Origin of the sequence: Clostridium sp. CF012 (assembly GCF_018861755.1) — a bacterium.
Lineage (GTDB): Bacteria > Bacillota > Clostridia > Clostridiales > Clostridiaceae > Clostridium_AD.
Map to the genome: position 1 here is coordinate 1 of NZ_JAHLEF010000016.1, position 57,671 is coordinate 57,671.

The window sequence follows — 57,671 nt, forward strand, 5'->3', positions numbered from 1 at the left end:
GTCAAGCGAAATATTATTTCGCTATTTTACCTATTTCTCTGTTTAATTTTCAAAGACCAACTTGCTTGCCATCATGTGACGACAAGGAGTATTCTATCATATAAATAAGAGCACAATTTCATTCCATAGGTCCCCTAGCTTGATTATCTTCATATTCCTACATATAAGTGCAAATAATTCTATATTTCGCATTCCGATACGCAAGGCTAAGTATTACAAAAAAATAAGGATACCAATCTGGTACCCTTATTTTTCGATTCTTCCTATAACGGTGGATATAGCTACTGTTAAATCAGAGATAGATTTATTGAGAGCCTCAATTTTCTTCTCAAATCTTACTAGCAAATATATACTCACACCTATAGGGAAGCCAACTGTATTAACCAGTTTAACAAATGCATCATACATGAAGCATTACCTCCCTCACCGTTACAAATAATATATATGCTTATTCTAATTATTTTGCATATTTTTTTATTTCTTGGTAATTTGTATTATTTATATAAATATAAACATTATTCGTGAAATTATTGAGCATATTAATATAAGAAGCAAGAATCTTAATGCTTCTTATTAAAAATTTATATCAAAATAATGAGAGGAGAAAATACTATGGAAGAAAATTTTTTATATAGAAAATACATTAATTCGGATTTTCATAATTACTGCGAGTTATTTGAAAATGTTTATTCTCACAAAATAGACAAAGAATTTTTTGAATGGAAGCATAATTTAAAAGGATCAATCAATAAGGAACCCTTTATTTATTTAGTATTCAACGAAACTGGGAATCTTATAGGTGCAAATTCATTTTTTGAAAGTAAATTTAAACAAAATAACAAAATTTATAATGCAGTCCAATCTGGAGATACAATGGTTCATATGGATTATAGAGGAAAAGGACTTTTTAAGAAAATAATTCAATTTGCATTTGTAGACTTAAAAAATTATGGAGTTGATTTTATATTTGGATTTGCTAATAATAATTCACACCCAGGCTTTGTTAAATTAGGATTTGAAACCCTTTATAAGGTGAATAATTATTTAAAGATATTAAATTATGAACTAATTATACAGAAGAAGTTAAGCCGTATACCATTTGCTAATCTAATTGGTAAGTCCATAGATACTTTTAAAAAAAGTGTTCACCTTGCATCAAATTACAATATAACTATAACTGCAAGTATTACAAAAGAAATTACAGACTTTATTTCTTCTAATATAAGCAATGACCTAGCACAAATAAAAGATTCAGCATTATTAAATTGGAAGTATTTCGAAAAACCTAATTCAAATTATGAATTGTTAGTAATAAAGAAAGATTCAATTATAGAAGGCGTTTTCATTACTAGAATAGAAAGTCAAGGTATGAAAAGTGCCGCTGTTATGGAATACTTCATGAAAAATCAAGACGACTTTCATAAGATCCTAAAGGCTGTAATCCAATATTATAGAAATAAAAATATTGGCTACTTAGGGACTTGGGAAATAGGTTCGAATGTATATAAAAATGCATTATTAAAGAATCACTTAATTAAAAGAAATTTAGAAATATACTTTATAGTCAAATTACTTAATGAAAAAGTAACAGAGGTCTTGGATTTAAATCTTTGGCATATTGTTAATGGCGATTCAGATACGGTATAAAAATTAATTTTGGAGGTCTATATCCATGAAAATGAAAATCAAGAAAGTGATTAAATTTTTTTATTACAAGTTATATGAAATATTAAATTATTTTTATATAGTTTATATTAAGAATAAAAATAAACTAAAGAACGAGATTTCTATAAGTAGCAATTTGGATGGTGAAACTATATTAATACTTGCACCGCATATCGATGATGATATTATTGGATGTGGAGGAGCAATTTTAAGATATTTATCTGAGAATAAGGATGTTTATATAGTATACCTCACTAATAGTGGCAAACAGGGAAGTCAACCGGAAAAATCTAAGGTTGTTGAAGAAAGAAAGTTAGAGGCTATTAATGTGGCTTACGCATTAAACTTAAAAAAGGAAAAACTGTTTTTTTTGAATGGAGAAGATGGTGATTTAATTAATTCCAAAATTGATAATGAGCTTAAAAATATTATTAATTCTGTTAATCCTGATACGATTTTCATGCCCTGCTTCCTTGATTCACACAACGACCATTTCGCTGTCACCAAAACATTATGGAACATAAACAATAAAAATTGCAATTTATTTACCAATGTCAACTTATATCTATATGAATCACAAAGTCCTTTTACACCGCTATATTCAAATGTATTTTTAGATATTACAGATATTTACAAAACTAAGAAAATGCTTTTAAAGTTTTATATTTCTCAAACTTCAGATTTTAAATTTTCATATTATATAAGTAAAATTAATGGCTATACATTTAATAATAAAACATTATGCGAGGCATATATAAAAACTACCTTTTCAAATTATTTTAATTTGTATACTGAACATTGTGGTAGTTTTGAAAATTATTTAAAAATTAAAAATCAAATTATTCCATATGGTTATAGTGACACATTGATTAAAAGTTACAACAGTAGTTTTAAGTTTAAATCCATATTAAAAAAATTATAGAGAGCTAGGATATAAAATATACGTAAAAAAACATGGAACTTCAGATTACAGTTCCATGTTTTTACCTTTTTATATTCTCACTTTATTTTGACGCTATCTATACCCATTTCTTTTATCTATTGTCTCATCTCTCATTTCTGATTTCATACCATTAATAGCATCTTGTCTTCTATCATTCTTTTCTTCTAGTGTTCTTTTGATTTTTCCATCCTCTGTTTCTTCAATAGCTTCTTCAGTAAGATGAAAATTTTCAATAGTATTGCTAATGTTATGTTGTATTTTATCTGCGTTATCTCTTCTGTCATCTGCTTTATTTTTCATCATAATTTTATATCTCCTCTTTGATTTAATAGTTCATCCACTATTATTATATCTACAAAAATATTTATTATACCCCAAATAAAAATACACGAATTTTATTAAATTATTCTCTATTTAATCACAATATTTAAAATGTTTTGGATACTTATTGACACTTATAGATAGAGGTTTGGTTTCTAGGGTCCGACTGTTCTGTTTTAGTATAGAAATGCCGGATATACCTGGAGAACTTGTGAAAGTCTCAACAATCCTTGCAAGTATAAATGCAAATATTGTGAAGTTAGATCATACTGAATCTCACATGACTGATGTCACGTGGTTCTTATCTTATTAAACTTCCATAATACTCTCATTTATAGGGATAATATTTCATCTATATCTTACAACATATAATGACTCATTTAATTATAATAAGACTTTTACTACCAAAGACTACAATTAGCCTATTCGCGATAGTATAATGGCTCGGTTCAAAACCATTTTTTTATATTTATATCCCCATACTAGATATTAGTTTAATACCATTTTCTTTTAAGGATTTAAGTCTATTAATTTCACCATCATGTAACTGCTTAAAATTATCATAAGTTTCAAAACATAATTCTCTATTAATTTTTTCTAAATCATTGCTAACATTCATTATTAAAAATGCTGAATAACAGTCCCTTTGAATTCCAATAGACACATCCCATCTATCTTTTAATTCTTTTTTAGTGTATTTATCATTAAAATGATTGTACATACTAGCCTTAACTTTATGTGTATTTATTTTTAAGATTTCCAGTTCCTCATATTTAAGTTTTCTATTAATTATCTCTATTAATTTAGAAGGTGCTCTACTCGCTAAGGATTTACCGAATCTTTTCTTCTTATTAAATTTACCTGTATTAGCATTAATGGTGGTTTTCTTACTTCTTTTTTGTAGTCCCTTAAAATTCATGTTTTCAACTAATATTCTATCACCTAATGAAATTATATAATTTGCCAACTTCTCGTGGGATTGTTTTCTAACATCAGTTTGTTTCCTTTGAACATCTCTTAAATCCATTTGAGTTTTAATATATTTATTAGACTTAACCCATGTTAATTTCTCTTTCTTTCCATTACTTATAATACCAAATTTTATAGTTCCATCACTATTATAGTTATTTGGATTATTTGCACGTCTTTGTCTATCTAATTTTCTTGACAATTTAGTTTTTATATCCTGAATGTTATTAATTTCAGGACATAACTCTAATAATTTAACATCATAATTGCTAGATATTGCAATTGTTTGGGTTCCTATATCTATTCCAACATTGCCTATCCCAATACTTCCTTTTATATCACCAGTTTCTTTATTATATTTTACTGGCGGTATACCCTCCATTATTAATTGCGCATAGTACTTATATTTACCACGGATAAATTTTCTTACTATTCTGCAATATTTAATTCTATCTTGAATAGCCTTTTGAGCATAAATATCATTAGATTTTATAATTATTGGAATTGTAAGTCCATTCCATTTAATAATCCCGTCTCTATAAGTTATCCCACTTTTATTCCATTTACCTTCAACACTTCTTAGTTCATCATATTTAATAAAATTAACCCTTTGTGCATCTTTAAATATTAACTTTTCTAATGCTTTAGAGGCTCTACTTGCCGATGCTTGAGCGGTTTTATTATCTATATTTTTATTGAAAGGTTTATACATTGGTGTCATTTCATTTATAAGTGAATATTCATTAATCCCATATTCTCCTAATAAATCATTTATCTCTTTGTATTTTTCTTTTCTTAGTTTATCATTTATTTTAGATTTTTTACTTTCTTCATCTTTAAAGTATAATTTATTAATCTCTGCTAATTCTTTTCTTAGTTTTCTATATATCTTTAATTCGCTTAAAGCATTAAATTTCTTTAACCCTGCTGCTAAAATTGCATTGTAAAGTTTTCTACATATTTCAAATCTTTTATTTAATATTGATTCATCTCTATTATTAGTATCTAATTTAATAGTTAAAACATAAGTAGGAGTTGTTTTTCTTGGCATGAATATTTACCTCCATTTCTGCTTTTGCTATACTATTATTATTTCCTATATATACATTTATTATAACAAAACTCATGCGAACTTACATTCTATTTATAAATTCTAAAGATGCTTTTACTATCGTAAAAGAACCACTAACTCACGACTGAAATCACAAGTGTGCGTGGTTTAGCTATCAATTTAAAACTAAGGATCGTTTTATGCAGGTTCAACTTGAAATTACTACAGAAACAAATGGACATGAGCATGTGACCACAATTATAAATGAATTAAACAAGGGTGGATATAAGGTTCATAAAATATATTAATTCACTGTTTTAAATTTAATAATGGCTAATCATTATTTGATTAGCTATATAATCTCCCATTTTTTCTGTTGTAGCGTAGATCATACCTGGCTGCATTATATCTATTGTGCGATACCCACTATCTAAAGTTTTATAAACAGATTTCTCAATTGCATTTGCAATTTCCTCCATTTTAAAGCTGTAGCGAAACATCATAGCAGCACTCATTATTGTGCCTATTGGATTGGCTAAATCTTGCCCTGCAATATCTGGCGCAGAACCATGAATGGGCTCAAACAATCCAACAGATGAGATGCCTAGACTTGCAGATGGTAACATGCCGAGTGATCCAGTAAGCATGGAAGCTTCATCACTCAAAATATCACCAAACATATTCTCTGTAACAATGACATCAAATTGATGCGGATCCCGAATAAGCTGCATTGCCGCATTGTCTACATACATATTATTTAATTCTACGTCTTTATAATTTTTAGAAATAGATTGTACTACCTCTCTCCAAAGTCTAGAACTTTCAAGCACATTAGCTTTATCTACTAAGGTTAGCTTTTTATTTCTTACCCTTGCAATTTCAAACGCCATTTTTGTAATTCTTTCTATTTCATAGGTGGAATACTCAATTACATCCCACGCCTTTTGTCCATTTGCTAAATCTACTCGTTTCTTCTCTCCAAAATAGGCTCCTCCGATTAATTCTCTAACAATCATAATATCCAAATTATCACCTAATACCTCTTCCTTTAAATTGGAAGCGGACTTTAACTGCGGAAAAAGAATGGCTGGCCTTAAATTTGCAAATACACCCAATTCTTTTCTTAGCCCTAGTAGCCCAGCTTCAGGTCTTAATTCCCCAGGTAGCGCATCCCATTTCGGACCTCCTACAGCACCAAGTAACACGGCATCACTGGCATTACAAAGATCAATGGTTTCCATAGGTAGCGGGATTCCCGTTTTATCAATAGCAGCCCCACCCAGTAGCGCTTCTCTTATCGCAAAGCTAATATTATATTTAGAAGAAATTGCAGTAAGTACTTTCACTGCCTGTTTTATCACCTCAGGACCAATTCCATCTCCAGGTATTGTAACTATTTTTAACATTCACTCACCCCTTTTACAATGTAGTTTATTAACCCTCCTGCTTTTATAATCTCCATCATGAAATCTGGAAAGGGCTGAGCAGTATAACTCTTATCTTTTGTAATATTTCTTATTATTCCCCTATTAAAATCTACTTCAATTTGATTTCCTTCTTCTATATCTTTTGTTGCTTCTTCACATTCCATAATAGGTAGCCCTATATTTATAGCATTCCTATAGAAAATTCTCGCGAAATTCTCAGCTATAATGCAGGAAATTCCTGATGCTTTTATTGCTATAGGTGCATGCTCTCTAGAAGAGCCACATCCAAAATTCTTTCCAGCCACAATAATGTCTCCCTTTCGAACCTTTTGGCTAAAATTTGCATCTAAATCCTCCATACAATGGAGGGCTAACTCTTTTGGATCACTGCTACTTAAGTATCTTGCGGGTATGATAACATCTGTATCCACATTATTTCCGTACACTATTGCATTTCCCTTTACCATATTGCTACCTCCTCAGGCGAAGAAATTTTTCCAGTAATTGCAGAAGCCGCTGCCACAGCTGGGCTTGAAAGATATACTTCACTACCCGGATGCCCCATTCTCCCTACAAAATTTCGATTGGTAGTTGCTATGGCCCTTTCCCCCTTTGCAAGAATCCCCATATGACCTCCAAGGCAAGGACCACAGGTTGGCGTACTTACCACACACCCCGCCTTTATAAATATTTCTAAAAGCCCTTCTTGCATTGCTTCAAGGTATATTCTTTGGGTTGCAGGTATAATAATAGCTCTTATTCTTTGATGTACCTTTTGTCCCTTTAATACCTTAGCGGCCATTCTCAAATCTTCAATTCTTCCGTTGGTACAAGAACCAATTACTACTTGATCTATTAAGACTTCTCCCACCTCATCAATGGTTCTTGTGTTTTCTGGAAGATGCGGAAATGCTACAGTTGGGCGAATGCTACACAAATCAATTTCTATGGTCTTTATATACTTTGCATCCTCATCTGCCTTGTATATGATAAACTCCTTTTGTGAATGACTCTTCACATATTCTATTGTTTTTTCATCCACGGGAAAAATGCCATTCTTTGCGCCAGCTTCTATTACCATATTGGCCATAGTAAAACGATCATCTATAGAAAGTTCAGATATGCCTTCACCAACAAACTCCATAGACTTATAGAGCGCACCATCTACCCCAATTTTTCCTATTATGTGTAAAATAACATCTTTACCACAAACCCAAGGTGATAAACTACCTTTTAATTCAAATTTTATTGCTTCTGGAACCTTAAGCCAGGCTTCTCCGGCGGCCATTCCCGCTGCCATATCTGTACTTCCAATTCCTGTAGAAAAAGCGCCTAGAGCACCATAGGTACAGGTATGCGAATCTGCTCCTATAACCAAATCTCCACAAACTACCAATCCCTTTTCAGGAATTAGTGCATGTTCAATTCCCATTTGACCTATTTCAAAATAATTTTCTATTTCCATTTCTCTTGCAAATTCCCGAGTGCATTTACACTGCTCTGCAGATTTTATATCTTTATTTGGCGTAAAGTGATCTGGCACAATGGCAATTTTCTTCTTATCAAAAACTGCCATTGCACCTATTTTTTTAAATTCATTGATAGCTACAGGTGTGGTAATATCATTTCCAAGAACTAAATCTAATTTCACTTTAATAAGCTGCCCGGTTGCTACTGTGCTAAGGCCTGCATGTACTGCCAATATCTTCTGTGTCATTGTCATACCCATTTTACATTTCTCCCTTCTACCAATTCCCTATTTACTAATAAATAATTTATACCCTTATGACTGTGACCTCATATTACTTCAGTAGTTGCACTATAATAGGATTTATTAATTGCATTCACAAAAGCCTTTGCGCTTGCTTCTACAATATCTGTGCTTATTCCATTTCCTACAAAAATATTACTGTCTTTTTCAATTTTTACTATTACTTCTCCTAATGCATCCCGTCCACCTCCGATAGCCTTTAAATAGTAATCATTAAGAATTACATTTACTCCTATGGCTTTTTCAATGGAATTGAAGGTAGCATCTACCGGCCCATATCCAGTGGAAACTTGTTCTACCATTTTATTTTCAAAAGAGACCTTTACTGTTGAAGTTGAGGCAATCCCATTGCCACTTATAATATTAAAATACTCAAGCTTAAAGTATTCTGGTACCTTGACAGCTTCTTGTCTTACCATTGCTTCAATATCATTATCAGAAACTGACTTCTTTTTATCCGCTAAAGCTTTAAATTCCAAAAATGCTTCATTGATTTTTTCTAAACTTAAATTTATATAACCTAAGTGTTTAAGTCTATCTTCAAAGGCGTGCCTACCAGAATGTTTTCCTAGCACCAATAAACTTTTCTTTAGTCCTACAGATTCAGGAGTCATAATTTCATAAGTTTCTCTACAATTTAATACCCCATGCTGATGAATCCCTGATTCATGGGCAAATGCATTTGCGCCTACAATAGCTTTGTTTGGTTGTACTTGAATTCCTGTCATATGACTCACTAAGCTACTAGTGCGAGTGATTTCTTCTGAAATAATATTTGTTTCACATTGAAAATAATCCCCCCGAGTTTTCAAAGCCATAACCAATTCTTCCAGTGAAGCATTTCCCGCTCTCTCTCCGAGTCCATTCATCGCACACTCTATTTGGACGGCGCCACTTTGTATTGCAGAAAGTGAGTTTGCCACGGCAAGTCCCAAGTCATTATGACAATGTACACTGATGATTGCTTTATGGATATTGGGCACATTTTTTTTAATCCCTTCAATTAAAGACCCGTATTCTAAGGGTGTTGTATATCCCACCGTATCTGGTATATTAACCACATCTGCTCCTGCATCTATTACAGCTTCTAATATTTTATATAAAAATGCTTTTTCTGTTCTTGTTCCATCCTCAGGTGAAAATTCAACACTTGGACATAATGATTTTGCATAGGTAACCATCTCTACTGCTTTATTTAATACTTCCTCTGGGCTCATCTTTAACTTAAATTCCATATGAAGATTGGAGGTAGCAATAAAGGTATGAATCCTAGGCCTTTCAGAATACTTAAGAGCCTCCCAAGCTCTATCTATATCTTTTTTAGTAGTCCTTGCCAGTGCTGTAATTACAGGTCCTTTTATTTCTTTTGCAATAGCCTTAACTCCTTCAAAATCGCCATCGGAAGCAATTGGAAATCCTGCCTCAATTGCATCTACTCCCAGTTTCCGTAGCGCTCTTGCAATCTCTAATTTTTCCTTTCCGTTCAAACTTACTCCTGGAGTTTGTTCGCCATCACGTAATGTAGTATCAAAGATAAATATCTTCTTTATTTCTGCTTCTTTTTCCCTCATTTTAACCCTTCCTTCTATTTATTTTTGTTCCAATACGTCATTTTTCTAAGCTTAGGATTTTGGGTATAAAAAAATAGACCTCTTGCCCTTTGGGGCGAAAAGTCTATCGCGGTACCACCCATTTTTATATCTTAATTTTATAACGATGTATAATCACTATACACCGGCACAGCTTACGACATATTATGTTTTCAGCTTACAACTCAAGGGTGAGATTCAACATCTGAAATTATGGGTTCACACCGCTACCCACTCTCTGAAAATTTTCATGACATTTACTATTCCTATCACAGTTTTTAAATTATTTAGTTTTATTGTTTTTTGAAGCTTCATCTCTGAAAATATTTCAAATAAATTTGAGCATAAAAAAATAGACCTTTCGTTTTGGGGCGAAAAGTCTATCGCGGTACCACCCATTTTTATATCTCCATTTTTTAACGATATATAATTTATATACACCGGCACGGCTTACCTTATATGTTCTATATATAATTCAATATATAATTAATATATAATTTCAGCTTACAACTCAAGGGTGAGTTTCAACATTAGCAATCTATGGGGCTTACACCATCTCCCACTCTCTGAAAAATATGCATGATGTTTACTTTCCCTATCTCAGTTTTCTCAATATTCAAATTTATTTTATGTATTGTTGCTTAGTATACTTCATGGAATTTTCTTTGTCAATATTTATTTAAGAATATTTTTGAATATTGATCTTATCTTAGCATTTACTGTTGCATCTTCTCACTTTTAATTTCCTGCAACGCCTTTAATACTTCATAATATTCCTTATCTAGTTTCTTGGGATCATCCTTTTTAGAAGGCATGGAAATTTTACTGATAAGTTCTGACAACCTATTTTCATATACAAAAGCTTGATTTTCTAATGCTTTCTCCTTTTCGTCTGTTTTAATATCCCTCTTTTCCATATATTCTTCATAACTGCCCCGAGCGGTGATCAATTTGTGATTTTCTATGGATAATATACTATTTGCAACAGTACTTATAAATCTTCTGTCGTGGGAGACAAACAGAAGCGTTCTCTCATATTCCACTAGTGCCGCTTCTACAACCTCTAAGGAGTATATATCCAGATAATTTGTTGGTTCATCCAAAATAAGTAGATTAATATCACTCAAAAATACCTTTGCAAAGGAAGCCTTTACTCTTTCTCCTCCACTTAATACCTGAATTTTCTTATAAACCTCTTCTTTTTTAAATAGAAGCCTGCTCAAAAGGATTCGGGCAAAAGTTTCATCATAAATACTATTTTCCATTACATTTTCTAGAATACTTAGCTTTTCATTAAGAATATTCATGTCCTGGCTAAAGTAGCCTATTTTCGCACTCTTAGCTGTTTTAATTGATATGTCTCCTTCTAAAATCATCTTAATAAGCGTACTCTTTCCACTACCATTAGGCCCTATAAGCGCAGTTCTTGAGCTGTTATAAATATCAAACTCTGTATTACTAAATATAATTTTTTCTCCAAAAGACTTATTTATTTTCTTTCCTGAAATAACTATTTTACTATAAAGCTCACCATTTTCTAATGCATCTAACTTAATGCTTTGTATTTTTCGAGGCTTTTCTTTTACCTCAAGATGATCTATTCTAGCTTTCATGTTCGTTGCTGATCTATCTAGGTTGGCTTTTGCCTTCTGGTTTCCCATTTTACTATGAAGTCTTGCTTCTGAATTTCCCATTCTTGCTGGAGCCTTTCTCATAGTCTTTACCTTTTGTTTTGTGTCATTTATGGCCTCCTCAAGCTTCTTTTTCTCTTTACCATATTTCTGAAATTCAAATAATCCTCTTTCTATTTCTAAATCCTTTTGAAGCTTAAAGGCTGTGTAATTACCCTTATATTCCTTAAGCTTGACCCCATCTATCTCTAGTATCTTATTGCATAGCTTATCTAGAAACTCCCTGTCATGAGATATGATTACAATGGCGCCCTTATATTGCTTAAACTTGTTATCAAGAAGGTCTATACCCTCCATATCCAAATTACTGGTAGGCTCATCTGCAAATATTATATCACTTGCACCATCAAAACATTTAGCCATCTTAAATCTTGTTTTTTCACCACCGCTTAAATGATTGCTCCAGTTATGCACAGTTCCAAATTTATTAGCTGCTCTTTTGTCTATATCATCATATTCTTTGGAGCCAAGTTGATCTAGCACACTATAACTTCCGTATCTTTTAACCCAGCCTTCGTCTGGCTGGGCTTCTCCGCAAAGTATATTTATAAGTGTAGTCTTACCTTCGCCATTAAGTCCCACAAGGCCAATCCGGTCCTCTGAGTATATTTTTAAATTTTCTATATCAAGAATAATTCTATCTCCATAATACTTTTTTATATTTCCACCTTCAATTAATAGCATAAAAAAAACCCCTCCTATTATTTGGAGAGGATAATACTTTGTTTTAGTTTAATAATTATCATAAAAACACCCTATAGCATTAAAAATAATGCCCACAGAGATAATATTTAAGGTAATATTCACATCAACAAGATAATATCCACTCACAGTTTTAATAAAATGCACAACAAAAAAATCCTCAATAGGGGAATTTTTTATCGTCTTATTAAAAAAAATTCTTTAAGTGAATTATTTTCTCATATCTCTAAATACCTTACCTTTCATAGATTATATCTAATTATAGAATTAAGAATATTTATTGTCAATGCCTAAAAGTTCAATCACTCAACTCTCAGGCATGGAGGAGGTGAGTGATTTTTGAGGCTTGTAGAAGAATATCTTAATATTGTTTTATAACTTGTGAATTGGGGACCATAAGGCAATTGAAACCTCAACCCCCTTGGAAACAGCGGCAATCGCGAATACAGCAACTGGACTGATTGAATTCGAAACTAAACTACCTACCATCATGCCAAGCGGCATAGCCAGGCGGGTAAACACACGAGAGAAACCAAGCACTCTTCCTAACATATTCGAAGGGACAGTTTCCTGCCGTATCGATGTCGAAAGCGTGTTCCAGGCCACATTGCAGATTGTAACGATACCAAAGGCGATTCCTGGACCTAGCCAAAACCGGGTAACTAATGCATACAGAAAACCACATGTCCCTACAATTAAGAGTATAGGTATAAGTACTCCCCGTCGAAAATAGCGTTCCAAAGGAACTATGATAATACTTCCCACTAAACCACCAAGTCCAAGAAGCGCGTAGTTATAGCTAATTTGGGCCGCATTTAGATGTAGTGTAGAGAGGAGGTAGAACATCAAAACTCCATAGGCTGCACTGTACCCAAAGTTGCCAATCATGGCCTGTAGTGAGAGACTAAAATTCAACTTGTCATGAATTAAAAAATGCAGTCCCTCCCCCATTCCATGAAAAATCTCGCTTAATCGCGCTTTTGCAACCGGTTTTCCCAAGGTCTTTATTCTCCATATGGCCCATAATGTCCCTGCGAAAGATACGACATCAAACCATAACGTACGGTAGCCTCCGAGAGTGGTTATCATAATACCGGCAAGAATAGGACCAATTAAATCACCGGCTTGATTGACTAATTGATACGATGCATTTGCCTTAGTAAGGTTTTTATTGCCTATTATATTGGGGATAGCAGCTACAACCGATACGTCAAAAAGTAGTGAAAACCCTGCCAAAAGAAATGATACAACATAGAGTTGCCAAAGTTGCAAGATGCCCAGCATTTGCATGAATGGAACGAAAGCGACTAGAATCGCTCGTGTTACATCAGCGAACATCATAAGTCGCCTACGATCCCAGTGATCAACAAACATACCAATTATTGGACCAAATAACACAACCGGCAATACACTGACTGCATACATTGAACCCATAACAATAACTGAATGTGTTAGTTCATATGAAATCCATGGTATGGCAAAGGTGTAAAGTGCGTCACCTAGTCTCGAAACTAGCTGTCCAATTAGGAAAATAAGAAATTCAAAGGGCAACTGTTTCGAGATAGAATTGCCCAATCGTTGTGGAAGCAGTCTTAGAACTGAACTATGCTCATTCTTCGATTCTTTAAAATATTTATTATACATTTAATCACCTCTAATAAAGATACACTTAAGTACAATGCTTGTCTGATTTATTGTGTCCACCAGCCAAGACAAACAGCAACACTTTGTTAGCTGAAGTCCATATGCCCACTTTACAAATGTTTCTAAAGCTTTTTCTTGAGAATATAATAATGCTAACCAGCATTATGTATAATTATCAATTTATAAGTGTCATATTTTGTACTCCAATTGAATGTCAAAAGGCTCATGGTTAGCAATTTCATCATTAATTTCTTTTGCATCCACACATCCAGCAGCTATATAAAATTGTTGGGTTTCTTCTGCTGGATGCCCTGACATATAAAGTTTTTTTGCACCCCATTCTTTAGCTTTTTTAACACATAAGGTAAACAATCGTTTCCCAAGTCCTAATCGCCTATACTCACTAGAAATGTGTAGTTGCATTAATTGTACATATTGATTTTGACTTCCAAAAAAATTATGTAGTAACGATGCAAATGCTATGAGGTTGTCATTATAAAACATGCCAAAAACAATTCCGCCACTATTTATACAATTGATAAAATCTTCATTAACAATTTCTCGTTTTAATTCATTATCCCAATTCTCAATAAATGGGTTTTTTATCAATAATTTTTTATCGTCAATTTTTCTCCAAACATTTAAAATTTTCTGGTAACGATTAAAATATTCTAATAAATCTGGCACTAAATCAACTTCTTTCAATTCCCTAATTTCTATATCCATTGATTATTTCCTCCTTTTGTATCATATATAATTTTTCTTTATTATATCTTAATATTAAACTGTTGTGTATATTGACGAATACTCTTGGTATATGTTACCTATAATAATATTATAAAACACTTTAAATTTTAATCAAATTCATATATAATTATTATATAAACTATAAGAGGGTGAAATACTTTGGACAAAGAATTAATAAAATCATTAAGCGATTTATTAGATGAAAAATTGACTCCAATAAAAACCGATTTAAAGAGCATAAAATCTCAGCAAGAGGAAAGTATATCAATACTAAGAGCATTAGAACATAAATCGGATATTAATAAAGCTGAGCATGATAAATTATTTAATGATATTGCTAACCTTTCTGGTAGTGTAGAGAATATGAGAAAAGATCTTTCTGCTGTAGAAGTTGTTACTGCTAGAAACATGGAAAATATAGCTCAACTAAAACTTGTAAAATAAAAAAATTTAGCCTGTTAACTTTTTTATAAAAGTTGCAGGCCTTTTATTTTTTATAAATAATCTTTTGCTATTTTTCCAATTGTATATGCCCCTAATAAGATTTCAACTGTAAGGGTTTGAAATTTTCTCCGCCTTTTCCTAGCCTCAAAACCGTACAAGCGACTTTCATCGCATCCGGCATGCCAACGAATAAACTTACTTGCCTCTATTGGCGTTCAACACGTATCTACCTCACTGTAGATTTGCGCATAAAATAAATTTTAAATTAGCTTTATACCTTTCGATTTTCTTAATTTTACTATGTGTTAGAAATGCTTTTGTTATAACCTTAGCGCTACCGCGCTTGGTGAAGGAATGTGCCTTAGCGATTGGTCATCGATTAACCTATATATATTACAAACCATAAAATTACATGTTACTATATAAAAAAAGCCACCAGCCAAATCGAATGGCAACATTTTGTTAAGTGATGTTTCAGGTCTTTTACTATCTACATGCGCAAGTTTACCCCTGATCGATTCTCTTCTAGTTTAATTTCTAAAATAAGAATAAAAAAGTACTAATATAATTTTTTACTCATTAGCTTGATTTAAACTTAGAATTATCATAATTATATGGAATACTTGTTCCTACAGCTACATCTTCAATTTTTTCGATGATTAGCCAGTCATCCATATTACTTTGACGATCAAATTCTAAAGGAGTAATTTCCTTAACATCTTTAAACTCAACTATGCATAAGCATTTTTTATGCCATCTTTCTTTTTGCTTACTAGATAGATTAAGCAGGCCTTGATTATCCTCAAGTGTTTTTACAATTTCATCCTCTGTCAATTTAACATAGTTTTGAACACTTACTACCGTAGCCATAGCAGAGATCTTTCCTGTTCCTTTTTTCATAAGGTACAACGTTTCACCTTCAAAAACTCTGCTATGTGGGATTTTCCTTCCTGCCGCACCTCTTACAATCATAGTTTTGGTACCAGCAAGGATTTTCTCAAAAACCTTCTCTTTGTCATCACAATATACCAAATGTACCATTCTTTAATTACTCCCTTCATTTTATATAAATAATTTTTATTTCGTCTAAAAATACAATTGTAACTTATCCCTTATATCACTAAAATCAAATCACTTAATGCGTAAATATAAATTTCCTTAGATCTGAAATTTATTTTGTATTATAATAAGATGGCGCATTTAAAAACTTTCATCTGTCAATTTTCAGCTTTGAAGCAACCAATGTAAACTCACCTGGAATGTTTTTATAGGAATCAAATCTCGGTCCTTCAACAAGTGTATCAATAATAAACCCAGCTGAAGCAAAAGAACTAATAATTTCACCCATAGTCCAATATCTTAAAAGGCACTTAGGGAACTCACTCTGTTCATTCTCTGGGAAAAACTTTTCATGTGCTACCTCACCAATTTGTAATGTGTTTTCAAAGTAATCACCTGTAAGTTCCAATGCGTCGTCACTTACAACAAAAATATCACGAACTTTAAATATTTTTCTAATAGGATGAAAATCATTTAAAACCAATTTACCCCCTATTTTTAGTAAATCATATATCTTTTTTGAAAACTCATTTAAATCTGAAAAGTAATGTAGTATTCCGCCTTCCAGGTAAACAATGTCGAAATTATTATACATTTCATCAATATTTAATTCTAAAAAGTCTGATACGATATATGTTAAATTTACACCTGCATCTTTAGCAACTTCCATTGCATATTTTCTATTATCTTCAGAAATATCTACAATAGTGACATCAGCACCAAGTATTGATAATGGAACTGCCTTTTTACCACAAGAACCAAGCAAATTAGCAATTCTCTTTCCTTTCACATCACCAAGATATTCAAGATGTCTTCGCAAGTGTTTTTCAGGTTGTTTTATCATATCTTTAGCAACATCACTGGGTAAGCCCAATTCATTCATCCAAAATTCATAGGCTTTATATGACCATGCTTTTTTATTTGTTTCACTTTGGTTGCTCATTAACTTTGTACCCCCTCTTTTCCTAAAATTCATAGAAAATTACGATTACGTCTCAATAAAATCAAAAACTTTTATGCAATCACTTTTTCACTTATTATAGTCACCTAATTGAGAGCTTTCTTTAAATAATTCAAGCATTTATTTACTTCAGTAAAATTAACTGTACCATCTTCCAAAAGTGATTTACTTTCTAGAGATAGTGAGCCTTTAAAATTCAATCTTTTCAATTCATTAAATAAACATTTAAAATCTATCTCCCCTTCTCCTGGCAAAAGATAGTTCTTTAATGAGTTTAATGAATACGCTTCCCCCTTATAATCGTGAATATGTAAATGTGTGATACATTCTTTTTCCCATAACCAATCTGTATCAAAAGTCTTCCATAATAAATCATGGTAAGATATCATTCTAATATCCAATACAACTTTTGTTTGAGGATATATATCTACAAGTTTTTTCAAATTGCTAATTGGGTCAGATTTTCTACATGGTATCGTCTCTACAGCTAAGCATATTCCATATTTATCAGCTATATTTAAACATTCCTCAAATGCAATAATATTATTTTGAAATTTATCGTCTGATAGAGGGAGCCCCCATAAATGTAAAACCATTAATTTTGCGTTAAGTTCTTTTGCAACCTCACAATTCAGTTTTAATATATCCATTCCATTTCTATAATTAATAGTATTTAATTCTGTAATAAGCGTACCTATATCCTTATCAGCGTGTACTACTGGAAATTTTAATCCACTTTTATATAACTTATCCGTTATAGTTTCAATTTCACTATACCAGTTAGGGTACATAACTAATTCAAGGCCATCAGCAGATAATTTCTGACCCTCTTCTAATATTATTTTGTAATCAGATTGATAAGGATACTCAGTTATAACTCCTGTTGAACAAAAAACTCTGTTCCTTTCCTTCATAAACACCATCCCCTTAACGTTTAATTATCCCTATGATTTACCTATATAATTTAGAAGTACAACTAATTTTTTATGAATGTGGCATATCTGCTAACTAGTGTCACCCCGACATTGGTAGTCATGTCACTACCTTCTTTCCACATTATAAGAACATGAGTTCTTATAATGGTCATTACCATAACATAAGCATATTATACCATCTTTTTCATTTTATGTGTATTGATTAATATTAGATAGTTAAGTATTGGTTTAATCTTCCCTTAGTCCTACCAGCCAGCCTAATATCAGAAAAATAATAAATTAGTGCTGGATGGAATTGTAGGTATAGATACCTGACAAAGCTTACTCTTATGATAAAAACCCCTACATCTTTATTGATGTAGGGGTTTAATTGCATTTACTATTATTCATGTTGTTTCTAATTCACTTATTCACAGTTATATCTTACATTTCTATTACGCTCTTTTGTTTTCAATACCCACCGGTTTATATGTTCTAAAAACTCAGTGTTTTCTCTTCATTTTATATTCCATGCTTGATTCTTTACTTATGCAATACATCTTTATAATCATTATTCTTATTCAATTCTGCATTTAATTTAAATAACTATACCATCTAATATTATCATCTAATTTTTTACATATAATATGAATAGTTAAAATAAACAATAAACATAAAATTGCTACATAGTATCCGTTAATTAATAAATCACAATATTTTATTATCAATAATTCTAATGGAACAAGACATAATATAGATACTAAAAATATTAAAAGAATTAATTTAATTTTGTTTTTTAAGCCTTTAAATTTCAAACATAATTTCTTATAAAAAAAATGAAGTATATATTTATACAGAAACCAGGTTAATAAAAATGTTACTATAATATTTAAATTAATGATGCCATCAAATATTTGAAATAGCAAGATAATTAGAGCCAAAAGACATAAATAAAAATTTAAATTTTTTAAAATATCTAATAATTTTACCCTCTTATTATTATAGTTTTCTACTATATTCTCACAAAAATTTTTAATATCATCTCCAACTATATCCGTAATAGGAGTTTCATTTTTTTGAGCTGATAAAAGCATATCCATCATATCTTCCTCAACTTCAATAGAAAATTTATTTGTAGGAGAAATATTACAACTCTGTAGATAAGTTAATATATCGAAATGAGCTATTAAATAGTCTCCAACTAATTTATTATTATCAATAGAATCTTTCAAATTTATCACTCCTTTAGAATTTTATTTACATTTACATAGAGTTTATCCCAATATGCTTTAAAATCATTAAGTTCCTTTTTTCCTGCTTCTGTTATATAAAAGTATTTTCTGGTCATTCCATTTTGTTCTTTTCTTCTTTCCGATATTATTAATTCTTTTTTTTCAAGTCGCAATAAAAGTGGATACACTGTGCCCTCCACCATATCATTAAATCCATTATTCTTTAACTTAATTAATAATTCATAACCATAAGTTTCTTCTTTTAGAATTATGCTTAAAATACAACTTTCTAAAATACCTTTTAAAATTTGTGTGTTATTTTCCAATTTATCACCACCTATAAATACTATGTAATGCAAAGTATATTTTAATTATATATAAAGTTACTATGTATTGCAAGGTATTTTATTAAATGAATAAAAAAGCCTAAAAACATTTACGTTTTTAGGTAGTGGCCTGCAATCTTTCAATATTAAAATGCAGAGGCCTTGAATATTATTCAAGGCCTCTGCATTTTATTGCTATATACTCCTACATATCTAAATTTATATAAATAATTCTGGTTCTCTTCGATAATTGCAACCAATTTCTAATTCATATTTATGTCTTAAATAATCTTCATCATCATAATACTTTGCATTCATTGGACATTTTTTAACGCACGCTCCACATTTAATACACATTCCATTTAACTTAGATACATCTTCAAAATCTATAGAACCCATAGGACATATATTTGCACAAATTTTACAGTCATTGCAATTGCTATTTGTTTTTGGAGTAACCTTTCTAATGTCAACCGCAATACCCTGTTCATTTTTAGGAATATAATGTTTTCTATAAGGTTTGTTTCCTTTTATAAATATAGCTTTAATTTTATCTTGAATTGTTATTTTTGTGTGTATTTGATTAGCAAAGTCATTTACTATGTCCATATCTTCTGCATCTGGTCGGTTTTTAGCTAAGGTTTTAGAAAATGCGTGTTCTCCAATAAATGCACCCCCAGCAATAACACTAAAACCGTTTAGTTCAAGTATTTCTTTTAATTCTATTAAAGCATCATCATAATTTCTGTTTCCATAAACAACTACAGGAATTGCTAATGCGCCATTACCTTTAATCGAGTTTAAATATTTTAATAATACATTAGGGACTCTTCCTGCATAGACCGGAACACCTAAAATGACAACATCTTCTTCTTTAAAAGATGCTGTTTCTTGCCTAACTCCTGGTAATGTAAAATCAACATTATTAAAAATTATTTCTTTACCGATATTTTCTAAGATTTTTTCTGCTATACCACATACTACTTTTTTAGTTGTACCTGTAGCACTGAAATACATAGCATTAATTTTTTTATCCATAATAATTCCTCCTATGATACATAGTGCTTTCAGCAACCTTTTGATTAACCAATGCACGCTTTACCTTTTCTGTCATTATAGAATCATTAAGTCCTTAGAATGACGGCTTCCTCTAATAGAAATACGATTCTAAACCTCATATTTTTTATTTCTATAATACAATATAAGATCCGCCAATGCCATCAATAAATTTGTAATATATAATATCATTATTATATCTCTGCTATATAATATTTTGTGTATAATTCCGAATGTATACCCCACTATTACTATTATCAAAAACATTGCACTTTTTCCCTTTGTAGAACGTGATTTTATAGACTTATAAATGTTTGCTGGCCACGCAAGTCCAAAGCAAATTAACATGCCGGCTTCAAAAATACTCAAATAACCCCGCCTTCCTTTGTGTCAATTTTAGTAGTCAACAATTTTATCCACCTATCACTATAAGCTCTTTGAATAAACTCTTTTTTACATAAATATTCTCTTAGGGTATCTCTCAAATATTCACCGTTATATTTTACATTTCTATTGTTTTTTAATGAAGTATACCCTGGCCCCCTACCGTCCATAAAGCAAAACTCACTATCTAAGGAGTTCTGCAGAGCTTCTTTAAGATCTTTACCCTGCACCTCAAAATATGTTGGATTTAAGGGGGAGTGACATACTTCTATAAGCTTTTTACGTGATACTCCACCTTTTCTAATTCCACCATTTATTACTCCACTATTTATTAACCCGATATCAGTTTTAAAAACATCTGCCAGTGCATCAGCTAGTAAATTAGTAATTGGATTTTCCTCAACTACATCATGCCACAAATCAGCATCGATATTATATAAATTTTTACTTAGATTTACTATTGCTTTTTCTTTGTTTTCTTTTAATATATCAATAATTTTTTCATTAGAATAGCAATTCTCTATACCAATATTCTTATCCTCGAGTATTTCTACTTTTCTGTTATTGATTTCAACTTTTAAAAGTCCCAAGTGCTCTCCAAAACCTCCTGAAGTATGAATTATAGTATTACTCACAATTTCAGGCTTGTCCATTAGTAAATGAGTGTGACCACCTATTATTATATTGACCTCTTCTATTTCTGCTATTTTTCTATCATTGTCCATTCCTGAATGAGATAACACTATACACAAATCATACTTATCCTTATGTAGTGTTATTTCACTTTTTATTGATTGTATATAATCCTTATGTTGAAAACCTAATAGCTCATTAAATGGGCCTAAATCCGGGGATGTTCCTATAATCAAAATTCTTAAATTATTTTTATTCAATATGATACTCTTTTTCACACCTGCAATCTCAGTATTACCAAGTGTATCAAAATTGCAGCTTAAAAATGGAACCTTTGATTTTGTTGCCATATTAACTAAGGTATCATAGCCATTAAAGGTTTCGTTGTTTCCTATAGCTATGGCATCATAACCTGCATACTCTAATAGCTCTATAGCTGCAAGCCCATCTGTTCCCTGAAGTTCTAGCCTCTTAAAATCCGCAAAATCACCTGCGTCTAATATTATTGTATTCTCATCCTTTAATTCATTTATTTTACTTACTATCTTAGAAAAATTCTCATAATAGCTGTGAATATCATTTGTATGAAGTATATTTAGCATCATTTTACATCCCCCACTCGTATGCAATATTTGTTTTATTATGATAATTATACCACATAAGATTTTGTTAAAGTGAATCACTCTCCTAGTCTCTCAACTGTAATCTAAAAGGGTGCCAAATAGGCACCCTTTTACAAACAATATTTTTCAGTTAATGCTGCAATATTTGAGATAATAACAGTTTTTTTATTACTTATTCATCCCCGTATAAATTAATACTGCATCTCTTAAAAAAGCTGCGCTGCCAGGTTGCTGTTTATCATAGTAAGCTGTAAATCTTTCATCATCAACATACATTTGGGCAAGCCCCGCATGTGCTTCCTTGCTATATTCACTCCAATAATAGGCAAGCCATTTTTTATGCAAGTCAGCTGCCTCTTGTGCTATATCACTTTCAGGGTCTCCAGTTTTAAAAGCTTCAGCTAGGGTGGTTGTCACCTGACTAGCTAGCTTTGTCACCTCATCGTACTGCTGCTCCGTCATGTTCATTACCTTTGCATTTGACTTTTCAATAGCATCTTTACCATACTTTTCTCTTATTTCACTACCATACTTTTTCTCATTATCATCAATCATGTTTTTCTTAAAGCCTTGAAATTTTTCTTTATTACTCATTTTAATATCCCCTCCACTTATTGCTATTGTTTTATCCACATTTGCTATTAACATATCCAATTGGTTTCTTTTTTCCAGGAGCTTTTCACGATGTTCCCTAAGTGCATTAGCGGCATTAAAGGAAGGTGCAGTTACTATATCTCTTATACTATCTAAACTCACACCGAGTTCTCTGTAAAACAGTATTTGCTGTAACCTATCGACCTCTTTTTCACCATAAATTCGATATCCTGACGAATTAATTCTTGCCGGCCTCAGAATTCCAATTTCATCATAATACCTAAGTGTTCTGGTGCTTACACCTGCGAGCTTTCCTAACTTTTGCACTGTATATTCCATACGCTCATCTCCTTACAAGATTATTGTACACATTTACGTAGCGTTAATGTCAATAGTATTTTAATAATATTTTATTTGCCTTAATTTGAATTTAATTTATAATTTTTTATTGTTTGCAACAATATTAATTATTATTTGAAAATAGTTCTTTACAAATATCTATTCCTATGTTACTGTGAATTTACAAACAAAGTAACAAAATTTAAATCAGTACAATAAGTTGAAGTAATTCCACTTAGTATTAACTTTCATTAGATAAACTAAAATACTTGCTAATAGAAAGGGGATAGTCCAATGGTTCAAATTAAGTTTTCAGAGTTTTTAGAGGATAGTATGATTTTATAAGTAAGAGGTCTTTAACATATGTAAAAGACAAAGAAAAATACTTTAATTAAAAATGATGACTATACTCTACTTAGTTAAAAATTAAATATATTATATTTTAAAAGGGAGTTCACATCGTGAACTCCCTTTAGTATTTTTAATATAATCTATAAATACATTAGACAATCTCTATTTATACATTTCTTTAACTGCTTTTCTTGTTTCAATTAATTTTGCCTCTACTTCTTTTATATTATTTCTAACCATTCCTATAAATAACATGTCTATTATTGCTAGCTGTGATATTCTGGAGTTCATTGCACCTTCCCTCAAAGATTTTTCTACTGCTGGTACACGTAACACCACATCTGAGAGATCAGCTACCTTATTATTTACACTAGCCTTTGTTATTGCTATTACTGGAACTTTCCTTTTTTTTGCATTCTCTACACATTTAATAACTTCCCTTGTTTCACCTGAATAGGATATTGCTATTGCTACATCACCTGGCTGCATTAATATAGATGTTGTTATTTGCAAATGGGTATCTGTATGTGATATGCACCTCTTATTTATTCTGCTTAACTTGTAATAAAAATCTTGACCTACTAAAGCTGATACTCCTACACTAAAGATATATATATTTTTTGCATTTATAAGTAGTTCTATTGCCTTATCTAGTTCCTCTTCCACAAGCAAGTTAACTGTCTGCTGCATGATAGAATCTATTGAATTTTTTATTGAATAAATTATATTTTTTGTTCCTAAATCTTTATCTAAATATTGAAACTCAGTATCTTGATCCATCTTATCTAAACTTATAGATAATTTTAGCTTCATTTCATTTAAGCTATTGAACCCTATTTTTTTAGCAAACCTAACGACTGTTGGAGCCGATGTTTTTGTAGTACTTGCTATATCTTTAGCTGACATTGTTATGATACTTTCCTTAGTTTCTAATAGATAATCTGCTATTAATTTCTCACTATCTGTAAAGCTATCGTAATTTTGCTTTATATACTGTAATACATTCATAATCTCATCGCCCCATTAAATATGATTTTAGCTCTGTTTATCTATTATATTAAAGTAAAATTTCTTACCACCATTTATATATTTTAATAGATAAAGATGTTTTTGTAAAACAGAAGCTACGACGTTTGTCCTATAATCCCATTTTTGACTCACCTTTAATATTTGTAATTCTCCCATATATCTCATATAATTTTCGTTATCTATAGTGATATCTCCATAATTCACATCTACTGCATTTAAGGCCTTTATTTTATCTCCATTAAGAAGTAATCTACTTTCACTAGCTCTTATGGCATCTCTAGCCTCATCTGTTCTACTGGTGTAAGTTTCAGTAAGTAATCTTAAAGTTACATTATCATATTCTTTTAATTCTATACAAAGCTCTACTGCATCTGGATTTAGTCCTGATAAATCCTCTAGCTCTTTTGTGCCAGGAAGTGAATCTCCTATAAATATAGATTTATTTCCTAGGGCAAACAAATGGTTTGCAGCTTCCCGTACTTCTATACCTCTATGATCTTCTAGTGTTGGTAATCCATCATGCAAGGGACCTCTTTTCCTATTATTTGATCCTACAAAAGCACAAGCTCTAATTCCTCTCTTACTTAAAATAGTATTCTTCTCTTTCATACATTCCTCTGAGATACCTGTAACTACTCTAGGGTAAAAATTATGTAGTGCATCAACATTTTTATAGTTAGGAGAATATATATCTAAATTATCAAAAAACTCTTCAGTTATTGTGGATGCATTTAATTGAATTTTAATTCCATAAGGATTTTTGGTCATTTTAGATATTTCTTCCTGCGTATATCCAAAATCTATTCTTATAGTCATAACCCCCATATCCCCTAGTCCCTTCAAATCCATATCATTCAAGTCTAAAAACTTAAAGGTATTAGGAGAAATATCACTTATTATATCCATATTATATTTTTTAGCTAGCTTGAAAAATTCACGTACCTCAGCCTTTAAGATGCTATAATTTGCCTCTGGTATATGTAGTGAGGTAAATATTCTAGTAAAGCCCAGTTCATGAGCATCCTCTAATAGCTTTATATTCTCTTCCTTTGTATTGTCCAGCCCAAAATAGATTGAAATACCATAACTCATAAAAAACCCTCCTTTTAAATCATTAATTAAATTTAATTTACAAAAAGACCCTTACGGGTCTTTTTATAAACTCTCTCTTTGTTAATCCACTGGATCTTCAAAGCCTAATATGCTAGTAAAGAAATATCCACCTATATATGATACTAGTACTCCTATTAAGAATACTCCCATTTTACCATTTGCAATTAATAATGCCAGTGGTAATCCTGAAACACCGATTGCAACGGCTCCTACCTTAAATAATGCCATCACCGCGCCACCTAATGCTGCTCCAAGACAAGCTCCAAGAAATGGCTTTCCAAGTGGTAATGTTACTCCATATATTAAGGGTTCTCCTATTCCTAAAAATCCTGGTACCAATCCATTTTTAGCTACTTTCTTTAATCTTTCATTTTTTGTTTTTCGGAGTACTGCAATTGTAGCTCCTACTTGAGCCATTCCAGCTGTTGCCAGTATTGGAAGTAATACTGTAAATCCAACATTAGCTATTAAATCTGCATGTATTGGTGTTAACGCTTGGTGCATTCCAGTCATAACCAGTGGTAAGAATAAACCACCCGATATTGCTCCTGATATAACTGAAATCATTATATTATCTGATGCTACTGTTTGTCCTACAACCAGTCCTATACTATCTGAAATAAATCCACCTATTGGTTGAAGTATAAATAATGCTACTAAAACTGAAATTGTAAGTGTAACAAGTGGTGTAACGAATAAATCTAATACATCCGGTACAAATTTCCTACAAGCCCTTTCAATATAACAAGCTAAAAGTACTACGAGTATTACTGAAATAATTCCCCCACGTCCTGGAGTTAATGCTTTTCCAAAAAGAGTTATCTTTGCAAGTGCTGCTGATGAAAGAATTCCACCTAATACTCCACCCATCATTGGCATTTGTGAACCAAATTCCTTAGCTGCATTTACACCAACTAAAATTGATAGAATAGAGAATACACCATTACCTATAAGTCCTATTATTTGAGCTGCGTTTGTGGCTTTATATGAAGCTCCAAAATATACTCCTGCTATATTATTTACTGCTAGAACTAATCCGCAAGCTACGAATAATGGTATTAATGGAATAAATATATTTCCTAATCTTTTAAGCATATTTTTAAACTTAGTATTATTTTTTTGTTTTAATTTAGTTTTAGTTTCTGCTACTGCATCTTCCCCTATAACTATATTTTTTCCAAGGATTTTACTTACTTCTTCAGTTACCTTATTTACCTTTCCTGGTCCATAAATAACTTGTAGCTGTCCCTCGTCTTCAACTACCCCAAGAACTCCTTCAGATTTTTTTATTTCTTCTATTTTTGCCTTTGAATTATCTTTAAGTTCTAGTCTGCAGCGGGTCATACAATTTGAAACAGATTTTATATTACTTTTTCCTCCAACCAGCTCTACTAAATTTTTAGCAATGTCTTTATTTAACATAATATTTTCCTCCTTTTTTAAATGCTTTTTAGTGCTTTTGCTATATATCCACTATTTTGATCTAATATAATTTTCGCTTCCTCTTTATTAAGCTTTGATAATATCATGAATATCGCTAGCTTAACATCAAAATCTGTTTCATTTAATACCTGCGTTGCTTCTTCAATATCTATTCCCGTTGCTTCGCAAACTATTAGCTTAGCCCTTTGCGTTAATTTTTCATTTGTTGATTTTACATCTACCATAAGATTGCCATATACTTTACCTAGCTTTATCATAGCTCCTGTTGATAACATATTTAATACAAGTTTTTGAGCTGTTCCTGATTTGAGTCTTGTTGACCCTGTTACAACTTCTGCTCCAACTACTGGTGCTATTGATATTTTTGCGGTCTTTGAAACTTGTGAATTAGCATTACACGTAACTGAAATTGTTAATGCTCCTATTTCATTTGCATACTCCAGGCCCCCTATAACATATGGGGTTCTACCAGATGCTGCAAGACCTACTATTATATCATCCTCTGTGATATTTTTACCCTTCAAATCTTTTACTGCCAGTTCCTTTGAATCCTCAGCACCTTCCTTAGCTCTAAATATAGCCTCTGTACCTCCTGCTATAATCCCTTGTACTATTTCTTCTGAAACTCCAAAAGTTGGTGGACATTCCGATGCATCTAAAATTCCAAGTCTTCCGGAAGTTCCTGCACCTATATAAATTAATCTCCCACCTTTATACATTCTTAAAGTTATAGAATCTATGGCTTCTGCTATTTTAGGAAGTTCCACTTCTACAGCTTCAGCTACCTTTTTATCTTCATTATTTATTACTTTTACCATTTCCAAAGTTGAAATCTTGTCTATGTCCATGGTATTTTCATTTCTACTTTCCGTTGTGAGTTTTTTTAAATTTAATTTGTCCATAAATTCCCTCCTATATTACTCATCATTTGTATTTTGAAAACGTTTTATACTATAACCTTATATTAACATGTTTGAAATTATGTTTCAAGCATTTTTTTAAAAAATATTATTTCATTTCAGTTTATTTTATTATTGACAATCTCATACTCTTGTAATATGATTATATCATAAGTATTATTAATTGATAATTGATATCGATTCAAAATGACTATAATTAAATAAGAATATAATATATATCCCCATAAAGAAAAACATAATAAGAATTGTATATGTATATAATATATATGCTTGTAAAAATGTACACTTAATAATGAATTAAACTAATATCAAAAAAATTTAGGAGGCTATCAAATGACAAAAATCGCTATAATAATTGGAAGTACTAGACCTGGAAGAAATGGGGCTGCCGTAGCTAATTGGGTATATGAAATCTCGAAGAAACGAACTGATGCAGAATTTGAGTTAGTTGATATTGCAGATTATAATTTACCATTATTAGATGAACCATATCCAGCTATGATGCATCAATATACTAAAGACCATACTAACGCATGGTCAGCCAAAATTTCAGAATTTGACGGTTTCATATTTGTAACACCAGAATACAATCACTCCACATCTGGAGCTTTAAAAAATGCTATTGATTACTTATCTCTTGAATGGAACAATAAAGCTGCAGGATTTGTAAGTTATGGTAGTGCAGGTGGGGTTCGAGCTGTTGAACATTTAAGACTTATTGCAGGAGAGCTACAAATGGCAGATGTACGCTCACAGGTTACACTTTCACTTTTCACTGATTTTGTAAATATGAGCGAATTTAAACCTGCAGATCTACATGAAGCTACTGTAGTTTCTTTATTTGATCAAGTTATTGCTTGGAGTAATGCATTAAAAACTTTACGTAAATAGATGTGTAACAAAAACCAGCATTTTAATAATGCTGGTTTTTTAATTATTTATAATTCTATTCAGTTGGTATTTAATAAAAAAGCTCTCTATTTACGCTTATAAACGTAAAAATTCTTCTTCTATGTTATTTAATATTTTGTTATTGCTATACATTAAACAATAGCAAAATAAACTCATTAAAAACAGTATGCTTAAAGCAGGTTGATTATAAAATATGAATCCTACAGTTATAAACAGACATAAATTCATAATAGGAGTTTTAAAATGTCGCAGCGTGTAGCCACAGGATATCCTAAAAATTACGCTTGTTTTCAAATAAAACCGTGAGATAATACATAAGGCATACATTCCAACTTGTAATATATAAAATGCTAAACCATAAAAGAAATATACGAATATATGTTGACGAGCTAATAAAATATATTGTATATCCACATATATTGCAAGAAGTGCAACAACCTCAATTGTCCAAAGGAATATAGATTGTTTAAAGCTATTCTTATAAGCCTTAAAAAAATCATGGGTTATATTTACATCTTTTTCTCTTAGTAGTTTACCCATTGCACCTAAAAGCGCCGTTAAGGCAGGCCCCATAGGAATGCTACATAAGGCAACAAGCCAAGGCGTAGGGCTACTTATAATTCCAGTTAACAGACAAAACATTAATATAGTCATAGGTAGGTTTAATAAAATAAAATAAAAGTTACCTAAAATAAACCACCACAGATAGTTTGAAATTGTAAATATTAGACCTTCACCAAGTTTTTTATTCATTTACTCCTCCATAAAAAAATTATTAAATTAGCGCTTGTTGAATATGATTTATAAATTACTCATAAATTGAAAAATAGCATCATTTGTCTTTGGTAAATCTTCATGCCCAAAGTCGTTATATACTCTTAAAGATTTTTTGCTGGTTATTCTGTTATATACTGCAAATTGAGTTGATGGAGGACATATATTATCCAATAAGGTAGCTGTAAACATAACCTGGCACTTTATGTACTTTGCTAAATTCTTTACATCTATGTATCCTAATTTAGTAAATATCTCCTCTTCCTTTTCATGGAGGGGGTCAAAAAACCTAAAGTAGTAATTTAATTCTTCATAAGCGTCCTTTGCAAGATCCATTTGCCAAACTCTTTTATAGTCACTTAAAAATGGATATACAGGTGCAATCATTTTAACCTTTGGCTCTAATGCTCCGCAGGCAATAGTTAACCCTCCACCTTGAGAATAACCCGTTACTCCTACTCTTTTTTCATCAACGTCTTCCATATTCATTACTATTCTTGCAAGCTCTACTGTATCTAAGAATATATGCCTAAACAAAAGATTATCTGCATTCCCCTCGAGTCCTCTAATTATATGTCCACCGTATGTTGGGCCGACCACACCGCCTACATCTTCTGAAAGTCCGCCTTGCCCCCTGCAATTCATAGCAACCACAGTATATCCCATGGCTACATAAGCTAGCTTATCAACCCAATCTCCACAATTTCCCCTGTAGCCATGAAACATAATTAGAGCAGGGTGCTTTTCTAATACATTTTTAGGTTTTAAACATTGCGCATGTATACGAGCACCTCTAACTCCAGTAAAATACATATCAAAACAATCTGCATAGGGTGTTTTAAAATCACTTCGAATATACTGGGTACAAGGTTCTACTGTTTCTAACTCTTGTATAGCTCTTGACCAATATTCATCAAAATCCTGTGGACAAGGATTAGTTCCTGTATACTTTTTAAGTTCTTCAATTGGCATATCTAACATTGGCATTTTTTTATCCCCATTTCAATTAGAATTTAAATCTTTCAATTTTATGAATTTCTATACAGTAAACGATATAAAAATAGGTATAGAGCACATTTTACTGTAAAATCTATACCTAGAATTTCCATACTCTATAATCTTTCTTACAAAATAATTAACAATATTTTTTTATGGCTTTATCTATCATTTCAGCACATTTCTCAACCTTTGGCATATCTTCATCTATAACAGCTGCAAGCGGTAAACGAACGCCTCCTATATCCATACCTTTCATTTTTAAAATAGTTTTCATAACGGCATATAAGTTACCATGGCATCCACACATAGCATAGATAATCTCGCAGATATCATATTGGATTTCCTTTGCTGTTTCCATGTCACCACTTCTGATACATTCATCAGCTTTTATGAATAATTCTGGCATAACAGCATAAGTCCCACCAATACCGCCATCAGCGCCCATAGCTCTACCGCCAACAAATTGTTCATCTGGACCATTAAAGACTATAAAGTCTTTTCCACCAGCAGCTTTAAACATTTGAATATCCTGTACTGGCATTGAAGAGTTCTTAACTCCAATAACATGTTTATTTTCACGCATTTTATTAAATAAATCCATAGATAGTGCATATCCTGTTGTTTGTGGAATGTTGTATATAATAAAATCTAAATTAGTAGCATTGGCAATACTATTCCAATAATTTTCAATAGCATGTTCTGGTAATCTGAAGTAAATTGGTGGAATAGACGCGATAGCATCTACTCCGCATTCCTCTGCATGTTTAGCAAGTTCAATACTATCTCTTGTTGAAGTTGCTGCGATATGAGCGATGACAGTAATTCTACCTTTTGCAACCTTCATTACATTTTCAAGTACTAACTTTCTTTCATCAACATTTTGATAAATGCATTCTCCTGAACTTCCACATACATAAACACCCTTGACACCTTTTCCTATTAAATACTCTGTAAATGCACGAGTCTTTTCTGGACTAATATCTCCCTTTTCATCGTAGCAAGCATAAAATGCTGGAATAATTCCTTTATATTTATCTAATTTATTCATAATTTTTCTCCTATCGTATAATTTTTATTTTATAATAGCACAAACCACTATTATAATCCTAATTTCATACCACCCTTTTAGTTTATTATTAGCCTTTTACAGCTCCCATGGTTATACCTTGGGTAAAGTTCTTTTGGAAGGCAATAAATATTATTATCATTGGAAGTGATGCCAATGCTGCTCCAGCCATTATTACACCGTAATTTGTTGTAAATTCTTGTTGCAGTAATGCTACTCCTAAAGGTAAAGTCATCATGTTTGCACTTCTAATTGTAATAAGCTGCATGAAGTAATCATTCCAAGCACTTATAAATGTAAATATAGCTAGTGCCCCAACTCCTGGTTTTACCAGTGGCAGTACAATACTCCAGAAGGTTCTGAGTTCTGAACACCCATCAATTCTTGCTGCCTCTATCAATTCATTAGGAACCCCTTGTGAGAACTGTTTCATTAAGAATACTCCAAACGGCCAACCTGCTGCTGGAAGTATAAGTCCTTGATAAGTATTTATCCAATGAAGCTTTGACAATATTGTGAATAATGGAATCATAACTACCTGCTTTGGTAATGCCATAGCCACGATTAATGACCAGAATATAAAGTTTCTTCCTGGAAATCTCTTTTTTGCTAGGGCATAACCAGCCATTGTAGCCGTTAAACATACTATAAACATTGTAGCAAAAGCAATTATAAAGCTGTTTGCTGTCCACCTAAGCAGTGGTGATTTTGCGAGTTCTGTAAAGTTTTCAAGGGTTGGAGTTTTAGGAAACCACTCTGGTGGTATCTGTACGGTTACACTTTGTGGCTTGAAAGCTCCAGTTGCAATCCAGTAAAAGGGGAATATAAATATTATAGCAAGTATTATGATTATTATCATAGATATTATTTGTTTTAATGATTGTCTTTTTAACCATTTCATTAATGTCAACCTCCAATATTAGTAATCAACTTCATCTCCAAAGAATTTGAATTGAACTATTGATATAGTCATTATTATTACAGCAAGCACAACTCCCATTGAAGATGCTAATCCATATTTATTCAAAGTGAAGGCTCTTTCATAAACCAAATACATTACTGTTGAGGTTGAATAAGCTGGTCCACCGGAAGTTAAAAGTTGGATTATAGAGAAACATTGGAAGGAATTTATTGTTGTAATAATTACAATGTATAAAGTTGTTGGCATTAATAAAGGCCATGTAATATGTCTAAATATTTCCCAGGATGTAGCTCCATCAATTTCAGCTGCCTCAAGATATGAAGTTGGTACATTACCAAGAGATGCAACATAAAGTATTATTGGTTGTCCAACTGATAGTGTTACAAGTACTACAATCATACAACCTAAAGCATATTTGGGATCCCCGAGCCATCCAACTGGATCCATTCCGAACTTGGAAGTAATATAGTTTAGTATACCGAAGTTTGGATGAAATATCCAACCCCAAACAACTGTTATGCTTACAACTGAACATACTGTTGGCAGATAAAATATACCTCTAAATAAAGATCTTATTCCAGCTGACTTTTTATAAATATTTATAGACACGAATAATGACAAGAGTATAACAAGAGGAACATTTGCTATAACTAATATTAAAGTATTTACAACAGATTTTATAAATATATCATCCTGTATTAACGTTTTGTAATTCTCCAGTCCAATAAATTTAAAATTCCTAAGCGAGTATTCAAAAAAACTTATATATATGCCCTTAATCATTGGATAAATAACAAAAGTTATAAAGAAAATCAACATAGGTGTAAGAAATAAATAAGCTGAAATCCATTCTCTTATATGTGCTTTGCTTACCTTTTTCTTAGGCATTATGCTATTATCTATATTCTGCATGTGGACACCTCCATTTTATTTATAAACCACCGATGAATTGAAAAGTCATGTCATTTAGCCAAGCTAAGGAATCATGTTCAAATTCATATTAAATCCATAGGTCGTAGTTAGTCCACGACCTATGGATTCAAACTATTTCTTAATTAAAGTGGCATTTGCTTTTGTAACAAATTCATCTAATCCTTTTTGTGCTGTTTGTTTTGCAAGTAATACGTTTTGAAGCATTGGGAAGTAGAAAGTTCTCATTTCAGCAAACCCTGGAACTTGATTATAATATGTTCCTAAGTATTTGATCATACTTTCACAATATATTGATTCTGGATCTGTATAAAGTCCTGTTACAGAAGTTTTAACTGAGAAACCACCTGTCTGAAGTAAAGTTTCTTTAGCTGTAGCTGAGTCGTTAGCAATGAATTCTACAAGTTTTTTCGCTGCTGCAATTTTATCTGCATCCTTGTTGTCAAATACACCCATACCGCCTATATAAGCTTCTAAAGCTGGCTTAACTGAAGTATTTGGTGTTGGATAAGGAATAAATACCTCTTCGAATGCTGTCTTCTTCTTAGATGCACTTGTACCCATTAATACTTTATTATAAAGTGGTGCCATGGCTATTTTTTCACCTAAGTACATATCAATTACGTCATTTGAAGCAAGTGCTTCCCCACCCTTTAATGTTAACCCTAATTTAACAGAGTCTGCAATCCATTGAAGAGCTTTTCCGTTGCTAGGATCATTCAGAGTATATTTTGATAAATCAGAAGCTACTGTTCCAACTCCACCCATATTAGAAATATATGCTCTAGTTCCTTGATCTCCAGCACTTGACTTAGCATAAAATGCTGTAGGTGCTGCGAGTGTTGGAATTTTTTCCTTTATAGCTTTTAAAAGTGCATAATATTCATCATTAGTCCATAATCTGTCTGGTTTGCCTAATGGAAGCATGCTTGTTAAACCAGCTTTATCAAGCATAGTTTTGTTAACTACCATCATATTAGGCGAAATATTAACTGGATACATGTAGAACTTGCCATCTAATGAACAAGGATCTAATATTTTTTTAGCGATGTCCTTTTTCATGGTATCTGTAAACAGGTCATCTAATGGTACCATTACTCCATTTCTAGCATAATCTATAATTCTACCAGGATAATCATATACAAGGTCTGGTGCTGAATTTGATGCAATTGCTGTATTAAGCTTTTGAGGACCACTTGCAAAGTCAATCATTTCAATATTAACTTTAATGTTTGGATATTTTTTATTAAAGTTTTCAATAATTTTCTTTTCATAATCTCCTGATGAAGCTGTCTTGAAATTTGGGTAGTCCCACCAAGTTATTTCTACTGGCTTCCCAGTTTCTGATGTCTTCCCAGCTTCTGGTGTAGGTGTAGGTGATTTGCTAGCACATCCTGCGAGTAGACTAACTGACATTGAAAGGGCAAGAATTGATGTGAGTAATTTATTTTTTTTCATTTTTTGTCCCCCTTAATAATTTTATTATATTACTATTATTCATATTAAATAATATAATTTTCACTTTATATTTTAGCTTTATTTACTAAGTCTACAAACTTCTTAGTAATTAATTGTGGCCTTGTTATTGCCCCACCAGCCACTACAGCAAAGGCTCCCATTTCTAAGCATTTAACAGCAAGCTCTGGAGTTTCAACATTTCCTTCTGCTATTATTGGTATATTTAAAACTACTTTTAACTTCTCAATCAATTCAATATCCGGTTTAGGTCTATTTAAAGTATACTCAGTATAGCCACTTAGTGTAGTGGAAACTATATCAAAGCCAATTCTTTCAGCTTCCACAGCTTCCTCAAAGTCAGATATATCAGCCATTATAAGTCCATTATATATTTTTCTTATATCATTATAAAATTCTTCAAGAGTTTTTCCATCTGGTCTAGGCCTTCTAGTTGCATCTACTGCAATTATTTCAGCGTTAACAGGGAGCAAGCTCTTTACCTCCTCTATAGTAGGTGTAATATATACATTATTATTCCCATATACCTTTTTATAAATCGCTATTAAAGTCAGCTTAACATTTTCCTTGATTTCTATACAATCTTGTGGAGTATTAGCTCTAATTCCAACCGCTCCACCCATTTCAGCTGCTTTGGCCATACGCATCATTATGGTAGAACTATGAAGAGGTTCATCTTCAAGAGCTTGACAGGATACTATCATTCCTCCTTTTATGTTTTTAAGTGTGTCCGTTGAACTTTTCATTTTATCTACCTCCGGTACTAAACAAAGTAATTGTGTAACCCTTTACTATAAGTTTCAATTCTTTGTTTCTGAAATTATTATATCACTCATTTTTTATATTGTCTATACAAAATTAATATTTGTATAGACAATATTATAATCTGTATATACAATGTATTTGAATAAAAAAAGTAATCCCGCATTAGTGCAGAATTACTTTATGAATTAATGATTTGTATTAAAAAATATCATATCAAAGCTATATCTATCAGGATTATATATAGTTTTTGTATATTCAATAGGACATTCATCTTCATTATATATAATTTTTAAAGAAACAAGTCCAAAGCCTTTTGTCTTCCCCAGTAACATTTCTGCTTCTTTTTTACTCATATTAGTAGCTTTAATATTTTGCTTCATATAATTAAAGGTTACATTATATTCTTCTTTCATTAATTTATAAAGAGAACATTGTACCAAATTATATTTCATGAGGTCATTATAATATTTTTCTGGAAGATAACAAAATTCAAGAGCCATAGGTTCATTATTTGCGAGTCTTAATCTATTTATAAAATATACCTCTTCATTGTCCGAAAGTTGAAGTTTTAACTTAATTTCACTACTCGGTGCAATTTTTTCAAAATATAATACTTTACTGCTTGGTATAAGTCCTCTTTTCTCCATATCCTCGCTAAAGCTTTCAATCTCTAACTTTTTTTCAATAACCTCTTTAGAAATAAAGGCGCCTTTACCAGGTATTTTATAAAGGACTCCCTGATGAACAAGGTTAGAAATCGCCTGCCTAATAGTCATCCTGCTAACCCCAAAAAGCTCTGTAAGTTCTCGTTCAGTAGGTAGCGATTCCCCAGGAAGATAAACTCTCTCTTTAATTTTTTTCCTGATAAACTCTTCTAATTGAACATAAATAGGTATTGATGAATTTTTATCTAACATTGAAACAACCTCCCATAAATCTTAGAGACTACTATACCCTTACCTTTACAACTATCTTTTTAACTTTTCTTTTTTCTTTAACAAATATGCCCGGCATATGTGCGTCTTCAGGGAACAAAACGAAAAACTCTCCCTCATTAAGTAATATTAATCTAGGTTTTCCGGTAAGTAGCATGAAGTCATTTTCTTCACTATAAGGAGAAGAAACTTCTAATTTATCAATTGTGACGTAGCCCATATTTTCTGAGCCTTCTAGTAGGTATTGTATATCTATGTATTTTTTATGTGCCTCATATTTTGCATTTTCTAAATCCTTAGTTTCATATTCTTGCACCATTGCAAATATACTTTCCCCGTCAATTTCATACTTTCCAAGTGGTAAAGAACCTAAGTCTTCTCTGTTTAAAAATTGAAAGGCTTTTTCAAAATTTCTATTTAATGCTTCATATTTTTTACAATTCACAATGTTATCTAATATCATTTAAATAGCTCCTCATATATATATTTTAACTTTATTGATGAAATAATTTTTTAGATATTCCACATATAGCCGCAAAATCACCTAATTCGGCTCCTCTAATAGTCAATTTTTCACTAAAAACAGGCATAAGTCTTGATAATATATCCTTTTTAATTGGATTTATAAATTCATCGCCTAAGGCAGTTATTCCTCCACCTATAATTACCGCTTCTGGATTAAAAATGTGGACAAGAGATACTATTCCAGTAGCTATAGCTTTATTATACTCATTTACTATTTTTGTCGCAAGCTTATCTCCTAAAGCTTGCGCTTTAAAAATAATTTCACCATTTATATTATGTAAATCGTTCTCAGCCATATCCACTACCATAGATTTTTCACCTTTTGCTAGCGCCTCTTTAAAATGTCTTATAAGTGAAGAAACCGAAGCATACCTTTCAAAACATCCTTTATTCCCACAACTACATTGCTCTCCATTAAAATTAATGCTCATATGTCCAAATTCTGCCGAAACGCCTCTAAATCCATGATCAATGTTTCCATTTTTATATATTGCTCCACCAACACCTGTCCCAAGGGTTATGCAGAGAAAATCATCAACGTCTCTTGCAGCTCCAATCCATTTCTCACCTAGCGCTGCTGCATTTACATCATTTTCTACTTCTACTTCAAGACCTGAAAAGGCCACAAGTTCTTTTTTCAATTCAAATCCTGATAACTCTGGAAAAGTGTTTGCAGCGTATAAAACTTTTCCATCTACACTATCTATCTGTCCAGTACATGCGCATCCTATGCCTTTCAAATTATCTCTACCTGCAATATCAATATATTTTTCAATAAGCCTTTGTATAGAAATAAATGTTTTATTAAATCCCTCCTTAGCATTAGTAGGAATTTTTGAGAATTCATAAACCTTACCTGAACTATCTACTAAACCAGCTTTAATATTAGTTCCACCTATATCGATTCCTATAGCAAAATTATTCATTTTTCCCTCCCATACACCTAGTATTGTTTTTTAAAATTCTTTTGCACCATGCATTTCATTTCCCATACAATATCTTATATTGTCCAGTGCAATATATATTTTTCCTTACTCATGGTCATAGTTGTTGGAAAAAATCCAGTAAACCATTTCTTGTTATAACACTGCATATCCCTCTTAAGCTTTCTTCAGTGCCTTCCATCTTTATTATATATCGCAATGAGTTAATTGTCTATACCAATTATATTTTGTATATACAATTACACTAAGGAGTAACCAGTACCAAGCTACTCCCCCTTTAGATATTTTTCCATTTTAAAGCCTCCCACATATGATTTAATAGTATTTTATTTACTTGCGCAATACGTCTTTATAATCCTTATTTTTATTCATTTCAGCTTTAGCAAAAGTACAGATAGGAATTATTTTTTTATTTTTTTCTCTTGCAAAATCCACAGCCATTTTAAGCAATTGTCTGGCTACATTTTGACCTCTTAACTGCTCAGATACAAAGGTATGCTCAATTGTTATATCATCTCCATTATTTACTAATTCTATCTTAGCCAATGCTTCTTCTTCATTATCACCTACATAAAAACTCTTTTCGCCTTTTTTTATATCTATCATAATAAACCCTCCTCAAATTTTTCTTGTTCTTTTCTCTAATTTAATAGTAGCATCTATAAAGGTAATCATCAATTGTAAGTACAAACAAAATAATCGCAATAATAAGCTTAAACTCCTTCCTTTTCCAGCACAGTTATATTATAATATCACATAACTGATGTAAAAATTATATAGATTTTCTATATTATATAAGGGGTGTTGTTAATGGAATTAATTGAAGCAATAAAATCTAGGAGAAGTATAAGAAAATTTAAAACTGATCCCATTCCTGATCAATATATAACAGAACTCATTGAAGCCGGACGACTTGCACCTTCTGGGAGCAACTTGCAGGCTACCCGTTATGTAATAATAAAAAGTCTTGAGGCTAGGTCAAAACTTGCGCAGTGTACTCCATTACCTTTTGTAACAAGGGCACCCTTAATTATAGTGTGTTGTATAGACAAACAAGTTTTAAATACGGCAAATGCTCGAACAAAGGAATTAATTGAAGCAAATGCTTTTATAGATACGCCACTTGCTAACATGAGTAAAGATTCAGACGCTTTAGAAAAAAGAAAAAAATCAATGGATGAAGAAAGCCTAAAATCATATTTGTTCTTAAATGCAACAATAGCACTAGAGCACATAGCTTTGAGAGCTGTAGACTTAGGTCTTGGAAGCTGTTGGATAATGATGTTTAACAGTAAAAAAGCAAAAGAAATTCTTGAACTTGATGAAAGATATGATGTGGTAGCATTATTACCTATAGGGTACCCTGACCAAAGCCCAGCACAAAGACCAAGATTACAATTAGAAGAATTAATAATTAAAACAATTTAAAGTTAAAATGCAAAGGGACAGCCATTTAGCTGTCCCTTTATAAATTATTTTTTGGATGTCTCTTCTAGTGCATTACATTATTTAGAATATAATTCTACTACTAAAACTTCATTAACCTCAATTGGAATTTCATTTCTTTCAGGCATTCTTATAAGAATACCTGCAAACTTATCATAATCTTTTTCTATATAAGGTAAGGTAAATGTTTTAAGATTTAAAAAACTCTCCGTAAATATTTCATTTTTTCTGTATTTCTCTTTTAATACTATATTGTCGAAAACCTTAACTTCAAATGAAGGAATATCTACCTTTTTACTATTTACCGTAATATAACCATGATTAACCATTTGCCTTGCCTGACGTATAGAGCTTGCAAATCCAATTCTATATACTATATTATCTAATCTACACTCTAAACATTGAACTAAAGTGTCCCCTGTTATTTCCTTACTTTTCATTGCTCTATTTATATATCTTGAAAATTGTTTTTCAAGCACACCATAATAAGATTTCAGCTTTTGTTTTTCTATAAGCTGAATACCATAATTTGATAATTTCTTACCGGCTCTACTGTTTTCCTTTGTAGCTCTATTCATAGCTTTTGGATGCCCGTAAATATTTACGCCAAGTCTTCTGCTTAATTTAAATCGGGGTGTTCTTATCTTTGCCATAATTTCCTCCATAAAATATATTATTTTGCCGCGATAATGTATTTATGCCTAAAATCATTATATCATATTTTTTATCAATTGAAAGTGATTTTCATTATCTTTTAAAATTCATACTTCAACCTTTGATTAATATACTTTAGGTAGGAAAATTTAAAGATTAAAAAAAACGAATTAAACTATATATAATAATCAAAAACCATTAAATAGAGATCATCTATTTATATGCTTATACTTTTACATGTTAACTATAGATATCAAAATTATAATTGGAAATGGCATTATAATAGATATTATACAATATATATATCCCAATTTCTTTGATTTTTTTATAAAAATATATTCTAACCCATATAAAAAGCAAGATATAGCAGCTACCATTGTACCTAATATAGCAAATAGGTTAAGAGTAGTATGATTTCTATTATTACTAATATAACTAAGATAAAATGTATATACAAATAAAATCTGTGAAATTATAAGTAATGGTAGCTTTAATTTTACTATTTTCTTCATATAACCTCCTGAATTTTTTTATTTTTTTGTATTCTTAATATTTCTTTTTAAAAACTTGAGAACTAATACTATACACTGTCTCCCATTCAATTATACAGTATATTAATATAATTATGCAAATATTTAACATAATTATATATAAATTGCTTCCCTAATTTTAAAATCCTTTAACTTTGTGTTCCGCAAATTCCATTAATACAAAGCCTCCAAAGAAAAAGAATAGATTAGGTTATGTACCCACGAAGAAAAAACTGCCAAAATAAATTTAAGCAGTTCACCTGTTTGCTTTTCACCTAGTTATTTTATTAATATTCTTTTACTTTTTTAAATTCTTACCCTAATTAATGAAATTTATCTGACAAATAAGGTACCTCACTTGCCTTTACCTTCTCTATATAATCCTTTTGAGTAACTATATTTTCTTCAAAGTTTTCTACCGCATTTTTAGTAAGGTTACCTATATTTACGATAGTACCAAATTCTTGCTCTTCACCTTTTTTATTCATAATAAAATCTCCCTACAATTTATTCAGCATCTTAATAGCTTAACAAATCAAAGATGCCTATTAGTAGTATCTCCCATAAATTTATATTTTATAATGATAATTTGCATACTATTTATATGTCATTTGTCTTCCATTCATCTTCTAATATAGCTTCCCTTAGATTGTTTTAGCTATAAAAGATATTACTTGAGCCGCTGGAACTAATAAAATCTGAGCTAAAATCGTACCTACTATTAGTCCTCCAACAATAAAAATTATACATCTATCAAACTGTAATTGAGTACATTCTCCTTTGATTACATCATCTGTTAGAATTGATATATATGGGTCGATGAATATAACCATAAGTATTGTTGAAATCCCAGTTATTACAGCTGACAATGTACTGCATGTTGTTCTTAATTCTGGATTTAAACATCCTGCATACAGTGATGCCAAGACACCAACAGTTGATATTGAAAATGCTAAAGTATTAAGTAAAATAATTTTCTTTGGCATAGTCTTGAAATTTTTTAATTGTGACAAGTTTTCTTTTTTGGGTCTTGTAACACTATTTTTAAATTGCAATATTCCTGATTTCGAGAAACCATGCAATAATAATTTAGGTATAGAACGATTAATACTAAATGATTCCACAGCCTTCCCAAAAACTTTTATAAAGGTTGGCATTAATGCTGCGCCAATAATCGTCGCAAAAGTTGTCGATAATAATATCCATCTGAATGTGGCTAATAAACTTTGAGGATCTCCTATTTTTATAGTATTTTCTATTGTTTTAGCCAATAATGGCGCTTGAACGCTGTTTGCAGTTCTAGAAATTAATGCAAAGATATTGAATACTGCAAATGCTACTGCTATTCTTCCTGTTCTTACAGCAACAATTCTTACAGAATAAGCTAGCGTTGAAATTATAGAAATTATAACTGTAAGAATTAAAACGATTATTACTTGTTTAGACATTTACTTTCCCCCATCCATCCTTCTACCTTAATTCGTCCTGTTTTACCAATTTAACCGAAGTCTTAGGAATATTATACCCTTTGTTTATGCAAGATGTCACAAAAATAACTACCTTATATTTAAAATCGATAAAGTTAACCATTAATCTTATTATTATTATCGAAATACTACTTTCTATTGAACTTAGGTTATTAAAAAAAGAGATGTCTCAAAATGATTGATTTAATCATTTTGAGACATCCACATTTAAATGCTTATAAGTTTAAGAATTCTTTCATAGTATTACTTATTTCACTTGCCCTAGCTTCATTTTCCATTTCAGAAAATATTCTGAGTAGTGGCTCTGTGCCAGAGAATCTTGCTATGATCCATCCACCATTTTTAAAATATACCTTTACACCATCTTCGTAGCTTGTTTTCTCTACTTCATAACCAAAATTCGGGATTAACTTATCTACGAAAAGTTTTGTCATAAGTTGATCTTTCACTTCTATACTGAATTTATAATCAGATTCCGTCATGTAGAAATATCCGTATTGCTTATGAATTTCTTCAAGTAATTCTGATAAGCTCTTTCCTGTTACACTAAGCAATTCGATTAGAAGGCTGGCAGCAAATATTCCGTCTTTTCCCTTAATATGCCCACGAATAGTGAGTCCTCCACTGCTTTCTCCTCCGATTAATGCATTCTTTTCTTCCATTTTTGAGCTTATGTTCTTGAACCCAACTGGAACCTCGTAGCACTGCTCACCAAAGCCCGCTGCTATTTTATCTAGGAGGTGAGTGGTTGCAAGGTTTCTTACAACTCCACCCTTCCATCCCTTGTACTTTAATAAATAGTAATATAACACAGAAAGAATATCGTTTGGATGAATAAAGTTACCTTTTTCATCTATGATTCCAAGTCTATCCGCATCTCCATCTGTTCCTATACCTATATCATATCCTTTTTCAACTACTAGATCCTTTAAACGATGTAGTGTGTGTGTGCTTGGAGAGGGTAATCTTCCACCAAATAAGGTATCGTGTCTATTATTTATTATTTCAACCTCACATCTTGCAGTTAAAAGTATAGTTTGAAGGCAAGTCTTTGAAACTCCAAACATTGGGTCAAGAACTACCTTTAGTTTGCTATTTTTTATAGATTCTATATCTATCATGCTGATAATTGAATCTATAAATTCGTTAAAGGGATCTATAATTTCAATTAAACCCTCTGCTATTCCACTATCAAAGCTAAGAAGCACAACATCCTCTATAGTAATATTGTTTATAATTTCTTCAAGATTTCTTGTAACGTCTTCACTGGCATCTCTTCCACCCCTGGTGAATATTTTGAGTCCATTGTAATCAGCTGGGTTATGGCTTGCTGTTATAGCAGCACCATAGTATGCGTCTAAAGAATTCACAGTGAACATTATTAGGGGAGTAGGTGCAGATTTTTCTACAAAAGAAACCTTTATTCCATTTCCAGCCATTACTTCTGAAACCCATTTTGCTGCTTTGTCAGATAAAAATCTGTTATCATAACCTACTACAAAACCACTGCCATCACATTTTTGATTTTTCATAAGGGTTGCAAGAGCTTGAGAAAGAATCTGTACATTTTCTTTTGTAAAATCTTCTCCTATAAAAGCTCTCCATCCCCCAGTACCAAATTTAATCATATTTTTCACTCCTTTACTAATTTAAATATAATTACTTTAACTGCCCATTATAGCAACTATAGTATTATGCGTTCCAGCCTTTTGTGGCTTAATAGCACCTTCCACTGCTGTTCCATTTAAAATTATTTCTTTAATGCCCTTCTCTACTCCATTTGGATTTTGCACCCTTATATTATAAGTTGCTCCACGCCATATGCGGGTAATTTCAAATTCTGTCCACTCTCCTGGTATGCATGGATCTATAATCATACCATCAAAGCTCAGACGAACTCCTAGCATGTAGTGAGTTGCTGCATAGTATGCCCAACCAGCACTTCCTGTAAGCCATGGGTGCCTCGCTCTACCATGAGCTGTATGTTCTTTTCCCATGACGAATTGACAGTATGAGTATGGTTCAGCCTCACGAGTCTCTATCATATCATTTTGATTATAAGGTAATAAGGCGTTATAGAACTTCATAGCTCTGTCACCACGTCCAAGCATGCATTCAGCAACCCAAGCCCAGGGATTTGGATGACTGAAGATAGCTCCATTTTCCTTAACTCCCTTGTATACACGAGTTACGAAACCTATTCCCTCATTCGGTTTGGTGTAGGATGGTGAAACTAAGTGTAGACCAAAGTCTGAATATAAATATTCATCTACTGCATCCATACAAGCCTTAGCCCTCTCTTTGCCTGCTACACCAGAAACAACTGCCCAAGTGTTCGACTCAAGGTGAACCTTTCCTTCTTCATCCTTTTGAGTGCCTATTTTTTCTCCATCTGCTGTAATTCCACGAATATACCATTCCCCATCCCAAAGCTCATTTTCACATACTTTTTTAACCCTACTCGCTATCGCACCATATATCGCTACATCTTCTGCTCTACCTAAGAAGTTAGCACATTCAACAAAGTTGTTTAGTGCCCAAAAATGCAGGAAAGATACTAGAGCGCTTTCTCCGCCTCCAAGGTTTAAGCAGTCATTCCAGTCAGCTCTAAGACCTTTACAAATCCCTGTAGCCCCAACCTGCTCAGTTGAGAAATCAAGTATTTTCTTCATGTGATCATATACCGTGGCTTCTCCTCCATCAGCAAAAGTAACCATCATATCAAAGAATTGGACTTCACCAGTTTCTTGTACATATTCACATATTGCTGCAATTAGCCATAATGCGTCATCTGAGCATGCATCCTTTAATCCATGTACTACATCCGACATGCTTGGAGTTGGTACAACTGTTGGTGATTTTGAAGGTAAAACTTTAGAAGTCTCTGGATCAAACCATTCTGGCTGGAATAAATGTAAGCCGTAGCCTATGCTCGACTGTGCACGAAGAAGTTCAATTATACGTTGTTTACACTTTTTAGGATTTGTATGAGGAATGCACATAACATCTTGAGCAGTATCTCTATATCCAAGTCCCGTTCTTCCACCTACTTCTATAAATGAAGCAAACCTGGAGAAGACAACATTTGTTTCTGCTTGATAAAGGTTCCATGTATTTATCATGGTATTCATGCCTTCATTTGGAGTCCTAATCTGAAATGATGATAATTTTCCTTCCCAGTATTCGCGAAGTTCAGTAAATGCTTGATCTACAGTAGCAAGATTTGAATATTTGGCCTTCATTTTTTTACCTATAGTTCTTTCACCAACACCAACCATAAATATAACCCTAGTCTCTTCTCCTGGAGCTAAGGTTATTTTTTTATGCAGCGCACCACAGTGATTTCCACCGAGTTCTGAGCTTCCACTACAAATCCCCTTTTCTACAGCTATTGGATTATCTTCAGTGTGGTAGCTTCCTAAAAATTTATCTCTTAAACAGTCATAGCTCTCTGGCTTAAAACTTGATGCCATGTATTGATAACCCGTTTTATCAGTATCATAAAAAAGATCATTTTCTATAACTCCATCTTCATAACTAGAACCTGATGCGTATAAGCTCATTTGAAAGTTTTGATTATCCATATCAATATTTTGGAATGAGAACTCTACGTAAGAAAATACACTTAATTTACGTGGAATTGTTCCATTGTTAACTATCTTTACATCCCATAATTCTACATCATCGTTTACTGGTATAAACAAAATCTGTTGGGCACTTATATCGCTATATTCACAAGAAAATTTGGAATAAGATAGCCCATGACGACACTCATAATTGGCCTTTTTAAGGTCCTTGCCAACTGGCTGCCAAGAAATTGTCCAATAGTCGTTAGATTCATCATCACGAAGGTAAACATAGTGCCCAGGTCTATCTAGTGGTACGCCGTTTGGTCTAAACCGGGTTATCCTATTGTATTGTGGCTTCTTATGAAATAGGTACCCACCTGCGTTGTGAGAAATTACAGCACACATATCTTTAACCCCAAGATAATTCGTCCAAGATACTGGCACATCAGGGCGCTTAATAACATATTCCCTGTTTACATTATCAAAATATCCATATTTCATTTTATCTTCTCCCTTAGCTATATTAAAATTTAAATTTATTTATTAACTCAATTAATCCATTTGCTTTGTCATTCAACCCTTCAGCTAGTGAATTCATTAAATCATTCGAACTTGATTGGTTTTGTATCGTTTCTGTGACTTCTTGTGTTGCAGCTGTATTTTCCTCTGAGATTGCTGAGATATTAGTAATTGCCTCGTACAAATAATTTTTATCCTCATCTATTACATTTATAGACTTCATAGTATATTCCATTGCGTCAGAAATACCTGAAATTGAAACTTTAATGTCATCAAAGGATTTAATTGTACTACTAACTTGATTTAGTTCTTCCTTGAATAATTCCTTAGCATGGCTGGATATTTCTAAGGAAGCTCTTATTGATGTATTTACTTTGCTTATAATCTTTTCAATTTCAAAGGAAGCACTTTGAGACTGCTCAGCTAATTTTCTAATTTCAATGGCAACTATTGAGAAACCTCTTCCAGCATCTCCAGCTCTTGCAGCTTCTATTGAAGCATTTAATGCAAGGAGGTTGGTTTGTTTTGTAATACTATTAATTTTATTCAAAATGGTAAGGATATTTTTAGTGTTTTCATTTAATTCAACAATAGTATCTGATACCTTTGACATTGCACCAGAATTGTTTTCAGAAGTTTTGCTTAAGTTGTTAATTGTATTTGAGCTTTTATTTATAACATCAATTGAATTACAAGTTGCTTTACTAACGTTATTCAATGACATTATTGCACTTACAATTTCACCATTGAATTTATCTGATATTCTAGCACAACTTAGGGTTTCCTCTGTTTGTTTTGAAGAACCCATGGTTATTTCTCCCACAGCTAAAACAACTTTCTTTGAACTAATATTAATACTGTTTGATAAATTTAATATTTGAGCTGAAGAACTTGTTGTTTCTTTTGAAAGACCCGCAGTAATAGATAACATTTGCTTTAATTTTTCAGTCATGTTATTAAATTTACGGCTTAATTCATTAATCTCGTAAATACGATAGCTATTAGTTTTAAAGGTAAAATCACCTTGTGATACTTTTTCTGCAACAAGGATGATATCATTTATTGGATAGGTAATTCTGATGCTTATAAACATAGAAAATATAATTGTGAGAATTACACAAAGAATAATAATTGGAATAGATATAACCCCAATACTATTTGCAGTGGAAGAAAGTTCACTTGCAGGAACTACGGCTATAAGCTTCCATTCACTTGTACTATAAGTTGAAACTACTCCATGCATCTTTTTCCCTTTAGATGTATAGTCGAAGGCACCTTTACCTAGCAGTTTAATTTGATCCCATATAGGTAAGTCAACTTTTTTGCCACCAAAGGTAGTATCCTTGTGGGCAATAATATTTCCATATTTATTCGAAATTAACATATATCCACTTGCACCTATTTCTGTATCTCTTATTGAGGAAGCAAAAATATCCGCATCGGCGTTTATTACCATCATACCAGCTATTTTCATAGTTGATGGGTTTTTTAACACCCTCATATAGCTAATAATTCGCTCATGTGAAGTTGAAAATGTATTTTCATGAACTTTGGACCATATGCCTTTTCCATCAGCGGAAACTGCGGCCTTATAGTCATCTGTTTCTTTAAAAGCAGAATATTTAGCTACATCTTTAATATCTGAACTAGAGGAATCAGAACTTCTAGAGATGTCATTGTCCGATAGAACATAGATACTTTTAATAAAACCAGAACCCCCACTCCCTACTAATGTAGCCAAGGTTTTGGAAAGATTATTAATAGACTCAATTTTCTCAAATTCGTCAATTGACGTTGTAGTTAGTTCTGTAATAAACTCCTTATTTGAAATAATTTGACTTGAAACTGCTTCAATAGAAGCATCAATTACCTGTATATAATTCATGTTTTGATTTAAAATTTGAGAAGTAGCTTTCTCAAAATCTGCTGAAACCTTTTGTTTAGTAACTACATAGATTAATAACGCAGAAATAGATAAAGTGAATAAAGATAGTAAGGTAAAAGTTATAACTAATTTCTTAAACAAACCACCCTTAGTTTTCAAATCCTTAAGAAACTTCAAACTAAATTTCTCGGATTTAGTACTTTTTAAGGGCTTTTGTGAACCACTTATTTGGATTGCTTTAAAATTAATTTTGCCCATTATAATTCCTCTCAAAATTTATTCTTTAGAAGTTAGGTTGATTTTCCTTATCCCTTAACAGCACCAGCTGTCAATCCCTTAATTACATATTTTTGAGAAATTACATAGAGTACTATCACTGGAATTATTGTTATTGTGAGCGCTGCCATCATTGCACCATAATCCGTATTAAACTGGCTTGAAATTTGGGTTAAAAGCACACTTATAGGTCTTAGTTCCCCTACAAGATACACAAGTGGAAGAAGTAAATCATTATAAGACCATAAAAAAATCATTATACCTGAGGTTGCGAGTATTGGAGTAGACAATGGGAGTATTATTTTCATAAATATTTTTGGTATACTACACCCATCTATTATGGCAGCTTCTTCAAGCTCAACAGGAAGAGACTTCATAAATCCCGTCATCATAATTATAGCGAAATTTAAAAATCCAGCAGTATGTGGTACTATTACAGCTAAATAAGTGTTATTAAAATGAAAAAACTGTAATATTTTAATATTAGGAATAATAACTGCAAACTGTGGAACAAGCATACTAGCAACTAAAAGTATCATTATTGGTCCATTTAGAAAAAACTTAAACCTTGACAATACAAATGCAGCCATTGCTCCAAGAATTAATACTAATACAACAACCGTACCAGAAATAATAAGACTATTAAAAAATCCCCTAGGAATGTCTATTTGAGAATATTTCCCAAGTGCACGGAAGTTATCTAAATTAAATTTAGTTGGAAAACTAAGAGCGCTAGAAATTATTTCAGATGAGCTCTTAAAGCTATTCATAATAACCCATGCTATTGGTGCAATGGTTGTTATCCCCCATGCTATTAATATAAAATGTGTAATAACCTTCGACATAGTAATTTTTGATTTATTACGTTTTTTTTCTATATAAATATCTTTTGAAACTTTTGTATTTAACATACTCTAACATCCCCTCATAATCAACTAATAACTTATCGGCTCTTTCCTTGACATTAATGTAGTAATAATAGTCAAACCAATTCCGATAACAACCATAAGAATAGATAGTGCAGACCCATAGCCTTGATTCATAGATTGGAATGTAGTTTGATATATATACGTGCTCAAAACCTGACTTGAATTCATCGGACCACCCTGGGTTATTGTAAATATAATATCAAAAACCTTTATAGCTGATGTAATTACGAGTGCAATAGTTGTAATTATTACATCCCTTATAAGTGGAAGTGTTATATATATTGATTTGGAGAATCCCGTTACACCATCCAAAGCTGCTGATTCATATATATCACTTGGTATTTTTGTAAGTGCGGTCATAAATATTACAAAATAAAAACCAGTCATTTGCCAAATATACGGCATCATAGAAAGTAATGCTGAAGATTTTTCAGTTAACCATATTTTCTTTGACATACCAAATATACCTAAAATGTTATTCAAAAGACCTGCATCATACTGATATGTAAGTGCGAACAAGAGTCCTATTGCGGAACCTGATACTACAACTGGAAAAAAGAAAACTGTTCTATAAAGCTTAAAACCCCTCTTAACTCCGTCCATGAGCATTGCAAGGAGTAGAGCGAATCCAATTTCAAATATAATACATAATAATATTAATAATAGTGTGTTTTTGATTGCTATCCCAACTACGGGGTCCTGTAAAAGTCTCTGATAATTCGCAAGGCCTATAAAAGTCTTTTTCTTTGAAAAATAATGCCATTCAGTTAAACTAAAATAGAAGGTTTGGATTAGCGGATTGAATAGAAAAACCGTAATTAAAGTAAGGGCTGGTGCTAAAAATAAAAGAGCATATTTTTTATCCTTTAAAATCATATTCATTACTCCCTGAAACATTATTTTGAAATACACAATGCTCAACATATAGTAAATTCTATTGCGCATTGTGTATTATTAATTTAAGATATTATTAATTTTAGATATTACTAATGAGTCTAATTATTTTGCTAATTTTTGTGCTTCATCAAGTACTTGTTGTGAAGTCTTCTTTCCAGCAACTATATATTGCATACCTTTCCATATAGTTGTAAAGGCTTCCTGATTCATATTATCTCCAGCAGGACTAGTCATGCTAGTAGCCTTAGTCATAAAGTTATCGATATTTTTTGAGAGTGTGCCACCTGTAGTTGAAGTTGGTACATTTTGAAGTGGAACGCCTCCTTTTTCAGCAAATTTCGCAAGTTGTTCTGGTTGAGTCATAAACTTAACAAATTTCATTCCAGCTCCATCTTTCTTGTCATTAAGAGCCTTAGTTACATACCAGCCTGTGCCTGTACCACCAATGATGTCATTAGCACCCGCTTTTGCTCCAGGTACTAGCGGCATTGGTATTATATCAACATTTTCCATCTTCTGAAATGCTCCACCTGACCAAGAACCTGAAATAAACATTGCAGCTTTCTTATCAGCAAAAGCCTGAGCACAAGCAGCTTGTTTAATTGTTAAGGCATCTTTTGTAAACGCTTTTTTATCATAAAGGTCTTTAGCGAGTGCAAGCGCTGGAGCCCAGCTGGCATCAAATGCTTTATTGTGACCGGAAGCTCCGCCTTGTGAAAGTAATAATGTTTCAATTAAATAATGTGGTTCTTCAGCAAATGAAGTAGCAATTGGAGTTATGTTTTTTGCATTAAGTACTGGAATAGCCTTTAAAATATCCTCATAAGTCTTAGGAATTTCAAGTCCGTTATTCTTAAATAAATCGGTATTTATCCATACTCCTTCAAAGAATCCAATGTAAGGAAGTGCATAAAGCTTACCCTCATACTTACCAGCATCCAGGCCTGCTTTCTTAAATGTTCCAGCCCAAGCAGTATCTTTAGCTAATTCATCTTCCCAAGAAATAACCTTACCGGAATCAACAAGCGGTTTTCCAGCTGCACCATTAAATCCATATGTTACATCTGGTTCATTACCTGAAGCAAAATCAGTATTTATTTTTGTTTTAAAAGCCTCACTTGCAGCAGAAGTAGCTTCATCTATAACTTTGATTTTAGGATATTTAACTTGGAAATCTTTTATGGCCTGTTGCCATACTTCTGTGTATGGGTCTGCACCAGTAAAGGTTGTTTCTACTCTAATTGTTACTTCCTTCTCCTCTGCAACTGGTGTAGTTGCTGCTGGTTTCTTAGTACCACATCCAACCAAAGTTGAAGCTAAAACAGCAGTTGTCATGAGCAAACAAATAATTTTTTTTGATTTTTTCATTTTGATATCCCCCCATTTTTAATTTTTACAATATTATTAATATATTAATGTATGAGCTTTTCGCATATTAACAATATTGATTGAATTTTTTCAAATTACCGTGTAAATGTTTTCATAATTGTTAACAACTTACAAACACATTATACCATCCATCTCAAAAACATTAAATCAGTTCAAATTGGCATTTATTTGTTTATTTTGGCTTGTAAGTAAAATAATAGAATTTGTAATTCATTAAGCGAAATAGCGAAATATACTGTATAATAATAGAAAACATACTAAAATTTAAATGCATATGAAAGGACTTTTATTATGACAAAATATTCTATGAAATCCAAGCTTATTATTATTGCAATTCTATTTATTCTTTATCCTACAATAATTATTGGATATTTAGGATATGTCAACTATTCAAAAATGATTAAAGAAAAAGCTATAGTGGACTATCAAAGTGCAGCTGAGCAACTAACAGAATCACTTTCAGACAGAATGGACAAGCTTAACCTCTTCTCAATACAGCTTTTTTATGACCGCAAAATAATTGATACAAATACTTTAATTAATTCTAATAATTTAGATTTTATATATGAAAATAGTTTCCAACAGTATTTACAATCTTTACTTTTCTCTAAATATGAACTAAACGAAATTCTCATTAAATATTCTGAGAGTGAAAAGGTTTTTCAAGCAAATAGAACTTTTGTTGCTACTACAGATTGCTATACCAATATGGATAAGTTAAATGAGCTAGCCATAAAAGGAAAGGGAGCTCCAGTATGGTATGTAACAAGTAAAAAGGGGAAAATAGATGGTATTTACCTTGCAAAATCCATATACGATTCATTAAATGTGAATAAGGTAGTTGGTCTTCTAGCCTTCGAAATAGATAATCAATACTTTCTAGAAGTATTTAACAATCTCATAATTAACTCAAAGCAAACCTTGGGTCTCTATAGTAGCGATGGTCAATTAATATTTATAAATGATAGTTTTGATGTAAATTCCAATAAATCCATACAATCTTTTCTTGATTCTAATTTAGACAAAGGCGAAGGCGAGGTAAAGACTAAAAATGATTCTATATATATGATATATGACACAATTAAACCAGCCAATTGGAAACTTGTTGTTGGAATTTCAGGAAATGTATTATTTAAAGAAATACGAAAAGTAGCCAAATTTAGCATAATTCTATGTATAGCTACTCTTCCTATTTGCTTATTACTTATAAATTACTTACATAGTACAATTATACGTCCACTGAATATATTAATAAAAAGGATGAAGGAAATAGAAAATGGTAACATGGGTGTAATAATAGAAAGTAATCGAAAGGATGAGTTTGGTTTCGTGTTTCGTACCTTTAATAAAATGTCGGAAAATATAAAGAATCTAATTGATACAGTATATAAAGAACAAATTGTAATGAAGCAATCTGAAATTAATGCGCTGCAAGCTCAAATCAATCCTCATTTTTTGTATAATACACTTGAGGCCATAAACTGGAAGGCAAAAATTCACGGCGATGATGAGGTCAGTGAAATGATTTCCGCTTTTTCGTACATTATAGAAGCAAACCTGAATAGGAGCAATGAGAAATTTATTCCTATTTATAAAGAAATCGAATACATCCAAAGCTATAAATTTTTAATTCAAAAACGATTTGGCAAAAAAATAGAATTTAATTTAGCTGTTGATGAGGACACCCTTAATAACTGTCTTCCTAAGCTCTTAATTCAACCTATAATTGAAAACACAATATACCATGGCCTTGAAATGAAAAAAGGTGGAGGAACAGTAGATATTACAATAAAGAAGGAAAATAATCAACTAATTATTACTGTAGCAGACGATGGGTTAGGTATTGAAAAAAATAAATTACTAGCCCTTACAGAAGCCATGAGCGATGATAAGTTTTCAGAACCTGAAAATTTCTTGGATAATTCTAAGATAGGTGTAATTAATGTACATCGCAGAATTAGACTACTTTATGGTAAGGACTACGGAGTAAACATAGAAAGTAAGGAGGGTATGTGGACGCTTGTTACAATTAAAGTACCTGTAAGCAGTTAAAAGGGGTGTATATTAAATGTATAAAGTACTTATAATTGATGATGAAGAAATAATAAGAGAAGGCCTAAAAACTGTTATTGCTTGGGAAACATTAGGCTGCAGCGTTATAGGTGAAGCTGCCGACGGCGATGAAGGCCTAGAAATGCTTTCATCACTTCAACCTGACATTGTAATAACTGACATCAGGATGCCAGGTTTAAATGGTTTAGAAATGATTTCTAAACTAAAAGAACATAAGCATGGATGTAAAATAATAATATTATCTGGCTTTAGAGATTTTGAGTATGCCCAACAAGCTGTTAAACTTGGAGCCTTTAGATTTCTTCTCAAACCCACAAATACTAAGGAACTAATCCTTTCCATTGAAGACGCTATTATTGAACTTAAAAAAGTAAAATCTAATGAAGAAATCTTTAAAAACTTGAAAAGAAAAGTTAAAGAAGATTACAATTCAAGTGATCGCGTTACAATTACGGAAGATAAATCACTTAATACTAATGAAAAAAATTCTAAGTATCTTGTAGTTAAAGCCCTGTCTTTTATGAAGGCGAATGTAAATATGAGTTTAACCTTAAAAGATGTATCCGACCATTTATATATCAGTACCTGGTACCTTAGTAAACTGATAAAAAAAGAGACTGGCAGTACCTTTATTTATACTTTAAGTGAAATGCGTATTGATGAGGCTAAAAAATTATTACTTCAGCCCCAATATAAAATTTATGAAGTTTCAACAATGATAGGTTTTACAGACGTAACCTACTTCAATAAACTCTTTAAAAGTATTACTGGTTTAAAACCTATGGAGTATCGAAATAAAAACTTTAATGATGAAAATATCAATTAAGCTTCTGCAAATTTTTCACAAACTAGCACTTATAAATGTTCTGTTACTTTATTTCCCAAGCAATATATATATTTTTACATTATTTTCTTCACCCCCTAAGTAAGAAAAGAACAAGAAAGCATATACTTTCTTGTTCTTTTTGTTGTATCTCTAAATTAACCCTTAAAAAGCTCTAATCTATTTTTTTAAACTCTATACTCCAATGTATTCCAGTTCCGATGCTATAAGCCTTGGCAAAGTTCCCTTGGTTTATCGCAACCGCCATACGGTATACAGAGTTAACATAAATTAACTGCTCACTTACGTATACGTCTGCAAATGACTTCCCATAAACTATACGATTGTTGTATACACGGGTTGGACCATTGCAAATTATAACTTCAACTCTGTCCCCTACATTAAATCCAATTTCTAAAAAATCTTCTCTTGTGATATCAGTCCATAAGCTACCAAAACGTACATCTAGAATATCAATGCTACCTTTTACACTTTTTTCGGTTTTTACTATTTTACCTATTTCAAGCTCCACTATATTTTCTACTGATAATAATGCCCCCACCTCTTCAAATGTAATAATGCCTGCAGCAATCTTTGCTCCGGTATAAGCGTAAACATCCCGACCGTGGAAGGTAAAGGAACTTTCAGTGTCTTGTCGACGGTGCTTTGATTCTTCAATTTCTCTAATTTCAGTTATACCTACATATTTTTTGAGATGTGTTAAGGTACCGTTATCAGGGGTAACAATGTAGTGACCAGATTCAGTTAATGCTACTACACTCTTCCGGCTTGACCCAACCCCTGGGTCTACCACTGAAATAAAAACCGTGCCTTTAGGCCAATATTCTACTGATTGAAAAAGACGGTATGATGCCTCCCATATGTTATAAGGTGTAATATCATGTGTTAAGTTATAAAGCTTTAAATTTTCCTCTACTTCATGAGCCACGCCATACATAGCTGCAACGGCACCATCCACTAAACCGAAATCGCTTTGAAATACCAGTAAATTTTTCATACTATTTCCTCCCTAAAATTGCCCACTTATCAATATTACGGAATCCTAACTTGTGATAAATCTCGCCTGCTTCCGGATTATCAAAGAATAGACATGCTGATTTTCCTTTAAGAAATAAGTTTTGACACAAAGCAGAAATTATCTTACTTGAAAGTCCTTGTTTTCTATATTCTGGAATAGTTAAAATACCTCCCACCATAGCGCTAACACTTGTTTCAGCAGTGGTATTGCCGTGGCTTACAATTTTACCATCTTTCTTTATAAACATATGCACTCCTTCTTTTGTTATAATTCTGCTTGCAATCTGTTTATAACGGCTATCTATTCCTGAAGAATATAAACCTGAAAATTCTTCTATCTGTTCATAGGCGAGTGTAATCTCCATTGCATCTATGCTTTCTGCAGTTTCAACTTCTGATGTATCCTTAATGAGTTTTGAGATATCTAGAAGTTGGCAAAAATACATATCTCTTTTGGAATATTTACTTTTCACAACTGGGTAAAATAAATCTATTACCGTGAGTTTTCCACTAATTATGTTTACATCTCTTGTGCTTAATAGGATTTCTATTTCATTAATTTCTAGATCTAAATCCTTACTATAAATAATAAAATTATCATGGTATCGTAGCACAATACCCACTAGTTTATGACCTAACGTTTGAATCCAGACCTCCTGGAAATCAGTTTCGAATCCAAAATTTTCTATATCACCTATTATAAATAAGTTTATATTAGGCTCAGCTAAACAGTAATCCATTATTAACCCTCTGTGTTTTTCCGTTGCCTTCGTTAGCATAATTCACTCCTATTTTTCAAATTCAACTGTCCATTCTAAGCCAAAGCTTAAATTATATTTTTCACATAGATTTCCTTGTGTAATTGCCATTGCTACCTTCATAAGCTCGTTATTATAAATCATAACAGCCCCTTTTTCTGCAAACCCAAAAGATTTATGGAACAGTACCTTATCCTTGTACATTTCTTTTCCTTGGTGATTTATTTTTACATTAAGATAGTCACCATAATTAAAGCCAGCCTCTGTAAACATAGATAATGGAATATTTGTCCATAGATTTCCAAAGTTAGGATCACTAATTTCAAAATTTCCGCAAACCTTATTAGCCTTTATGAAAGGCTCCGGAATAGTGAATTCTACAATTTCACTTATACTATATGCCTTACCTACCTCCTCATAAGAAATTATCCCACTAGCAAGTTTTGCAGCACAATATCCAAATAGATCGCGACCATGAAAAATACTAACACCTTCAGTATTTTTACCACGTAAGCGGTTTTTTGTTTCATCTATTTCCCTAACTTCTGTAATTCCTACCCATTTTTTCAGGTGAGTTAACGCACCATTATCCGGGGTAACCACATAGTATCCATCCACAGTTTTTGCAACACAAGCTCTTCTGTGAGTTCCAACACCTGGATCTACAACAGAAACAAAAATTGTTCCTTCTGGCCAAAATCTCATAGACTGAAATAGTCTGTAGGATGCACTCTGAATATCGTACTGTGGAATTTCGTGAGAACCATCAAAAATCTCTAGTTCTCTATCAACGGTCTTAACCACCCCATACATTGCGCATACCGCGCCTTCTTTGTAAGTAAAATCTGTTTGAAAAACTAATATTGGTTTCATTACTTTACTCCTCCTATATAAATGGATTATAAAAACGACTCTTATTTATAAAAACTGAAATTAAAATTGTTCCAATAAAAATTAATGCTGAAATTGTAATAGCCGTGTAATCTTCAACTGTAAGTTTTTTCTTATTATACCAAGTACGACTCTTGCTTTTGCCAAAGCCACGTAAATCCATAGCATTACTGATAAGTTCTATTTTATCTAATGTAGAGAAAATTAATGGTATAATTATCAAAAGTGCATTCTTAAACCTATCTGAAAATTTTGCATTTCGCGATAAATCTAAACCTCTCGCCTGTTGTGAAAGGCTAATTTCTTGATATTCCCTCT

At 31.9% G+C, this 57,671-nt stretch carries 55 protein-coding genes and 2 other annotated features (1 of these 57 running past the window's edge); of the genes, 7 read left to right on the top strand and 48 right to left on the bottom strand.

The annotated features are described in order from the left end of the window. Positions 1-246: 246 nt before the first annotated feature. Positions 247-408, bottom strand: a complete 162-nt coding sequence (locus tag KPL50_RS14735) for a YvrJ family protein (protein WP_216299295.1) — start codon at positions 406-408, stop codon at positions 247-249. Positions 409-612: 204 nt separating this feature from the next. Between KPL50_RS14735 and KPL50_RS14740 the strand changes: the two genes are divergently transcribed. Further along, positions 613-1,647 (top strand): GNAT family N-acetyltransferase, encoded by a 1,035-nt coding sequence (locus KPL50_RS14740; protein WP_216299296.1) that lies wholly within the window; start codon positions 613-615, stop codon positions 1,645-1,647. A gap of 25 nt (positions 1,648-1,672) precedes the next feature. Next, positions 1,673-2,587 (top strand): PIG-L deacetylase family protein, encoded by a 915-nt coding sequence (locus KPL50_RS14745; protein WP_216299297.1) that lies wholly within the window; start codon positions 1,673-1,675, stop codon positions 2,585-2,587. Positions 2,588-2,680: 93 nt separating this feature from the next. Here the strand turns inward: KPL50_RS14745 and KPL50_RS14750 are convergent, their stop codons facing one another. The 9 genes from KPL50_RS14750 to KPL50_RS14790 all read right to left on the bottom strand — a co-directional run bounded on the left by KPL50_RS14750 (position 2,681) and on the right by KPL50_RS14790 (position 14,499). Further along, positions 2,681-2,911, bottom strand: coding sequence for a small acid-soluble spore protein Tlp (locus KPL50_RS14750; RefSeq protein WP_375372926.1), 231 nt, complete (start codon positions 2,909-2,911; stop codon positions 2,681-2,683). A 487-nt stretch (positions 2,912-3,398) separates the two neighbouring features. After that, positions 3,399-4,949: a transposase gene (locus KPL50_RS14755; protein ID WP_216299298.1), complete on the bottom strand. Its 1,551-nt coding sequence runs from the start codon at positions 4,947-4,949 to the stop codon at positions 3,399-3,401. Between the two features lie 323 nt (positions 4,950-5,272). After that, complete coding sequence (leuB, locus tag KPL50_RS14760) at positions 5,273-6,355, bottom strand: 3-isopropylmalate dehydrogenase (RefSeq protein ID WP_216299299.1); 1,083 nt, start codon at positions 6,353-6,355, stop codon at positions 5,273-5,275. Next, positions 6,349-6,843, bottom strand: a complete 495-nt coding sequence (leuD, locus tag KPL50_RS14765; protein ID WP_216299300.1) for a 3-isopropylmalate dehydratase small subunit — start codon at positions 6,841-6,843, stop codon at positions 6,349-6,351. Before leuD ends, leuB begins: the two co-directional genes overlap by 7 nt. Beyond that, on the bottom strand, positions 6,837-8,105 hold the full coding sequence (gene leuC, locus KPL50_RS14770; RefSeq protein WP_216299301.1) for a 3-isopropylmalate dehydratase large subunit: 1,269 nt from the start codon (positions 8,103-8,105) through the stop codon (positions 6,837-6,839). The genes leuD and leuC overlap by 7 nt, the downstream gene beginning before the upstream one ends. A 68-nt stretch (positions 8,106-8,173) precedes the next feature. Then, the gene (locus KPL50_RS14775) at positions 8,174-9,718 is read right to left on the bottom strand and encodes a 2-isopropylmalate synthase (protein ID WP_216299302.1); all 1,545 of its coding nucleotides are present in this window, start codon (positions 9,716-9,718) and stop codon (positions 8,174-8,176) included. An 87-nt stretch (positions 9,719-9,805) separates the two neighbouring features. Beyond that, positions 9,806-10,018, bottom strand: a binding site (T-box leader). Positions 10,019-10,100: 82 nt separating this feature from the next. Next, positions 10,101-10,347: a binding site (T-box leader), on the bottom strand. A 105-nt stretch (positions 10,348-10,452) separates the two neighbouring features. Further along, positions 10,453-12,111 (bottom strand): ribosomal protection-like ABC-F family protein, encoded by a 1,659-nt coding sequence (gene abc-f / locus KPL50_RS14780; protein ID WP_216299303.1) that lies wholly within the window; start codon positions 12,109-12,111, stop codon positions 10,453-10,455. 390 nt (positions 12,112-12,501) lie between these two features. Next, the gene (locus KPL50_RS14785; protein WP_216299304.1) at positions 12,502-13,773 is read right to left on the bottom strand and encodes an MFS transporter; all 1,272 of its coding nucleotides are present in this window, start codon (positions 13,771-13,773) and stop codon (positions 12,502-12,504) included. 189 nt (positions 13,774-13,962) lie between these two features. Next, complete coding sequence (locus KPL50_RS14790; RefSeq protein ID WP_216299305.1) at positions 13,963-14,499, bottom strand: GNAT family N-acetyltransferase; 537 nt, start codon at positions 14,497-14,499, stop codon at positions 13,963-13,965. Between the two features lie 180 nt (positions 14,500-14,679). On the opposite strand from KPL50_RS14790, the gene KPL50_RS14795 reads away from it, so the two are divergent. Then, the gene (locus KPL50_RS14795; RefSeq protein ID WP_216299306.1) at positions 14,680-14,964 is read left to right on the top strand and encodes a hypothetical protein; all 285 of its coding nucleotides are present in this window, start codon (positions 14,680-14,682) and stop codon (positions 14,962-14,964) included. A gap of 579 nt (positions 14,965-15,543) precedes the next feature. Here KPL50_RS14795 and KPL50_RS14800 read toward each other — a convergent pair. The 13 genes from KPL50_RS14800 to murQ form a co-directional block, all read right to left on the bottom strand. Beyond that, entirely contained in the window at positions 15,544-16,005 is a 462-nt protein-coding gene (locus tag KPL50_RS14800; protein WP_216299307.1) for a hypothetical protein, read from the bottom strand. A gap of 169 nt (positions 16,006-16,174) precedes the next feature. Continuing rightward, positions 16,175-16,966 (bottom strand): class I SAM-dependent methyltransferase, encoded by a 792-nt coding sequence (locus KPL50_RS14805; RefSeq protein WP_216299308.1) that lies wholly within the window; start codon positions 16,964-16,966, stop codon positions 16,175-16,177. A 104-nt stretch (positions 16,967-17,070) separates the two neighbouring features. Beyond that, complete coding sequence (locus KPL50_RS14810; protein ID WP_216299309.1) at positions 17,071-17,898, bottom strand: sugar phosphate isomerase/epimerase; 828 nt, start codon at positions 17,896-17,898, stop codon at positions 17,071-17,073. Positions 17,899-18,491: 593 nt separating this feature from the next. Continuing rightward, positions 18,492-19,130 carry a DUF1048 domain-containing protein gene (locus KPL50_RS14815; protein WP_216299310.1) on the bottom strand — a complete coding sequence of 213 codons (639 nt, stop codon included), beginning with the start codon at positions 19,128-19,130 and terminating at the stop codon, positions 18,492-18,494. Positions 19,131-19,135: 5 nt separating this feature from the next. Further along, positions 19,136-19,456 (bottom strand): PadR family transcriptional regulator, encoded by a 321-nt coding sequence (locus KPL50_RS14820; RefSeq protein WP_216299311.1) that lies wholly within the window; start codon positions 19,454-19,456, stop codon positions 19,136-19,138. A 219-nt stretch (positions 19,457-19,675) separates the two neighbouring features. Next, positions 19,676-20,494 carry an EFR1 family ferrodoxin gene (locus KPL50_RS14825; protein WP_216299312.1) on the bottom strand — a complete coding sequence of 273 codons (819 nt, stop codon included), beginning with the start codon at positions 20,492-20,494 and terminating at the stop codon, positions 19,676-19,678. Between the two features lie 129 nt (positions 20,495-20,623). Further along, positions 20,624-20,881, bottom strand: a complete 258-nt coding sequence (locus KPL50_RS14830; RefSeq protein WP_216299313.1) for a hypothetical protein — start codon at positions 20,879-20,881, stop codon at positions 20,624-20,626. Continuing rightward, on the bottom strand, positions 20,878-22,134 hold the full coding sequence (locus tag KPL50_RS14835; RefSeq protein WP_216299314.1) for a bifunctional UDP-sugar hydrolase/5'-nucleotidase: 1,257 nt from the start codon (positions 22,132-22,134) through the stop codon (positions 20,878-20,880). The genes KPL50_RS14830 and KPL50_RS14835 overlap by 4 nt, the downstream gene beginning before the upstream one ends. 186 nt (positions 22,135-22,320) lie before the next feature. Then, complete coding sequence (locus tag KPL50_RS14840; protein WP_216299315.1) at positions 22,321-23,085, bottom strand: MerR family transcriptional regulator; 765 nt, start codon at positions 23,083-23,085, stop codon at positions 22,321-22,323. A 513-nt stretch (positions 23,086-23,598) separates the two neighbouring features. After that, complete coding sequence (locus KPL50_RS14845; protein WP_216299316.1) at positions 23,599-24,444, bottom strand: MurR/RpiR family transcriptional regulator; 846 nt, start codon at positions 24,442-24,444, stop codon at positions 23,599-23,601. A 27-nt stretch (positions 24,445-24,471) separates the two neighbouring features. Beyond that, the gene (locus KPL50_RS14850) at positions 24,472-25,557 is read right to left on the bottom strand and encodes a DUF871 domain-containing protein (RefSeq protein ID WP_216299317.1); all 1,086 of its coding nucleotides are present in this window, start codon (positions 25,555-25,557) and stop codon (positions 24,472-24,474) included. Between the two features lie 81 nt (positions 25,558-25,638). Then, positions 25,639-27,000: a PTS transporter subunit EIIC gene (locus KPL50_RS14855; RefSeq protein WP_216299318.1), complete on the bottom strand. Its 1,362-nt coding sequence runs from the start codon at positions 26,998-27,000 to the stop codon at positions 25,639-25,641. Positions 27,001-27,017: 17 nt separating this feature from the next. Next, complete coding sequence (murQ, locus tag KPL50_RS14860; RefSeq protein ID WP_216299319.1) at positions 27,018-27,923, bottom strand: N-acetylmuramic acid 6-phosphate etherase; 906 nt, start codon at positions 27,921-27,923, stop codon at positions 27,018-27,020. A gap of 351 nt (positions 27,924-28,274) precedes the next feature. On the opposite strand from murQ, the gene KPL50_RS14865 reads away from it, so the two are divergent. After that, positions 28,275-28,832, top strand: a complete 558-nt coding sequence (locus tag KPL50_RS14865) for an NADPH-dependent FMN reductase (RefSeq protein ID WP_216299320.1) — start codon at positions 28,275-28,277, stop codon at positions 28,830-28,832. Positions 28,833-28,928: 96 nt separating this feature from the next. On the opposite strand, the gene KPL50_RS14870 is transcribed toward KPL50_RS14865, so the two are convergent. From KPL50_RS14870 to KPL50_RS14920, 11 genes are all read right to left on the bottom strand, one after another. Further along, positions 28,929-29,606 (bottom strand): DUF624 domain-containing protein, encoded by a 678-nt coding sequence (locus KPL50_RS14870; protein ID WP_216299321.1) that lies wholly within the window; start codon positions 29,604-29,606, stop codon positions 28,929-28,931. Between the two features lie 48 nt (positions 29,607-29,654). After that, positions 29,655-30,614, bottom strand: coding sequence for an acetylxylan esterase (locus KPL50_RS14875; RefSeq protein WP_216299322.1), 960 nt, complete (start codon positions 30,612-30,614; stop codon positions 29,655-29,657). A gap of 148 nt (positions 30,615-30,762) precedes the next feature. Further along, the gene (locus KPL50_RS14880; protein WP_216299323.1) at positions 30,763-31,674 is read right to left on the bottom strand and encodes a dihydrodipicolinate synthase family protein; all 912 of its coding nucleotides are present in this window, start codon (positions 31,672-31,674) and stop codon (positions 30,763-30,765) included. Positions 31,675-31,762: 88 nt separating this feature from the next. Beyond that, a complete protein-coding gene (locus KPL50_RS14885; protein WP_216299324.1) occupies positions 31,763-32,593 on the bottom strand; it encodes a carbohydrate ABC transporter permease in 831 nt (276 codons plus the stop codon). Positions 32,594-32,611: 18 nt separating this feature from the next. Then, positions 32,612-33,502: a carbohydrate ABC transporter permease gene (locus tag KPL50_RS14890; protein WP_375372927.1), complete on the bottom strand. Its 891-nt coding sequence runs from the start codon at positions 33,500-33,502 to the stop codon at positions 32,612-32,614. A gap of 156 nt (positions 33,503-33,658) precedes the next feature. Beyond that, positions 33,659-35,002: an ABC transporter substrate-binding protein gene (locus tag KPL50_RS14895; protein WP_216299326.1), complete on the bottom strand. Its 1,344-nt coding sequence runs from the start codon at positions 35,000-35,002 to the stop codon at positions 33,659-33,661. 65 nt (positions 35,003-35,067) lie between these two features. After that, complete coding sequence (locus KPL50_RS14900; protein ID WP_216299327.1) at positions 35,068-35,766, bottom strand: N-acetylmannosamine-6-phosphate 2-epimerase; 699 nt, start codon at positions 35,764-35,766, stop codon at positions 35,068-35,070. A gap of 204 nt (positions 35,767-35,970) precedes the next feature. Beyond that, positions 35,971-36,702, bottom strand: coding sequence for a GntR family transcriptional regulator (locus KPL50_RS14905; RefSeq protein ID WP_216299328.1), 732 nt, complete (start codon positions 36,700-36,702; stop codon positions 35,971-35,973). Positions 36,703-36,733: 31 nt separating this feature from the next. Next, the gene (locus tag KPL50_RS14910) at positions 36,734-37,183 is read right to left on the bottom strand and encodes a YhcH/YjgK/YiaL family protein (RefSeq protein WP_216299329.1); all 450 of its coding nucleotides are present in this window, start codon (positions 37,181-37,183) and stop codon (positions 36,734-36,736) included. A 31-nt stretch (positions 37,184-37,214) separates the two neighbouring features. Continuing rightward, complete coding sequence (locus KPL50_RS14915) at positions 37,215-38,171, bottom strand: ROK family protein (RefSeq protein ID WP_216299330.1); 957 nt, start codon at positions 38,169-38,171, stop codon at positions 37,215-37,217. Positions 38,172-38,519: 348 nt separating this feature from the next. Continuing rightward, the gene (locus KPL50_RS14920; RefSeq protein ID WP_216299331.1) at positions 38,520-38,795 is read right to left on the bottom strand and encodes a GNAT family N-acetyltransferase; all 276 of its coding nucleotides are present in this window, start codon (positions 38,793-38,795) and stop codon (positions 38,520-38,522) included. A gap of 204 nt (positions 38,796-38,999) precedes the next feature. On the opposite strand from KPL50_RS14920, the gene KPL50_RS14925 reads away from it, so the two are divergent. Then, positions 39,000-39,617, top strand: coding sequence for a nitroreductase family protein (locus KPL50_RS14925; RefSeq protein ID WP_216299332.1), 618 nt, complete (start codon positions 39,000-39,002; stop codon positions 39,615-39,617). 77 nt (positions 39,618-39,694) lie between these two features. On the opposite strand, the gene rpsD is transcribed toward KPL50_RS14925, so the two are convergent. The 10 genes from rpsD to KPL50_RS14975 form a co-directional block, all read right to left on the bottom strand. After that, entirely contained in the window at positions 39,695-40,288 is a 594-nt protein-coding gene (gene rpsD / locus KPL50_RS14930; protein ID WP_216299333.1) for a 30S ribosomal protein S4, read from the bottom strand. Between the two features lie 234 nt (positions 40,289-40,522). Then, complete coding sequence (locus KPL50_RS14935; protein ID WP_216299334.1) at positions 40,523-40,801, bottom strand: hypothetical protein; 279 nt, start codon at positions 40,799-40,801, stop codon at positions 40,523-40,525. A gap of 341 nt (positions 40,802-41,142) precedes the next feature. Then, positions 41,143-41,307: a hypothetical protein gene (locus KPL50_RS14940; RefSeq protein WP_216299335.1), complete on the bottom strand. Its 165-nt coding sequence runs from the start codon at positions 41,305-41,307 to the stop codon at positions 41,143-41,145. A gap of 156 nt (positions 41,308-41,463) precedes the next feature. Then, a complete protein-coding gene (locus KPL50_RS14945; RefSeq protein ID WP_216299336.1) occupies positions 41,464-42,267 on the bottom strand; it encodes a lipid II flippase Amj family protein in 804 nt (267 codons plus the stop codon). Between the two features lie 254 nt (positions 42,268-42,521). Beyond that, complete coding sequence (locus tag KPL50_RS14950) at positions 42,522-43,934, bottom strand: phosphoglucomutase/phosphomannomutase family protein (RefSeq protein ID WP_216299337.1); 1,413 nt, start codon at positions 43,932-43,934, stop codon at positions 42,522-42,524. Positions 43,935-43,970: 36 nt separating this feature from the next. Next, the gene (locus KPL50_RS14955) at positions 43,971-46,376 is read right to left on the bottom strand and encodes a GH36-type glycosyl hydrolase domain-containing protein (protein WP_216299338.1); all 2,406 of its coding nucleotides are present in this window, start codon (positions 46,374-46,376) and stop codon (positions 43,971-43,973) included. Between the two features lie 22 nt (positions 46,377-46,398). Then, on the bottom strand, positions 46,399-48,537 hold the full coding sequence (locus KPL50_RS14960; protein WP_216299339.1) for a methyl-accepting chemotaxis protein: 2,139 nt from the start codon (positions 48,535-48,537) through the stop codon (positions 46,399-46,401). A 47-nt stretch (positions 48,538-48,584) separates the two neighbouring features. Beyond that, positions 48,585-49,466, bottom strand: coding sequence for a carbohydrate ABC transporter permease (locus KPL50_RS14965; protein WP_216299340.1), 882 nt, complete (start codon positions 49,464-49,466; stop codon positions 48,585-48,587). A 24-nt stretch (positions 49,467-49,490) separates the two neighbouring features. Then, on the bottom strand, positions 49,491-50,360 hold the full coding sequence (locus KPL50_RS14970; protein WP_216299341.1) for a carbohydrate ABC transporter permease: 870 nt from the start codon (positions 50,358-50,360) through the stop codon (positions 49,491-49,493). A gap of 123 nt (positions 50,361-50,483) precedes the next feature. Continuing rightward, positions 50,484-51,749, bottom strand: a complete 1,266-nt coding sequence (locus KPL50_RS14975; protein WP_216299342.1) for an ABC transporter substrate-binding protein — start codon at positions 51,747-51,749, stop codon at positions 50,484-50,486. Positions 51,750-52,076: 327 nt separating this feature from the next. On the opposite strand from KPL50_RS14975, the gene KPL50_RS14980 reads away from it, so the two are divergent. Further along, the gene (locus KPL50_RS14980) at positions 52,077-53,822 is read left to right on the top strand and encodes a sensor histidine kinase (protein ID WP_216299343.1); all 1,746 of its coding nucleotides are present in this window, start codon (positions 52,077-52,079) and stop codon (positions 53,820-53,822) included. Positions 53,823-53,838: 16 nt separating this feature from the next. Further along, positions 53,839-54,669: a response regulator gene (locus tag KPL50_RS14985; RefSeq protein WP_216299344.1), complete on the top strand. Its 831-nt coding sequence runs from the start codon at positions 53,839-53,841 to the stop codon at positions 54,667-54,669. Between the two features lie 172 nt (positions 54,670-54,841). Here KPL50_RS14985 and KPL50_RS14990 read toward each other — a convergent pair whose 3' ends face one another. The 4 genes in view from KPL50_RS14990 to KPL50_RS15005 are tightly spaced (at most 13 nt apart) and all read right to left on the bottom strand, a layout consistent with a single transcriptional unit that may run on beyond the window. Further along, complete coding sequence (locus tag KPL50_RS14990) at positions 54,842-55,684, bottom strand: S-adenosyl-l-methionine hydroxide adenosyltransferase family protein (RefSeq protein WP_216299345.1); 843 nt, start codon at positions 55,682-55,684, stop codon at positions 54,842-54,844. 1 nt (position 55,685) lies between these two features. Then, complete coding sequence (locus KPL50_RS14995; RefSeq protein WP_216299346.1) at positions 55,686-56,483, bottom strand: GNAT family N-acetyltransferase; 798 nt, start codon at positions 56,481-56,483, stop codon at positions 55,686-55,688. A 9-nt stretch (positions 56,484-56,492) separates the two neighbouring features. Further along, complete coding sequence (locus KPL50_RS15000) at positions 56,493-57,335, bottom strand: S-adenosyl-l-methionine hydroxide adenosyltransferase family protein (RefSeq protein ID WP_216299347.1); 843 nt, start codon at positions 57,333-57,335, stop codon at positions 56,493-56,495. Positions 57,336-57,348: 13 nt separating this feature from the next. Beyond that, positions 57,349-57,671: the end of an energy-coupling factor transporter transmembrane component T gene (locus tag KPL50_RS15005; RefSeq protein WP_253200645.1), read on the bottom strand. The gene runs 505 nt beyond the window's last position; the window shows 323 of its 828 coding nt (coding positions 506-828); its start codon lies beyond the right edge, outside the window; it ends in the stop codon at positions 57,349-57,351.

Excerpts from the sequence above, each read along its gene's own strand:
- KPL50_RS14735 (WP_216299295.1), bottom strand. The coding sequence starts at position 408 with ATGTATGATGCATTTGTTAAACTGGTTAATACAGTTGGCTTCCCTATA.
- KPL50_RS14740 (WP_216299296.1), top strand. The coding sequence starts at position 613 with ATGGAAGAAAATTTTTTATATAGAAAATACATTAATTCGGATTTTCAT.
- KPL50_RS14745 (WP_216299297.1), top strand. The coding sequence starts at position 1,673 with ATGAAAATGAAAATCAAGAAAGTGATTAAATTTTTTTATTACAAGTTA.
- KPL50_RS14750 (WP_375372926.1), bottom strand. The coding sequence starts at position 2,911 with ATGATGAAAAATAAAGCAGATGACAGAAGAGATAACGCAGATAAAATA.
- KPL50_RS14755 (WP_216299298.1), bottom strand. The coding sequence starts at position 4,949 with ATGCCAAGAAAAACAACTCCTACTTATGTTTTAACTATTAAATTAGAT.
- leuB (WP_216299299.1), bottom strand. The coding sequence starts at position 6,355 with ATGTTAAAAATAGTTACAATACCTGGAGATGGAATTGGTCCTGAGGTG.
- leuD (WP_216299300.1), bottom strand. The coding sequence starts at position 6,843 with ATGGTAAAGGGAAATGCAATAGTGTACGGAAATAATGTGGATACAGAT.
- leuC (WP_216299301.1), bottom strand. The coding sequence starts at position 8,105 with ATGGGTATGACAATGACACAGAAGATATTGGCAGTACATGCAGGCCTT.
- KPL50_RS14775 (WP_216299302.1), bottom strand. The coding sequence starts at position 9,718 with ATGAGGGAAAAAGAAGCAGAAATAAAGAAGATATTTATCTTTGATACT.
- abc-f (WP_216299303.1), bottom strand. The coding sequence starts at position 12,111 with ATGCTATTAATTGAAGGTGGAAATATAAAAAAGTATTATGGAGATAGA.
- KPL50_RS14785 (WP_216299304.1), bottom strand. The coding sequence starts at position 13,773 with ATGTATAATAAATATTTTAAAGAATCGAAGAATGAGCATAGTTCAGTT.
- KPL50_RS14790 (WP_216299305.1), bottom strand. The coding sequence starts at position 14,499 with ATGGATATAGAAATTAGGGAATTGAAAGAAGTTGATTTAGTGCCAGAT.
- KPL50_RS14800 (WP_216299307.1), bottom strand. The coding sequence starts at position 16,005 with ATGGTACATTTGGTATATTGTGATGACAAAGAGAAGGTTTTTGAGAAA.
- KPL50_RS14805 (WP_216299308.1), bottom strand. The coding sequence starts at position 16,966 with ATGAGCAACCAAAGTGAAACAAATAAAAAAGCATGGTCATATAAAGCC.
- KPL50_RS14810 (WP_216299309.1), bottom strand. The coding sequence starts at position 17,898 with ATGAAGGAAAGGAACAGAGTTTTTTGTTCAACAGGAGTTATAACTGAG.
- KPL50_RS14825 (WP_216299312.1), bottom strand. The coding sequence starts at position 20,494 with ATGGATAAAAAAATTAATGCTATGTATTTCAGTGCTACAGGTACAACT.
- KPL50_RS14835 (WP_216299314.1), bottom strand. The coding sequence starts at position 22,134 with ATGATGCTAAATATACTTCATACAAATGATATTCACAGCTATTATGAG.
- KPL50_RS14840 (WP_216299315.1), bottom strand. The coding sequence starts at position 23,085 with ATGGAATATACAGTGCAAAAGTTAGGAAAGCTCGCAGGTGTAAGCACC.
- KPL50_RS14845 (WP_216299316.1), bottom strand. The coding sequence starts at position 24,444 with ATGAATGTATTACAGTATATAAAGCAAAATTACGATAGCTTTACAGAT.
- KPL50_RS14850 (WP_216299317.1), bottom strand. The coding sequence starts at position 25,557 with ATGAGTTATGGTATTTCAATCTATTTTGGGCTGGACAATACAAAGGAA.
- KPL50_RS14855 (WP_216299318.1), bottom strand. The coding sequence starts at position 27,000 with ATGTTAAATAAAGACATTGCTAAAAATTTAGTAGAGCTGGTTGGAGGA.
- murQ (WP_216299319.1), bottom strand. The coding sequence starts at position 27,923 with ATGGACAAATTAAATTTAAAAAAACTCACAACGGAAAGTAGAAATGAA.
- KPL50_RS14865 (WP_216299320.1), top strand. The coding sequence starts at position 28,275 with ATGACAAAAATCGCTATAATAATTGGAAGTACTAGACCTGGAAGAAAT.
- KPL50_RS14870 (WP_216299321.1), bottom strand. The coding sequence starts at position 29,606 with ATGAATAAAAAACTTGGTGAAGGTCTAATATTTACAATTTCAAACTAT.
- KPL50_RS14875 (WP_216299322.1), bottom strand. The coding sequence starts at position 30,614 with ATGCCAATGTTAGATATGCCAATTGAAGAACTTAAAAAGTATACAGGA.
- KPL50_RS14880 (WP_216299323.1), bottom strand. The coding sequence starts at position 31,674 with ATGAATAAATTAGATAAATATAAAGGAATTATTCCAGCATTTTATGCT.
- KPL50_RS14885 (WP_216299324.1), bottom strand. The coding sequence starts at position 32,593 with ATGAAATGGTTAAAAAGACAATCATTAAAACAAATAATATCTATGATA.
- KPL50_RS14890 (WP_375372927.1), bottom strand. The coding sequence starts at position 33,502 with ATGCCTAAGAAAAAGGTAAGCAAAGCACATATAAGAGAATGGATTTCA.
- KPL50_RS14895 (WP_216299326.1), bottom strand. The coding sequence starts at position 35,002 with ATGAAAAAAAATAAATTACTCACATCAATTCTTGCCCTTTCAATGTCA.
- KPL50_RS14900 (WP_216299327.1), bottom strand. The coding sequence starts at position 35,766 with ATGAAAAGTTCAACGGACACACTTAAAAACATAAAAGGAGGAATGATA.
- KPL50_RS14905 (WP_216299328.1), bottom strand. The coding sequence starts at position 36,702 with ATGTTAGATAAAAATTCATCAATACCTATTTATGTTCAATTAGAAGAG.
- KPL50_RS14910 (WP_216299329.1), bottom strand. The coding sequence starts at position 37,183 with ATGATATTAGATAACATTGTGAATTGTAAAAAATATGAAGCATTAAAT.
- KPL50_RS14915 (WP_216299330.1), bottom strand. The coding sequence starts at position 38,171 with ATGAATAATTTTGCTATAGGAATCGATATAGGTGGAACTAATATTAAA.
- KPL50_RS14920 (WP_216299331.1), bottom strand. The coding sequence starts at position 38,795 with ATGATAGATATAAAAAAAGGCGAAAAGAGTTTTTATGTAGGTGATAAT.
- KPL50_RS14925 (WP_216299332.1), top strand. The coding sequence starts at position 39,000 with ATGGAATTAATTGAAGCAATAAAATCTAGGAGAAGTATAAGAAAATTT.
- rpsD (WP_216299333.1), bottom strand. The coding sequence starts at position 40,288 with ATGGCAAAGATAAGAACACCCCGATTTAAATTAAGCAGAAGACTTGGC.
- KPL50_RS14935 (WP_216299334.1), bottom strand. The coding sequence starts at position 40,801 with ATGAAGAAAATAGTAAAATTAAAGCTACCATTACTTATAATTTCACAG.
- KPL50_RS14940 (WP_216299335.1), bottom strand. The coding sequence starts at position 41,307 with ATGAATAAAAAAGGTGAAGAGCAAGAATTTGGTACTATCGTAAATATA.
- KPL50_RS14945 (WP_216299336.1), bottom strand. The coding sequence starts at position 42,267 with ATGTCTAAACAAGTAATAATCGTTTTAATTCTTACAGTTATAATTTCT.
- KPL50_RS14950 (WP_216299337.1), bottom strand. The coding sequence starts at position 43,934 with ATGATTAAATTTGGTACTGGGGGATGGAGAGCTTTTATAGGAGAAGAT.
- KPL50_RS14955 (WP_216299338.1), bottom strand. The coding sequence starts at position 46,376 with ATGAAATATGGATATTTTGATAATGTAAACAGGGAATATGTTATTAAG.
- KPL50_RS14960 (WP_216299339.1), bottom strand. The coding sequence starts at position 48,537 with ATGGGCAAAATTAATTTTAAAGCAATCCAAATAAGTGGTTCACAAAAG.
- KPL50_RS14965 (WP_216299340.1), bottom strand. The coding sequence starts at position 49,466 with ATGTTAAATACAAAAGTTTCAAAAGATATTTATATAGAAAAAAAACGT.
- KPL50_RS14970 (WP_216299341.1), bottom strand. The coding sequence starts at position 50,360 with ATGATTTTAAAGGATAAAAAATATGCTCTTTTATTTTTAGCACCAGCC.
- KPL50_RS14975 (WP_216299342.1), bottom strand. The coding sequence starts at position 51,749 with ATGAAAAAATCAAAAAAAATTATTTGTTTGCTCATGACAACTGCTGTT.
- KPL50_RS14980 (WP_216299343.1), top strand. The coding sequence starts at position 52,077 with ATGAAATCCAAGCTTATTATTATTGCAATTCTATTTATTCTTTATCCT.
- KPL50_RS14985 (WP_216299344.1), top strand. The coding sequence starts at position 53,839 with ATGTATAAAGTACTTATAATTGATGATGAAGAAATAATAAGAGAAGGC.
- KPL50_RS14990 (WP_216299345.1), bottom strand. The coding sequence starts at position 55,684 with ATGAAAAATTTACTGGTATTTCAAAGCGATTTCGGTTTAGTGGATGGT.
- KPL50_RS14995 (WP_216299346.1), bottom strand. The coding sequence starts at position 56,483 with ATGCTAACGAAGGCAACGGAAAAACACAGAGGGTTAATAATGGATTAC.
- KPL50_RS15000 (WP_216299347.1), bottom strand. The coding sequence starts at position 57,335 with ATGAAACCAATATTAGTTTTTCAAACAGATTTTACTTACAAAGAAGGC.